The sequence below is a fragment of the Sphingobacterium anhuiense genome (genome assembly GCF_042686355.1).
GTDB lineage: Bacteria > Bacteroidota > Bacteroidia > Sphingobacteriales > Sphingobacteriaceae > Sphingobacterium > Sphingobacterium anhuiense.
Genome location: NZ_JBHUPE010000007.1, coordinates 461,372 through 519,042, shown reverse-complemented (window position 1 = coordinate 519,042; position 57,671 = coordinate 461,372). Strand labels below are relative to the sequence as shown.

General features: G+C 37.6%; 47 protein-coding genes (1 of these 47 cut by a window edge). 28 read left to right on the top strand and 19 right to left on the bottom strand.

Annotation, left to right across the window (positions count from 1 at the left end):
• The 3 genes from ACFS6I_RS18840 to ACFS6I_RS18830 form a co-directional block, all read right to left on the bottom strand.
• A protein-coding gene (locus ACFS6I_RS18840) for a protein-disulfide reductase DsbD family protein (RefSeq protein WP_380922978.1) crosses the window boundary here: on the bottom strand, nt 1-621 show its 5' portion. It extends 1,071 nt beyond the left edge of the window; only the first 621 of its 1,692 coding nucleotides appear in the window; it begins with the start codon at nt 619-621; its stop codon lies beyond the left edge, outside the window.
• Between the two features lie 266 nt (nt 622-887).
• Nucleotides 888-1,337, bottom strand: coding sequence for a protein-disulfide reductase DsbD domain-containing protein (locus ACFS6I_RS18835; protein ID WP_021191399.1), 450 nt, complete (start codon nt 1,335-1,337; stop codon nt 888-890).
• A gap of 229 nt (nt 1,338-1,566) precedes the next feature.
• Nucleotides 1,567-2,337 (bottom strand): biotin--[acetyl-CoA-carboxylase] ligase, encoded by a 771-nt coding sequence (locus tag ACFS6I_RS18830; RefSeq protein WP_380922976.1) that lies wholly within the window; start codon nt 2,335-2,337, stop codon nt 1,567-1,569.
• 50 nt (nt 2,338-2,387) lie between these two features.
• Here ACFS6I_RS18830 and rsfS point away from each other — a divergent pair, with 50 nt between their 5' ends.
• From rsfS to ACFS6I_RS18810, 4 genes are read left to right on the top strand one after another with little or no spacing between them, the layout of a single operon-like run.
• Nucleotides 2,388-2,762, top strand: a complete 375-nt coding sequence (rsfS, locus tag ACFS6I_RS18825; protein WP_021191401.1) for a ribosome silencing factor — start codon at nt 2,388-2,390, stop codon at nt 2,760-2,762.
• 44 nt (nt 2,763-2,806) lie between these two features.
• The gene (gene ftsH / locus ACFS6I_RS18820) at nt 2,807-4,879 is read left to right on the top strand and encodes an ATP-dependent zinc metalloprotease FtsH (protein WP_183917892.1); all 2,073 of its coding nucleotides are present in this window, start codon (nt 2,807-2,809) and stop codon (nt 4,877-4,879) included.
• A gap of 59 nt (nt 4,880-4,938) precedes the next feature.
• Nucleotides 4,939-5,586, top strand: coding sequence for a LutC/YkgG family protein (locus ACFS6I_RS18815; protein WP_380922973.1), 648 nt, complete (start codon nt 4,939-4,941; stop codon nt 5,584-5,586).
• A gap of 4 nt (nt 5,587-5,590) precedes the next feature.
• Complete coding sequence (locus ACFS6I_RS18810) at nt 5,591-6,214, top strand: rhomboid family intramembrane serine protease (protein ID WP_132844336.1); 624 nt, start codon at nt 5,591-5,593, stop codon at nt 6,212-6,214.
• Nucleotides 6,215-6,216: 2 nt separating this feature from the next.
• Here the strand turns inward: ACFS6I_RS18810 and ACFS6I_RS18805 are convergent, their stop codons facing one another.
• The gene (locus tag ACFS6I_RS18805) at nt 6,217-7,755 is read right to left on the bottom strand and encodes a YifB family Mg chelatase-like AAA ATPase (protein WP_380922971.1); all 1,539 of its coding nucleotides are present in this window, start codon (nt 7,753-7,755) and stop codon (nt 6,217-6,219) included.
• A gap of 239 nt (nt 7,756-7,994) precedes the next feature.
• Between ACFS6I_RS18805 and ACFS6I_RS18800 the strand changes: the two genes are divergently transcribed.
• The 4 genes from ACFS6I_RS18800 to trmB all read left to right on the top strand — a co-directional run bounded on the left by ACFS6I_RS18800 (nt 7,995) and on the right by trmB (nt 10,201).
• Nucleotides 7,995-8,264, top strand: a complete 270-nt coding sequence (locus ACFS6I_RS18800) for a YtxH domain-containing protein (RefSeq protein ID WP_021191406.1) — start codon at nt 7,995-7,997, stop codon at nt 8,262-8,264.
• Nucleotides 8,265-8,349: 85 nt separating this feature from the next.
• The gene (locus ACFS6I_RS18795) at nt 8,350-8,769 is read left to right on the top strand and encodes a hypothetical protein (protein ID WP_132844332.1); all 420 of its coding nucleotides are present in this window, start codon (nt 8,350-8,352) and stop codon (nt 8,767-8,769) included.
• Nucleotides 8,744-9,253, top strand: coding sequence for a hypothetical protein (locus tag ACFS6I_RS18790; RefSeq protein WP_380922969.1), 510 nt, complete (start codon nt 8,744-8,746; stop codon nt 9,251-9,253). Before ACFS6I_RS18795 ends, ACFS6I_RS18790 begins: the two co-directional genes overlap by 26 nt.
• Before the next feature lie 291 nt (nt 9,254-9,544).
• The gene (gene trmB, locus ACFS6I_RS18785; RefSeq protein WP_132844328.1) at nt 9,545-10,201 is read left to right on the top strand and encodes a tRNA (guanosine(46)-N7)-methyltransferase TrmB; all 657 of its coding nucleotides are present in this window, start codon (nt 9,545-9,547) and stop codon (nt 10,199-10,201) included.
• A 64-nt stretch (nt 10,202-10,265) separates the two neighbouring features.
• Here the strand turns inward: trmB and trhO are convergent, their stop codons facing one another.
• The 10 genes from trhO to ACFS6I_RS18735 all read right to left on the bottom strand — a co-directional run bounded on the left by trhO (nt 10,266) and on the right by ACFS6I_RS18735 (nt 19,309).
• A complete protein-coding gene (gene trhO / locus ACFS6I_RS18780; RefSeq protein WP_208700869.1) occupies nt 10,266-11,252 on the bottom strand; it encodes an oxygen-dependent tRNA uridine(34) hydroxylase TrhO in 987 nt (328 codons plus the stop codon).
• A 168-nt stretch (nt 11,253-11,420) separates the two neighbouring features.
• On the bottom strand, nt 11,421-11,636 hold the full coding sequence (locus ACFS6I_RS18775; RefSeq protein WP_021191410.1) for a DUF3820 family protein: 216 nt from the start codon (nt 11,634-11,636) through the stop codon (nt 11,421-11,423).
• Nucleotides 11,636-12,391, bottom strand: coding sequence for a glycosyltransferase family 2 protein (locus ACFS6I_RS18770; RefSeq protein ID WP_380922966.1), 756 nt, complete (start codon nt 12,389-12,391; stop codon nt 11,636-11,638). The genes ACFS6I_RS18775 and ACFS6I_RS18770 overlap by 1 nt, the downstream gene beginning before the upstream one ends.
• A gap of 1 nt (nt 12,392) precedes the next feature.
• Nucleotides 12,393-13,304 (bottom strand): glycosyltransferase, encoded by a 912-nt coding sequence (locus tag ACFS6I_RS18765; protein ID WP_380922964.1) that lies wholly within the window; start codon nt 13,302-13,304, stop codon nt 12,393-12,395.
• Nucleotides 13,305-13,309: 5 nt separating this feature from the next.
• Entirely contained in the window at nt 13,310-13,951 is a 642-nt protein-coding gene (locus ACFS6I_RS18760) for an FkbM family methyltransferase (protein ID WP_380922962.1), read from the bottom strand.
• Between the two features lie 28 nt (nt 13,952-13,979).
• Entirely contained in the window at nt 13,980-15,332 is a 1,353-nt protein-coding gene (locus ACFS6I_RS18755) for a flippase (RefSeq protein WP_021191413.1), read from the bottom strand.
• Nucleotides 15,333-15,389: 57 nt separating this feature from the next.
• A complete protein-coding gene (locus ACFS6I_RS18750) occupies nt 15,390-16,133 on the bottom strand; it encodes a DeoR/GlpR family DNA-binding transcription regulator (protein WP_380922960.1) in 744 nt (247 codons plus the stop codon).
• Nucleotides 16,134-16,207: 74 nt separating this feature from the next.
• Nucleotides 16,208-17,500 carry a hypothetical protein gene (locus ACFS6I_RS18745; protein ID WP_380922958.1) on the bottom strand — a complete coding sequence of 431 codons (1,293 nt, stop codon included), beginning with the start codon at nt 17,498-17,500 and terminating at the stop codon, nt 16,208-16,210.
• Between the two features lie 131 nt (nt 17,501-17,631).
• On the bottom strand, nt 17,632-18,357 hold the full coding sequence (locus ACFS6I_RS18740; RefSeq protein ID WP_380922956.1) for a YebC/PmpR family DNA-binding transcriptional regulator: 726 nt from the start codon (nt 18,355-18,357) through the stop codon (nt 17,632-17,634).
• Nucleotide 18,358: 1 nt separating this feature from the next.
• Nucleotides 18,359-19,309: an NAD-dependent epimerase/dehydratase family protein gene (locus tag ACFS6I_RS18735; protein ID WP_380922954.1), complete on the bottom strand. Its 951-nt coding sequence runs from the start codon at nt 19,307-19,309 to the stop codon at nt 18,359-18,361.
• 475 nt (nt 19,310-19,784) lie between these two features.
• Between ACFS6I_RS18735 and ACFS6I_RS18730 the strand changes: the two genes are divergently transcribed.
• The 5 genes from ACFS6I_RS18730 to ACFS6I_RS18710 all read left to right on the top strand — a co-directional run bounded on the left by ACFS6I_RS18730 (nt 19,785) and on the right by ACFS6I_RS18710 (nt 26,427).
• Nucleotides 19,785-20,777, top strand: a complete 993-nt coding sequence (locus ACFS6I_RS18730; protein WP_021190281.1) for an aspartate-semialdehyde dehydrogenase — start codon at nt 19,785-19,787, stop codon at nt 20,775-20,777.
• Between the two features lie 693 nt (nt 20,778-21,470).
• Nucleotides 21,471-22,004 (top strand): sigma-70 family RNA polymerase sigma factor, encoded by a 534-nt coding sequence (locus ACFS6I_RS18725; protein ID WP_380922951.1) that lies wholly within the window; start codon nt 21,471-21,473, stop codon nt 22,002-22,004.
• 66 nt (nt 22,005-22,070) lie between these two features.
• Nucleotides 22,071-22,673: a hypothetical protein gene (locus tag ACFS6I_RS18720; RefSeq protein WP_380922949.1), complete on the top strand. Its 603-nt coding sequence runs from the start codon at nt 22,071-22,073 to the stop codon at nt 22,671-22,673.
• A 16-nt stretch (nt 22,674-22,689) separates the two neighbouring features.
• Entirely contained in the window at nt 22,690-23,889 is a 1,200-nt protein-coding gene (locus tag ACFS6I_RS18715; protein ID WP_380922947.1) for a hypothetical protein, read from the top strand.
• A 126-nt stretch (nt 23,890-24,015) separates the two neighbouring features.
• Nucleotides 24,016-26,427, top strand: coding sequence for a TonB-dependent siderophore receptor (locus ACFS6I_RS18710; RefSeq protein WP_380922945.1), 2,412 nt, complete (start codon nt 24,016-24,018; stop codon nt 26,425-26,427).
• A gap of 142 nt (nt 26,428-26,569) precedes the next feature.
• On the opposite strand, the gene ACFS6I_RS18705 is transcribed toward ACFS6I_RS18710, so the two are convergent.
• Both ACFS6I_RS18705 and ACFS6I_RS18700 read right to left on the bottom strand, forming a co-directional pair.
• On the bottom strand, nt 26,570-27,577 hold the full coding sequence (locus ACFS6I_RS18705) for a Kelch repeat-containing protein (protein ID WP_380922944.1): 1,008 nt from the start codon (nt 27,575-27,577) through the stop codon (nt 26,570-26,572).
• A gap of 6 nt (nt 27,578-27,583) precedes the next feature.
• Nucleotides 27,584-28,972 (bottom strand): hypothetical protein, encoded by a 1,389-nt coding sequence (locus ACFS6I_RS18700; RefSeq protein WP_380922942.1) that lies wholly within the window; start codon nt 28,970-28,972, stop codon nt 27,584-27,586.
• Nucleotides 28,973-29,093: 121 nt separating this feature from the next.
• Between ACFS6I_RS18700 and ACFS6I_RS18695 the strand changes: the two genes are divergently transcribed.
• From ACFS6I_RS18695 to ACFS6I_RS18680, 4 genes are all read left to right on the top strand, one after another.
• Nucleotides 29,094-30,509: a sensor histidine kinase gene (locus ACFS6I_RS18695; protein ID WP_380922940.1), complete on the top strand. Its 1,416-nt coding sequence runs from the start codon at nt 29,094-29,096 to the stop codon at nt 30,507-30,509.
• A gap of 9 nt (nt 30,510-30,518) precedes the next feature.
• Complete coding sequence (locus ACFS6I_RS18690; RefSeq protein ID WP_380922938.1) at nt 30,519-31,202, top strand: response regulator transcription factor; 684 nt, start codon at nt 30,519-30,521, stop codon at nt 31,200-31,202.
• Between the two features lie 252 nt (nt 31,203-31,454).
• On the top strand, nt 31,455-31,997 hold the full coding sequence (locus tag ACFS6I_RS18685) for a TetR/AcrR family transcriptional regulator (RefSeq protein WP_021188632.1): 543 nt from the start codon (nt 31,455-31,457) through the stop codon (nt 31,995-31,997).
• Nucleotides 31,998-32,115: 118 nt separating this feature from the next.
• Nucleotides 32,116-33,822: a glycoside hydrolase family 3 protein gene (locus ACFS6I_RS18680; RefSeq protein WP_380922936.1), complete on the top strand. Its 1,707-nt coding sequence runs from the start codon at nt 32,116-32,118 to the stop codon at nt 33,820-33,822.
• A gap of 77 nt (nt 33,823-33,899) precedes the next feature.
• Here the strand turns inward: ACFS6I_RS18680 and ACFS6I_RS18675 are convergent, their stop codons facing one another.
• Nucleotides 33,900-36,020, bottom strand: coding sequence for a carboxy terminal-processing peptidase (locus tag ACFS6I_RS18675; protein ID WP_315401754.1), 2,121 nt, complete (start codon nt 36,018-36,020; stop codon nt 33,900-33,902).
• A 456-nt stretch (nt 36,021-36,476) separates the two neighbouring features.
• Here ACFS6I_RS18675 and ACFS6I_RS18670 point away from each other — a divergent pair, with 456 nt between their 5' ends.
• Nucleotides 36,477-37,214 carry a dienelactone hydrolase family protein gene (locus ACFS6I_RS18670; RefSeq protein WP_380922934.1) on the top strand — a complete coding sequence of 246 codons (738 nt, stop codon included), beginning with the start codon at nt 36,477-36,479 and terminating at the stop codon, nt 37,212-37,214.
• Nucleotides 37,215-37,258: 44 nt separating this feature from the next.
• Here the strand turns inward: ACFS6I_RS18670 and ACFS6I_RS18665 are convergent, their stop codons facing one another.
• Complete coding sequence (locus ACFS6I_RS18665; RefSeq protein ID WP_380922932.1) at nt 37,259-38,563, bottom strand: tetratricopeptide repeat protein; 1,305 nt, start codon at nt 38,561-38,563, stop codon at nt 37,259-37,261.
• A 29-nt stretch (nt 38,564-38,592) separates the two neighbouring features.
• Here ACFS6I_RS18665 and ACFS6I_RS18660 point away from each other — a divergent pair, with 29 nt between their 5' ends.
• From ACFS6I_RS18660 to ACFS6I_RS18640, 5 genes are all read left to right on the top strand, one after another.
• Nucleotides 38,593-39,174 carry a sigma-70 family RNA polymerase sigma factor gene (locus tag ACFS6I_RS18660; protein WP_380922930.1) on the top strand — a complete coding sequence of 194 codons (582 nt, stop codon included), beginning with the start codon at nt 38,593-38,595 and terminating at the stop codon, nt 39,172-39,174.
• A gap of 67 nt (nt 39,175-39,241) precedes the next feature.
• Nucleotides 39,242-40,321: a FecR family protein gene (locus ACFS6I_RS18655; RefSeq protein WP_380922928.1), complete on the top strand. Its 1,080-nt coding sequence runs from the start codon at nt 39,242-39,244 to the stop codon at nt 40,319-40,321.
• 148 nt (nt 40,322-40,469) lie between these two features.
• Complete coding sequence (locus ACFS6I_RS18650; RefSeq protein WP_380922926.1) at nt 40,470-43,928, top strand: SusC/RagA family TonB-linked outer membrane protein; 3,459 nt, start codon at nt 40,470-40,472, stop codon at nt 43,926-43,928.
• Nucleotides 43,929-43,960: 32 nt separating this feature from the next.
• Nucleotides 43,961-45,742 carry a RagB/SusD family nutrient uptake outer membrane protein gene (locus tag ACFS6I_RS18645; protein WP_380922925.1) on the top strand — a complete coding sequence of 594 codons (1,782 nt, stop codon included), beginning with the start codon at nt 43,961-43,963 and terminating at the stop codon, nt 45,740-45,742.
• 312 nt (nt 45,743-46,054) lie between these two features.
• Complete coding sequence (locus tag ACFS6I_RS18640; protein WP_380922924.1) at nt 46,055-47,473, top strand: arylsulfatase; 1,419 nt, start codon at nt 46,055-46,057, stop codon at nt 47,471-47,473.
• Between the two features lie 69 nt (nt 47,474-47,542).
• On the opposite strand, the gene ACFS6I_RS18635 is transcribed toward ACFS6I_RS18640, so the two are convergent.
• Nucleotides 47,543-49,120, bottom strand: coding sequence for a DUF3843 family protein (locus ACFS6I_RS18635; protein ID WP_380922923.1), 1,578 nt, complete (start codon nt 49,118-49,120; stop codon nt 47,543-47,545).
• Nucleotides 49,121-49,323: 203 nt separating this feature from the next.
• On the opposite strand from ACFS6I_RS18635, the gene ACFS6I_RS18630 reads away from it, so the two are divergent.
• From ACFS6I_RS18630 to ACFS6I_RS18610, 5 genes are all read left to right on the top strand, one after another.
• The gene (locus ACFS6I_RS18630; RefSeq protein WP_132769894.1) at nt 49,324-50,631 is read left to right on the top strand and encodes a replication-associated recombination protein A; all 1,308 of its coding nucleotides are present in this window, start codon (nt 49,324-49,326) and stop codon (nt 50,629-50,631) included.
• 148 nt (nt 50,632-50,779) lie between these two features.
• Nucleotides 50,780-51,352, top strand: coding sequence for an RNA polymerase sigma factor (locus tag ACFS6I_RS18625; protein WP_380922921.1), 573 nt, complete (start codon nt 50,780-50,782; stop codon nt 51,350-51,352).
• 80 nt (nt 51,353-51,432) lie between these two features.
• Complete coding sequence (locus ACFS6I_RS18620) at nt 51,433-52,566, top strand: FecR family protein (protein WP_380922919.1); 1,134 nt, start codon at nt 51,433-51,435, stop codon at nt 52,564-52,566.
• A 305-nt stretch (nt 52,567-52,871) separates the two neighbouring features.
• Nucleotides 52,872-56,210 (top strand): SusC/RagA family TonB-linked outer membrane protein, encoded by a 3,339-nt coding sequence (locus ACFS6I_RS18615; RefSeq protein WP_380922917.1) that lies wholly within the window; start codon nt 52,872-52,874, stop codon nt 56,208-56,210.
• Between the two features lie 4 nt (nt 56,211-56,214).
• Nucleotides 56,215-57,654, top strand: coding sequence for a RagB/SusD family nutrient uptake outer membrane protein (locus ACFS6I_RS18610; protein ID WP_380922915.1), 1,440 nt, complete (start codon nt 56,215-56,217; stop codon nt 57,652-57,654).
• Nucleotides 57,655-57,671 lie beyond the last annotated feature (17 nt).

Here is a 57,671-nt window from a genome sequence, read left to right as displayed (position 1 = left end):
CAAACCACCTTTGTCCGATTTGGCATCCATTTTATTGACAAATGAACTTGGTAGCGTGATTTCAAATGCACCAAAAAATGATGCTGCAAAGACGACTAATAGAAGGAAGAATAAGAAGTTAAAGATACCATTTGTAGAAAGTGCATTAAGAGCATCAGAACCAAATAAAATAGTAATGATCATGCCCAGTGCAACATAGATAATGATGATAAATAATCCATATAGTAAAGCTTTACTTATTCCACTGGCTCTGGATCCTGATTGTTTTGTAAAGAAACTGACAGTCAACGGTAACATAGGAAAGATACAAGGCATCAATAATGCCATAAAACCTCCTACTAAACCTGCGATGAAAATACCCCAAAGTGATTTTTTTTCTTCGGGAACTTGATCAATTGCTGTTTGCGTCAGGGCTTTAGTTGTATCCTGACTTAGGGTATCAGGACTTTCAGAGAAAACCAAATCCTCTGTCACTTCAACAGGGGATGTTGTATCAGCAGATTCTGAAAATTCGATTCCTTCTACACTAAGTAAAGAGTCTTGTGCTGTTGCAAAAGAAAGAACAGGAATAAATAAACTGAAAATAACGAAGTAGATAAAAAATAGTTTCTTTTTAGCCATTATATATAGAGTTCTAAGATAATTTGTAAAATTAAAAAAAGACATTGAGAATCACCTTATTGTTTAGTAGTTGTAAAGTCAATTTTACTATCTAAAGGTAATCTTACAGGCATTTATTCGTCATCACAGGCGTACATATAATAAATCGCAGAAAATTAACATTTCATGAAGTGATTTGGATTCGCACGCTAATAAGAAAACGCTATTCAACTAACCATAGTGAGTTAGCTGAATAGCGTTTTGTGCACATATATGCTGTTATTTTTTTACTTGATTGCTACAGAAAATGCGTAATCTGTTGGTGGAAGACATTGTGTTTTATCGCAAGCTTGGTATTCTACACTACCTTTTACAGTTGTTGTTCCTTTATTTAATTTTACTTTTTGCTGAAAAATCACCTCTTTTTTAAAGTAGCCTACATTCATTTTAAAGACCTCTTCGTATTTTGTTGCTGCTTTAGGTTCAGCTGTTTTACCATTTAGTGTATAATCTTTAGATGCAGGAAATGTAAATGAGGTTGGTATAGGGCCATTTTCACCGACATTTTGAGAATAAATGTGCCAACCGTCTTGAATAGTGGCTTTGATAAAGATAACAGCTTCCTTATCATTTAATTTTTTTGAAGCAACAGTCCATTTAACAGGATCGTGGATTTGAGCTACTGCTCCTGAAATAGCAAAAAATAGTACTGCTATTAATAATGTTAATTTTTTCATGGAATATATTTGTTTTTTTATTGTTACAAAGCTATCATTAGCATATTTATTATTTTCAATAAACGATAGGCATTGATGGTTTTTTCAGAATATTTTAATATTAAAAACTTTCTATACAAATCATGCTCTTGCTATAAGACCGTAGAAAATAGCTAAAGTTTAATTTCTTTTAGCAAATTTACTTTTTTGGTCCAATATATTTATCGGAGCAGGGTAAATATTTTGTTGCTTAAAGGACATATTTAATCTCTTGGAGATTGAACTCTTTTATTTTATTTGCGATTTGAACCTGTAATAAGCCATTTGAAAGTACTTGTATTATTTTCCCTTCAATTTTTGTTTCATTGACCATATATTTTTTAATCTGGTCTCTTCTAAAAAGATTTTGATTGTATGCTAATAGTTGCTGATCTTGATCCTGGTTTTTTAACCGTTTGTATTCTATATCTAAAAATTGATAAAGTTCTGTCGCTAGCGATTGTATGTGATAGGGTTCTTCTTGTTTGCTGATCGATTTTAGTGAGGTAATATGTTGGGTATCGCCAAATGACGTCTGATTTATATTAATACCGATGCCAATAACACTTGTCGCGATTTTATTCCCTTTTATCGTGTTCTCAATTAATACACCTACTATTTTTTGGTCATTAACATAAATATCATTTGGCCATTTGATTTGCACTTTTTGGTCTGTTTTTGTTTTTAACCAGTTAAATATTCCGAGACATATGGCGCACGATAAGGTAAATTGTTGATCTATTCTTAAAAAATGCGGATAAATGAGGATTGATGTTATGATATTTTTACCAGGTTCGCTTTTCCAAATATTGCCCCTCTGACCTTTCCCCGCGAATTGTTCTACTGCTAAAATGGCAGAACCTTCGTCCTGTGGCTTGAATTTTGACAAGTTTTCTTTAAAATAATCATTTGTGGATGCCACTCGATCGACAGTAATTACATTTTGACCGATAATAAGTCCTGAAAATGTGTTATTTTGCAAGGTGATAATTTTTTAATTGTATACAATAGTCAAAACTATAATTTTTTTTAATGGATAAAAATAAAAGTTCAGAATTGTCAACGCGACTGTCAGAGGTGGTGGTATATGGAATGCAAGAGAAGAAAGCAAATGAAATAGTGCGATTGGATTTGAGAAATATTAACAGTTCTGTTTCCGATTATTTTGTAATTTGTCATGCAGATTCCCATATTCAAGCGCAAGCAATTGCGAAAAGTGTAGAAGATGAAGTCTATAAAACATTTGGTCAAGATCCACAATATAAAGAAGGCCAGAGTCTTGGCGAATGGTTGATCCTTGACTTTGTAGATGTAGTTGTTCATATCTTCAAGAAAGAAAAAAGGGCACTCTATGCGATCGAGGATTTATGGGGTGACGCTCAAATTCAAGACTTTCAAAGTGCTTAATTAAGATAGAAAAAATAGAATTAAAACGATATAAATAAGAAAGAATGAAGAAAATACCAACTGGTAAAATAACCCCAAAACCGCCCAAGTTTAATGTCATGTGGCTTAGTTTTGCTTTGATATTGGTTTTTTTTGCCCTACAATACGTTTTTAGTGATAATTCGGCTAAAAAAATCACGTACAGTGAATTTGAATCTACCATTTTACCAACAGGTGATGTAGAAAGATTAGAAGGTACTAAGAAAAATGATCTTGTACATATTGATGTTTATATCAAGAAAGATCGTTTAAAAGATGAAAAATATAAAAATGTGGCTCCAGGAGCAAATGCATTGTCATTGAACCCTGAAGTAGGCCCTCAATATTACTTCACTGAAGCTTCAGCTGATATTTTGGCTTCAAACTTAAAAGCGGCGCAAGAAAATCTTCCTGCAGGTACACCGCGATTGAGTGTAAGTTATGAAGATCGTTCTAACCCATGGGCTAATTATTTTGTGACCTTTATTTTACCACTTGTTGTGATGGTATTATTATGGTTATTCTTGATGCGTCGTATGAATGGTGGTGGCGCTGGCGGTGGCGGTCAGATATTTAATATTGGTAAATCTAAAGCACAGCTATTCGATAAAGAATCTTCTATTAATATTACTTTTAATGATGTTGCAGGTTTAGAAGAAGCCAAACAAGAAGTAATGGAAATTGTGGATTTCTTGAAAAACCCACGCAAATACACAAACCTAGGTGGTAAAATTCCTAAAGGGGCATTATTAGTAGGCCCTCCGGGAACCGGTAAAACGTTACTTGCGAAAGCTGTGGCAGGTGAAGCACAAGTTCCTTTCTTCTCTTTATCAGGTTCTGATTTTGTTGAGATGTTTGTGGGTGTCGGTGCTTCTCGTGTTCGTGATTTGTTTAAGCAGGCAAAGGAAAAAGCACCATGTATCATCTTTATCGATGAGATTGATGCTATAGGCCGTGCACGTGGTAAAAACTCCATGATGGGTGGTAATGATGAACGTGAAAATACTCTAAATCAGCTTCTTGTTGAGATGGATGGTTTTGGTACGGATTCAGGTGTTATTATTTTAGCCGCAACCAACCGTATTGATGTATTAGATAGTGCATTGTTGCGTCCGGGACGTTTTGATAGACAGGTTTCTATTGATAAACCCGATTTAATCGGTCGTGAGCATATTTTTAAAGTTCACCTGAAACCGCTAAAGTTATCGGAAGAAGTTGATGCTAAAAAACTGTCGGCACAAACTCCAGGATTTGCTGGGGCAGAGATTGCCAATGTTTGTAATGAGGCGGCTTTAATTGCGGCACGTAAGAATAAGACAGAAATTGATATGCAAGATTTTCAAGATGCGGTAGATCGTGTTATTGGAGGTCTTGAGAAGAAAAATAAGATCATTTCACCAGAAGAGAAGAAAATTGTTGCTTACCATGAGGCTGGTCATGCGATTGCAGGTTGGTTCTTAGAGCATGCTGATCCATTAGTGAAAGTATCTATCGTGCCTCGCGGCGTTGCTGCACTGGGATATGCGCAGTATTTACCTAGAGAGCAGTTCTTATATACGACCGAACAGTTAGTTGATAGTTTGTGTATGACAATGGGTGGACGTGTAGCTGAAGATATCACATTTGGACGTATCTCTACGGGTGCACAAAATGATTTGGAAAGAATTACAAAATTAGCATACGCAATGGTTGCTATCTATGGTATGAATGATAAAGTTGGGAATGTTTCGTTCCGTGATGGATCTGAACAATTTCATAAACCTTATTCTGACAAAACGGCAGAGTTAATTGATTCTGAGGTACGTAATTTAATTACTGACGTTTATGCAAGAACAAAACAATTATTGTTAGATAAACAAGAAGGTTTGATTGCGATCGCCGAAAAACTTTTAGAGAAGGAAATCTTATTTCAAAGTGATCTGGAAGAAATTTTGGGAAAACGTCCTTTTGATACGAAAACAACGTATGATGAGTTTGTGAATAGTGGAGATGGTGGCGGTGTTCCGCAAACAGATCTTCCATTAGATGTGTTACCTGAAGAGGCGAGCAGCGCAGAACCCAAAGTAGGTATTAAAGAAGAGGATAATCCAAACGTATAAATTTTTAATTCTACAGCGCTTCTTTTCAGAAGCGCTGTATTTTTTATCAGTTCCACCGTATGAATGTTAAAAATAGCAGCAGTAAAGAGCAAATGCTTAGTAAAATAAGAAAAGCTCTGGTAGAAAAGACCGATAATCCACATCCCAAATTTCAGAAAACACCTTTATATCAGGAAGAAGATGAGCTTGTGGATGTGACCTTTGCACGCGAATTAACAGCAGTAGGGGGTAAGTTTTTGTATTGTGATGGCGAGATTGAACTGATTGAGAATTTGATTAATCTGACGGAGGAAAATAATATTAAAAAAATATTTACCTGGGAAAAAGGTGTGCAAGACCTTTTGAACCCTTACGGTTTTCCTATACATACGGATGAAACTGAATTTGATGCCGCGGATGCAGGGATAACTTCTTGTGAGGTTATGATTGCGCGTAACGGTAGTATCATGGTCAGCAATGCGAATGCATCAGGACGTAGATTGGGAATTTATCCGCCCATCCATATTGTGATTGCAAAAGCTTCGCAGATGGTATGGGATATTAAAGACGCATTATCCTATATGCAACGACGCTATGGCAACGAAATGCCCACAATGGTTTCGACAGTTACAGGACCTTCCCGTACAGCAGATATCGAGAAACGCCTGGTCCTGGGAGCTCATGGACCAAAAGAATTATATGTTTTACTATTAGAGGATCGTTTTTAATTATATGATACAGGAATACCTTTTTTTAACTCCAGTTGCGAGTATTATCTTTGCTTTGACAGTGGCTTCAAGTATCTATAGTTTTTCCAATCCACAAGTATTGGGAGAAATGATGTTACATCCTTATAGTATATATCGTAAAAAACGCATTTATACTATTTTAACCAGCGGCATGGTTCATAAAGATTGGGGGCATCTCCTTTTTAATATGATCACATTTTATTATTTTGGATTTGGCTTAGAAAAAATATTGATACAGGTCAGTGATTGGGGACACCTTCAGTTTGCAATCATTTATATTTCCAGTTTAATATTGAGTGATATCCCTACCATTTTCCAGCACAAAAATAATCCGGGCTATTATAGTTTAGGTGCATCAGGAGCAATCTGTGCTGTTTTATTTAGCTATATCATGTTTGATCCTAAAATGATGCTCGGTATCTTTATGATCATTCCAATGCCTGCTTACATATTTGCGGTACTTTTTCTTGGTTACTGTATTTGGGCATCTAAAAATTCAAGAGACGGTGTCAACCACGATGCACATTTATTTGGAGCAATCTCGGGAGTGATTATAACCTTGTTGCTCTATCCATGGATTTTTAAGCATTTTATAAGTCAATTTTAGCATTATCCTGCCCAGTTTTCGCGGTCTAAGCTTCTATATTGTATTGCTTCAGCAAGATGATGATTCTGGATGTTGGTTTCTTGTTCCATATCGGCGATTGTTCTAGCTACTTTCAAGATTCGGTCATATGCTCTTGCCGATAAACCTAATTTCTCCATGGCGACCTTAAGGAGCTGTGTTCCCTGCAAATCGATCTGACAGCGTTCTCGAACTTGGGTACTGCTCATTTGAGCATTACTATGAATTTCACTATACTGTTTAAAACGTTCACTTTGAATTTTTCTAGCAGCAATGACCCGTTGTCGGACCACTATGCTTTTTTCGGATGTTTCATTAGATACAAGCTCTTTAAATGCCACTGGTGTAACTTCCACATGGAGATCGATCCGGTCCAGTAGTGGTCCTGATATTTTGCTTAAATAACGTTGCACGGCATTGCTTCCACATATACATTCTTTTTCGGGATGATTGTAATATCCACATGGGCATGGATTCATGGCAGCAATTAACATAAAACTTGCGGGATAATCGACCGAAAATTTTGCTCTTGAGATTGTAATATTCCGTGACTCTAATGGTTGTCGCATCACTTCCAATACAGTTCTTTTAAACTCCGGAAGTTCGTCCAGAAATAAAACACCATTATGTGATAATGAGATTTCTCCAGGTTGAGGAGTTGCGCCACCCCCGACCAGAGCAACATCAGAAATGGTGTGATGGGGAGACCGAAAGGGTCGAGTTGTCATCAAAGATTCCTTGGCCGACAGCTGTCCAGCCACAGAGTGAATTTTAGTGGTTTCTAATGATTCTTCTATTGTTAATGGGGGTAAGATCGTCGCCAATCGCTTTGCCAGCATTGTTTTGCCTGCTCCTGGCGGACCTATTAAAATGACGTTGTGACCGCCGGATGCCGCAATTTCTAAAGCTCTTTTAATGTTTTCCTGACCTCTAACATCACCAAAATCAGTTTCAGCATGATCGATTTTCTTTAAAAACTCTTCTTCAATATTGATTGCAGTTGGCATAAGATCATGCTTATCGTTAAAAAAATCCACCACTTCCGTCAGATTATCAACGCCGAAGATTTGTAAATTGGAAACAATTGCGGCTTCTCTTGCATTTGTATTCGGAAGAATAATTCCTTTGAAATTATCTTTAAGCGCCTGAATAGCGATGGGTAACACTCCCTTTATAGCTTGAATCTTACCATCTAACGAGAGCTCACCCAATATGAGGTAATCCGTTAATTTGTCGACATTAATTTGATTAGACGAAGCCAGTATTGCTGTCGCAATTGCAAGATCATAAGCTGAGCCTTCTTTGCGAATATCTGCTGGGGCAAGATTGACAACGATTTTTTGTCTGGGCATGCGAAGACCGCAAGACACAATGGCACTTTCTATACGCTGTAAGCTTTCTTTGACAGCATTATCGGGCAATCCAACAATATAATATCTTGTTCCTGCTGTTATATTTACTTCAACAGCGACACTAGTTGCTTCAATGCCATATACTGCACTACTATAGGTCTTTGTTAACATATAATTGGTCTAACTGATCATTAAAGTTAATAAAAAGGTTTAACTATTTCTTGAGAATTATTTTTTTCCTTTGAGGAACAGCATGAAGTTGTGGTTTTAGATAAAATACATTATATTGTAGTAATTGATATTTATCATATGTCAAAAAATAATTGGTTTTGGCAAACGATTTGCTACTCTATTTGTATTATTAATGAATAGAACGGATTGCAAAGAATTAACATTTAAAGTTTAAGAATATGAATGATACTAGTAAAGTAGTAGTGGCATTATTGGCAGGGTTAGCTGCAGGAACCGCTTTAGGAATTTTATTCGCACCTGATAAAGGAACAGAGACAAGAGACAAGTTAAATGAATCATTAGCAGATTTGGGAGATGCTATCCGTGAACGCGCAGAAGAGCAGTTTGATCAGCTTAATGACTTCAAAGAAAAAATAGTTTCAACCCTCAAAACAAAAATCAATAAAGGGGAAGAAATTTTCGAAGACGAAATAACAGAACACGCATAGGTGGCTGTTGGTTTAGAGCTTAAAAAAATATTATAGATCATATTATCAGAGGCTAAAAAGCCTCTGATTGTTAAAATAAAAATAAATGGAAGAAGAAAAATTCTCGCTTAGTGGAACATTCCAAAAGACCAAGGAATATTTAGATTCGCAATTAAATTTAATTCGGCTAAAGACCGTTGAGCGATCTTCCCGTTTGATCGCAAGCTTGATTGTCGATGGAGCAAAAATTATTTTAACCTTATTTATTATATTTTTCCTTTGTCTTGCCCTTGGTTTTTATTTGGGAGAAGTATTAGGTAGTAATTCTTTAGGATTTTTAGCGACAGCAGTAATATTTTTGGTGATATTGTTACTGATTCGTGTATTAGAACCAAAATTGGAGACTAAATTTATGGATTTGTCTATTCGCAGGTTCTCTGCAAAATGGGATGATGAAGCAGATGAAGAAGAAAATAATTTGAAACAAGAAAACTTAGAAGATGACGAAAAAAAGCAAAATTCATAACCTCGCAGAGCTTAAGGCTGAAATCGCGCGTCTCAAGATTTTAAAAAACGAACAGGAAGCTTATTTAAAGTCTCAAGTTAAATTATTGAATCATAAAATAGAGACGCCTGTACGTATTTTTAATGCGCTTAAATCTAACATTCCAGGTGCAAATATCATAACAGGTCTATTTGCTTCTACTAAAAATAGTGGTGGCACTAACTCAGACTGGGTAACAAAAGCCCTGCGCATTGGTGTACCTTTTGTTATGAATAGATTTTTCTTTAAAAAAGCTGGTGTTTTGAAAAAAGCTCTTCTTCTATTAGCTTCGGAAAAAGCTCTTGGTCAGGTTAATCAAGATAAAATTTCAAGTATTATCGAGAAGGTGACAGATTTTATTAAACCTAAAAAGAATAAGAAAAAAAAGGTCGATGTGGAGAAGCTTCCCGTAGTTGAAGATCAGGTGAATGAATATGGTATACCTTCCTATAGTGAAACTTATTAATGAGGATACCTGTTTCCTGCAGTGCTCTTAACCAAAGCCATATGTTGGCTTTATTAATGAATTGCTGGCGACAGTTATCTTTCTTTGATCATTTTTATTGCTAATAATATTTAGCTATTTCATCAAGCTTATTCCTCTTTATTTTATAAGATGAATTTTTGAATGTTGCACTGACATTTACGATTTTATTACTTTTCCGCGACTTTTTGAGCGGTCGTACTCTCCACTTAATTTTAGTATACTATTGATTACTGCAAGAATAAGATTATTTTTGCAGGATATTTTATTATAATGGGTAAAGACAAACTTAGAAAATTTGCAGAAATTGGTACTTTTGACAATGTCGTAGAACTTGATGCAGGTAAAGCGCTTAAGGGTCAATGGGCTAAAACGCATTTTAAAAATGATAATCCAATTGTTGTAGAGTTGGCTTGTGGAAAAGGTGAATATACTGTCAATTTGGCCAAGCTTTTCCCTGAAAAGAATTTTATTGGTGTTGACTACAAGGGTAACCGGATTTGGAGAGGAGCAAAAACTGCTATTGAAGAAGGTATTAGTAATGTTGGATTTCTACGTATTCAGATTGAAACGATTTTAGAGTATTTTGCAGAAAATGAAGTTTCCGAAATCTGGATTACATTCCCAGACCCACAACCGCAGGATAGCCGTGAGAAAAAAAGACTGACCAATCCAACTTTTCTAGGCCGTTATAAGTTTGTTTTAAATGATGGTGGATTTATGAACCTGAAAACGGATAACGATGGTTTTTATAATTACACATTAGAACAGATTGAAATCTTAGGACTGCCTAAACATGTCGAAACAGCAGATTTGTATCATTCTGATTTAGTAGATGAGGTGTTGTCTATTAAAACATATTATGAGAAGAAATATTTGGCTGTTGATAAAAATATAAACTATGTTAAATGGTCATTTGATCAGATATAATTCTTTTCTGAAATGCCTTTCATAAGTAAGAAGGCTCCATCCTAATCGGATGGAGCCTTCTTACTTATGCCTCAACTTGCGCTTTAGGCGGAAAGTTTTTATGTTTTCTTTTGCTTATTTTTTCGATGTTGACCGGTTGAGGTATCTTAACATAGTAGCCTGTGCCATCATAGGTACGCTTCAACGGATCTTCTTGGCAAGCCGTAGAGCAACAGCCCTCAAGTTTTTCACCACACTCATCACATTGTGTAAAATGCTCATTGCAGATCGGGCTGGCACAATTAATCATCTTCGGTGTTTCTTTTCCGCAGTTTTTACATTTTGAAACCACTACGGGGTTTACAGAGTTGACATCAACAGTAACCCTGTTATCAAAGACGTAACATTTACCATCGAAGTCTTTACCTCCGGCCTCTTTACCATATTTGATAATACCGCCATGTAGTTGATAAACATCTTCAAAACCTTCTGCAAGTAATAATGCTGATGCCTTTTCACATTTGATACCACCAGTACAGTAGGTTAAGATTTTTTTACCTTTATATTTTTCAAGTTCTTTAACTTTTTCAGGGAATTCTCTAAAATTTTCAATGTCTAAGGTTACGGCATTTCTAAAGTGACCAACATTATGTTCATAATTAGAGCGTACATCAAGAACAACAACATCATCTTGATCTTTCATTTCCATAAAGTCTTTAGGCTCAAGATGTATTCCTGTTTTCTGAGTGGGGTCAATAATTTTTGGATCCCGTAAACCCGAGTGAACAATTTCAGTTTTGTAACGGCAGTGCATCTTAATAAAAGATGGTTCCGTAACATCGTCTATTTTAAACTCGGTATGATTAAATCTTCCATCGGCATAAATTGCATCCATATACGCTTGGCAAGACTCTGGTGAACCCGAAACCGTTCCGTTAAGACCTTCGTCAGCAACGATAATACGTCCAACTAAATTTAATGATTTACAAAATTCTAAATGATCTGCCGCAAATTTTTCAGCGTCAGCGATAGGACTGTAGCAATAGTACAGTAAAGTTTGATATTGTGCCATAGTTTTCATTGATACCGCTGCAAACGGCGTTTAATGCAAATGAATTATAGGGCAAATTTAGTTAAAAATTGGAAATTATACAATTTTTAACTTTTTCTCATATACCTACGAAGGACGATTATTGGGATGGAACATAAAAAACGACAACCTTTACATCCATAATATTCGTCACTTTTTCTTCAGGGGCTCTAGTAAATACTCAAGTCCATTTAATTTTATTTCATATAACGTACCGAGCTGAATCCCCAGTTTTCCTGGTGGAAAACCTTTCTGGTGGAACCATACCAGATAAGGTTCGGGTAGGTTACAGAGCGTGTATCCTTGATATTTTCCAAAAGGCATTTTAACGGTTACAAGTTCCGTAAGTATTTCTGGGTTCATCATTAGTCTTCGGGATTACCATTTTTGATACGGTATACAATCATTTTCAGTGCAATTATAAAATGATTGAACAGATTGGGAATTGTGCCGTAGTATTTTTGAAATATGTCATAACGCTCTTTCAAGGATTCACGATGTCTTTGTTTCGACATTCCGCCAACTAAATAACGCGCAACATGTTGATGGGCATTTACAGCGATAGATGATTTTTTTGCGGCCTTGATGACCCAATCTATATCTGCACACAATTTATACTGTAAATCATAAGGTTCGGCAATAGCACGTTTGATATAGATTGCCTGATGACAGATATTCATGCCATAGCGAAAGCTTTTCCAGTTAAAATATGCAGGAACCTTATGCCGACGTTCACCAATTATTTCTCGTTGTTCGTTTATTAAGAAAGTTTCACCATAAATAATATCAGCTCCTTCACTTACTTCAGCGAGGTTTGCTAACGTTTCCTTACTGTACAACTCATCTCCAGAATTCAGAAATAAAACATAATCACCTGTGGCCAGCGCTAGACCTTTATTCATTGCATCGTAAATCCCGTTATCCTTTTCGGATAAAATAACTGATATTTGTGGTCTATATTTTTCGATCACATCCAAAGTTCCATCTGTAGATAAACCGTCAATAACAATGTACTCTACATGTTTGTAGGTTTGACTCACAACAGATTTTAAGGTATGTTCAATATCCCGCACATTATTGTAAACGACTGTAATGATGGAAAACGTGGGATTATTATACATGTTATTTTTTTAATTCGTTGAGTTTCTTTTTTGCAAAACGGATCCCTCTTTGTAAAAGTGAACCTTTTCTATGGGCATAAAAATACTTAATTGATTGATAAGCTTGTGCATGCTCTTGAATTTCTTGCGGAAATTGTGTTATTTTTTTATTTGCAAGTACAACTTGATAGGTCGTCTCTGCGGCTGTATGTGTTCCGGAGCCATCATTACCGATATTCTGTGTCAATGAATTGCGGGGATAAAGCACTAACCCGTCGTTTTTAAAAACAGATGCATACCAACGGATAGCCCAAGAGTTGATTTTTCCAGCTTTAAATTCTTTCACCTGCTTCCAAAAATTCTCCTTGCCTTCAATACTAAATTGGTGAATTTGCTCAGCCGTAAAATCATCTGTTAAGGTATTAATATCGCTATTGAAATGATTCCAAGCGCGATCCCATGTTGCCCAGCCCCAACTATTTGCTACTCTAAAGAAAAACGTTTCAGGTAGAGTTTCAATATCTTTTACGGGATAACCATAGCCAGATATCTGCATGACCTGATCTTGATGTCGGTAAAGTTCTAGAGCATCATTAAAGTATTCCAAAGCAAATGGGGAGGTTACTAAATCATCTTCTAAAACGATCACTTGACCATATTGTTTTACGATTTTAGTTACACCGTCGATGACATTTGCTGCTAATCCGCAATTCGATTCCCTTAAAATAAGGGTAACAGTTTTGAATTTCCAATTTCTACTGATAATTTCCCGTACTTGTTCTACTGCAGCCTTTGATTGCTTATTTTTAGCAGCATCCGCGTAAATAAATAATGCAGACTCGGAAGCCAGATTATTATTTTCCAGTGCCTTTAACGTACGTAAAGTGTGATCTGGTCGATTGTAAACAAATAAGATAATGGGAGCTGTTGACATTATGATTATATTCCTAAGCAGTTATTTTCTTTGTAAAATAGGGATGTCGCTTTTCGATGTATAGCACCGATTGCTATGCCTGAAAATGGGATATGTTTAAATCCTTGTTGTAAAAGAAAGTCAATAGCAGGTTGGTAGTGTGCCCTTTCAGAATCGTCCAATATCAATACGCCACCAATGCTTAATTTTTCAATGGCACTTTTACAACAGGAAACGCGCTTTCTACCATCAACAATAACAATATCAAAAAGCTGGTCTTCCTGTTTTATTGCGTTGATATAGTCGTCATTTTCTAAAGAAATGTTCTTAATAGCGACATTTGCTGGCATTTGATTTTTAATACGTTCAAACCAATTTTTATCATGTTCTACAGCAGTTACTTTTTTGACATGTTTTGCATAGAATAAGGTTGAATTGCCTGCTCCGTATTCAAAAAGTAATAAATCTTTATTTAAGCGACCATCAATAAAATCTAAAAAGGAGTAAGTGAGCCAAGGGATTGGATTTCCATTCGGATCTAATGATTCTTTGTTTAAATAGGAGTTGATCCAGCCTGTCTGAACGAAATATCCCTTAAAGGCCAAGGATAATAGTCCCTTAATTAATTTACTATTGAATAATGATTGGTAGCTACCTGTTTTTTCCATTTTTTAGATTTTATTAGTGGAAATAAACTTAACGATTTATTTTCAAAAATCTTTCTTTTATCGTAGATAAAAGCCCTAAAAGAAAAAGTGATTTGATCATCAAAATAGCATTCGGACGAGTCCTTTTAATGAAAAGAAGGAAAAAAGTCGAAGCAAAATAGGCGATTAGAGTTGCGTAAGCAGCTCCAATAATTCCAAATTTTGGTATGAAGAAATAATTCAGCACGACATTAACAATTGCACCAAAAGCTGTTCGGTATAAGGTGATCTTTGTAAGACCCTCAGCAATGAGATATTGTGCACTCGCTGTTCCTAAGAAAGTAAATACACCTGCCCAAATATGCACTTGAAGCGTATGCAGTCCTGGTGCATATTCTGGCTTATAATATTTAAAAATAAAAGGGGCGAGAAATGTAACAACCAAAGCAACAGATACGCTAACAAAAACCATAAGCTCATATAAGTTTCCTAGTCTTTTTTGATATAACTCAGGACTCCCTTTTCGGGCATTCATTATGGCGGGAAATAATGATGTAGAAATAGCTACAGGTATAAAATACCAACTTTCACTAAAATTTACGACAACCGTATAAACTCCTAATGCTGATTTACCCAATATCGCGTCGATCATCAATTGGTCGATCTTCATGTAAAAGGTAATAAACAAAGAAGAGAAGGCTAATGGCCAGCCTTGTTTGATCAATTCTTTAGCAGTAGTGGCATCATATTTCCATTTGGAAATATGATGTCCCAGTTTACGGTAGAGTGCTAAATACCCGATTTGTAAAATAAGAACATCAATAACTAAAGTCCAGATGAAAGCATCTAATGGGGCTTTTAACAGAATTAATATCAGTTTTATAGCAGCAGAAAGAATGTTTCCTCCTACCTGTACGATCATAATCATCTTACCTTTCACTTTCGCTTGAAAGAAGCTGTCGATAATCTGAACGGCCTGTATGATGCAGATAAAGGAGACAAGTACAATCTGTTTAAAAGTAGCAGCTGGGGCTTCTGGTGCGTACTGAGCGATGAAAAAGTAAGTGATGTAAATAAGCGGCAAGACGAGTAAACCCGTTATGATACGAATGCGTAATGCCGAACCTAAAAGCTCATTTTCCTTTTCAGGATGCTGAATGATTTGTCGGGTGATGAGGCCATCGGTACCCATTGTGGAAATGCCTGTAAAGAAAGCAAGCAAAACTAAGGGATAACTGTAAGTTCCGAAATTTGCACTCCCTAGGTAGGAGGGTAATGCAACAGTAGTGACCAACATCTTGATAAACAGGGATCCTACACGGGCCATTAAAAGCCAACCCGTGTTTTTGAAATATTTTTCGAATGCCTCTGGATTAAATCCTGGTAATGCCGGTATTTTCATTATGATGCAAACCTACTGATTTTTTTTAGAGGTTTGCATGAGAATCCCACCGTATTATTACAATACATTAATCGTATTGGAGAATTCGGTTAAGCTCGGGTGTGTTGGATTAAGGTCTGTTACAAGGTAATTGACATCATGAATTGGAACAACTTTCATCTTCTGCACGGAGTTTAATTTTTCGGCAATGCTTAAGATAACCAGTTTGCTTGAACATTTAATCATGGCCTTTTTAATTTGCACAACTTCCCAATCAGAATCTGTAACGCCATCTTGAGTGGAAAGACTATTTGTTCCTAATAAACAAAGGTCTACTTTGATATCAGAAAGCTCATTGGTTACTTGAGATCCCGATACGATATTTGTATTCCTGGAAAGTTTTCCGCCAATTAGAATAACCTCTAAATTTGGTTTTTCAGCTAATTCTAATGCAACAAGGGGGCTGATCGTAAATATGGTACATTGAAGGCTGTCAGGTACTAGTCGAGCAAGTTCAATCATCGTTGTTCCACCACCAGCAAGAATGGTCATGCCATTTTGAAGTAAAGTAATTGCTTTTTTAGCGATTTCCTTTTTAGCTTCTTTCGCATAAACATTTCCATCTTGAAAGGGAAATTGAAAAGATTTGGATAAAGCCCCGCCATAAACCTTTAGTACTTTGCCATTTTCCGCTAATTCATTTAAATCACGACGTATGGTGTCTTCAGATACGTTGAGTTGAATGCTTAAATCTGAAGATAATACTTTATTGTGCAGATTTATTTGGTGTATAATAAAAGCTTGTCTTTCCTCTTTTAACATGACAGATAGTTTATATAGTCGAAATAATTTATATACAAATGTAATTAAATGAAGGTATAAAAAATAAAAGTATTTTAACCGTTATCTTTATTTTTTATCTGCGTTATTCCCGCTTTAAATCGTGGTTTAAAACCAGTCGGTTTACTTGCAGGTTCAATTGGAAGATCCTCTTTAACGGTTTCATCCTCTTGCTTTTCTATTTTATGTTCCGTATTTGTCGGTTCTGCTGCAGTAGCTTGTTTTGTTAGTCCTGCTTTAAATCTAGGTTTAAATCCAGCAGGTTTGTTTGTTGTTTCAGCAGGCGTGTCCTCTTGATCCGTTTGATCAAGCTGTACATCTGCTTTTTGTACCGCATCTATCGGTTCTGCTGCAGTAGCTTGTTTTGTTAGTCCTGCTTTAAATCTAGGCTTAAATCCAGCAGGTTTGTTTGCTGCTTCAGCAGGCGTGTTCTGTTGATCCGTTTGATCAAGCTGTACATCTGCTTTTTGTACCGCATCTGTCGGTTCTGCTGCAGTAGCTTGTTTTGTTAGTCCTGCTTTAAATCTAGGTTTAAATCCAGCAGGTTTATTTGCTGTTTCAGCAGGCGTGTTCTGTTGGTCCGTTTGATCAAGCTGTGCATCTATTTTTTGTTCTGCATCTGCCGGTTCTGCTGTAGTCGCCGGTTTTGTTACTCCAGCCTTAAATCTGGGTTTAAATCCAGCAGGTTTGTTTGCTGCTTCAGCAGGCGTGTTCTGTTGATCCGTTTGATCAAGCTGTGCATCTACTTTTTGTTCCGTATCTGTCGGTTCTGCTACAGTCGCCGGTTTTGTTACGCCAGCTTTAAATCTGGGTTTAAATCCAGCAGGTTTAGTCGTAATATCTGCAGTAGGATCAGATTGTTCTTTTTTATTGTCGAGGCTTTCCGTATCAGCAGCGGGCTCGGATACAGGTGACGATGTTACTCCTGCTTTAAATCTAGGTTTGAATCCGGCCGGTTTTGCTGTTACTTCTTGTGATATGGCAGCATTCTGCGTTTTTTCGACATCCTCATCTTTCAATTCTGTTTCAATAGGAGGAGCTATGTCAGGTTTTACCATTGTTTTAAAGCGCGGTTTAAAACCTGTAGATGGAGTGGCCGTTTCAGCCGCAACAACTTGTTGTTCTTTTACAATTGGAGCAGGTTGTTGTATTTCTTTCTTGTCAACTATTACCTCTTCTAATCGATAACTTTTTCGGAGTCTATTGAACCAAAATTTCTTCGTATGGTCAAAACTTTTTGCACCCATGGCCACATAGTGCTTTTTAAATTCTTCATAAAGTGAGTTGTCCGCTTTTTTTAAAGCAGTTAAGTCAATCTTTTTTTTAGCGAAAAATTCTTCAAAAGTCATCCTGAAAGTATTTAGTCTATTACAAATGTATACTATTTTATTAATCTTTAATAGCTTGAGTGCTATTTTGAAATAATTTTGGGTATAAAAAAAGAGCGACAAGCGCTCTTTTTTATGTTGTTAGAAAAATATTAAGCCATGTTGTGGTATACAGCTTGAACATCATCATCTTCTTCAATCTTGTCGATTAGTTTTAATACATCTACAGCATCTTCTTCCGAAATTTCAGAATGAGATAAAGCAATACGTTCTAATTTTGCTGAAGATACCGCGATTCCTTTTTCCTCAAGAAGACGTTGCATATTTCCAAAATCTTCAAATGAAGTTTGGACAACAACTACATCATTCCCCTCTTCATCAGATTCGACGTACAATTCTTCAAGACCACCATCAATGAGTTCTAATTCTAGTTCCTCTACATCCAGATCTTCTGTTGCAGGAAATCTAAAAAGAGATTTACGGTTGAAAATAAAGTCTAGAGATCCTGTTTTACCCAATGTTCCACCCGCTTTGGTGAAATAACTACGTATATTGGCTACAGTTCTATTGGTGTTGTCGGTTGCTGTTTCAATTAAGATAGGTACTCCGTGAGGGCCGTATCCTTCATATACATATTCTTCATAGCCTTTGGAATCTTTTTCAGAAGCTCTTTTGATAGCCGCTTCTACACGATCTTTAGGCATATTTACAGCTTTCGCATTGTTTATCGCTGTACGTAATCTAGAATTTGATTCTGGGTGAGGACCACCTTCCTTCACCGCAATTGCAATTTCTTTTCCTAAACGCGTAAATTGGATTGCCATTTTGGCCCAGCGTTTAAACTTACGTTCCTTTCTAAATTCGAAAGCTCTTCCCATGTTATATTTTGTTTGTTTTAAGATTCTCTATCATATCGACAGTAAGCTTTGCTAAATCAAAAGCAGGCTTCCAGTTCCAATCTGCTCTTGCTGGAGAGTCTTCAATACTAGCTGGCCAAGAATCTGCAATGGCCTGTCTAGGATCATTCTCCGAGTAAGTGATTGTAAAATTAGGAAGAATTTTTTTAATTTCTTCAGCTAGTTCTTTTGGGGTAAAACTTACACCTGTTAAATTATAGCTTGAGCGAATCGTTAAACTTTCTTTTGGTGCATCCATCAACTGTAAAGTACCGCGGATAGCATCGTCCATATATAACATCGGTAATGCTGTATCTTCAGATAAGAAACATTCATACGTTCCTTTCTTCAGTGCGTCATAGAAAATATGAACAGCATAATCTGTTGTACCGCCCCCTGGTTCAGCTTTCCAAGAAATAATACCCGGGTAGCGAATACTACGGATATCTAATCCACGGTTTTCCTGATACCATTCTACAAGTCTCTCGCCGGCAAGTTTGCTGATTCCATAAATGGTATTTGGATCCATCACACAGTACTGATCTGTATTGGTTTTAGGTGAATGAGGTCCAAATACTGCAATTGAGCTCGGCCAGAAAATTTTTGAAATTTTATATTCAACGGCAAGATCCAGCACATTAAGGAGACCGTTCATATTAAGATCCCAGGCTTTTTGTGGATAGATTTCACCAGTCGCCGATAGCATAGCCGCTAATAAATATACTTGTGTTGGTTTATATTTTTGAAAAAGGGATTCTATTGCACTTTTGTCAAGTACATTTAGGGTTTCAAAGATTTCCCCATCCTTTAAATTTTGAGGTTCTCTAATATCGGAAGTAACGACATTTTCAATACCAAATTTCTCTCTTAAAGCTGTAGCCAATTCTGTTCCGATTTGACCATTTGCACCGATTATAATAATGCTTTCTTTCATCGATGCAAATATAGTATTTTTATTATCCTAATCAATGTCTTGAAACCATTGAAGTGATTATCAGTTATTCTTTTTTTAGTTTTATAAAGTCTTTATTGTCACGACATTCGGCCTGTTAGCTGTTTCGTTTTAGCGCTTTTTTTCTGATTTTTTAGCAAATTTTATTTGCTTTTATTTTTGATTAAACATGGTTTTATTTGAGAGCAATCGATTGCTTATTTTGCAGCGTCTGTCGTGATATCAGTTTGTTCTATTTTGTACTTAAAAGTTGTAATTTTAAAATAGTTCAGCAGGATATTAATTTAAGATATTTTATTAAAATAGGACTAGGCTATTGATATTACTATTGATTAATCTATTTTTTTGCAATAATCATTAAATATTAGCCCTTAATTTCGTAAGTTTGAGAAATAAGAATGTTCTCATTAGAACATTTATAATACATTTTATAACAAATTAAAGAAAAAGTAGAAAGATGAAAGTCGCAGTAGTCGGCGCAACAGGCCTTGTAGGTACTGAGATGTTAACAGTGTTAGCAGCGCGCAATTTCCCAGTTTCAGAATTAATTCCAGTAGCTTCAGAGCGTAGTAAGGGTAAGGAAATTGATTTTAAGGGAAAGAAGTATAAGGTGGTTACTCCATCTGAAGCTATTGCTTTAAAACCTGATGTTGCTTTGTTCTCTGCTGGTGGAGGTACTTCTTTAGAGTATGCGCCATTATTTGCCGCAGCTGGAATTACAGTTATTGACAATTCTTCCGCTTGGCGTATGGACCCGACCAAGAAATTGGTTGTTCCAGAAGTTAATGGAGATGTATTAACTGCTGAAGATAAAATTATCGCTAATCCAAACTGTTCAACCATACAGATGGTCGTTGCTTTAAAGCCGTTGCATGACAAATATAAAATTAAGCGTGTTGTCGTTTCTACTTATCAGTCTGTGACTGGTACAGGTGTTAAAGCTGTTGAGCAATTGATGAATGAGCGTGCGGGTATTAAGGATGGCGAGAAAGCTTATGCTTACGAGATCGATTTAAATGTTATTCCTCAAATTGATGTATTCCAAGAAAACGGTTATACAAAAGAGGAAATGAAAATGATTTTGGAAACAAATAAGATTATGGGTGATGATTCCATTAAAGTGACTGCGACTACCGTTCGTATTCCAGTAATGGGTGGACACTCTGAATCATTAAATATTGAGTTTGAGCGTGATTTTGATTTAGCAGATGTTCGTGAAGCATTAGCAGCTCAAAGCGGTGTTATTGTCGTTGATGATCCAGCTAATTTGCAGTATCCGATGCCAAAAGATGCACACGGTAGAGATGAAGTATTTGTCGGCCGTATTCGTCGTGATGACTCACAAGCGAATACATTAAATATGTGGGTAGTTGCGGATAATTTGCGTAAAGGTGCTGCAACTAATACCATTCAAATTGCAGAAACATTAAGAGAAAAGGGATTAATTTAATCTGATCTTCATATACGTAAAGAGCTATATCAACACATTGATATAGCTCTTTTTTGTTTTTGGGCCTGTTCCAATTTTATTTCCTCTTAATTGCACATCAACTACTTTAAAATAATCTTCTCTTTTTTACTCATTACAACTAACGCCCCTTCTTATTTTCAACCTTTCTTCTACGATATTACTGCTTTATATACATAAAAAGTGCTTGAAGTCCACATCAAAAGCAATATTTCTTCACTTAGCGCTTGTATTTCAAATGCTATTTTGTGGATTGATTTCTTGTAGGCCTACGCTAGGGACCTGCTAGGAACCAAATAGGGCCCAACTTATATATGTGAGTAGGGTGTGAAGACTGTGTTTCCAAAGAGAAAGCAGGACATTATGTGGATTTATCGTGGACTCATTGTGGTCGTACCGTGGTTACACTTATAACATGGTACAAATTTGGTCATAATCTGTTCCTTCGCTGTTCGGCTTGATTAACGTTAACTTGCGCTAATTCTAGCTACTGTATTTGTCTTCTTATACTTTAATTCGCGATACTACTATTAGAGTCTCTCGTCAATGAATAGGCTGTGACGTATCTCAGATGCGCTTGCGAATCAATTTTTTAAAATGTGGTAATAAAAAATATTAGGATAATTTCTGCGACTTTCCTATACTTGCATTAAATTAGATTTATTCTAAATAACAATGAAAGACAAAGATAATAGTACTGTTGATTTTCGATTCTCTGAAGGGTTTGAGCTCCTCTATAGACGAACTGCTGATCAGTTGTTCCATATTATTTTTCGACAGATTGCGGATAAATCGATTACGCAAGGTTTGGTTCAAAATATCTATTTGAAATTGTGGGAAAGAAGATTTGAACTCAAATTGGATCTTCCTGTAGAGCATTATCTCAATCGAGCAGCAAAACTTGCAGCATTAGACTATTTAAAAACTTCATCAAGAAGAAAACATCACCTACAGGAGATTCTGGATCAACAGGTAGGCGTAACTCAGGAAACAGAGCACGCTATTTTATTTGATGATCTGAAGTTTCAGATCAATGGGATTACGGATCAACTTCCTCCTAAATGTAGAACGGTATTTTTGTTAAGTCGGGAAGAGGGATTAAACATCCGTGAGATTTCGAAAAAACTTGCTATTGCTGAAAAGACGGTGGAAGCTCATTTAACAAAGGCTTTAAAGACCATCAGGTATTATCTCGAAAAAAAAGTCTAAAAAAAACAAATCCGACTAAGGGTATTTGTCCAGTTAGCCAACTAGTTTATTAAAAGGTATATTATTTTGGAAATAACCCCAGAAATTTTAAAGCGTTATAATAATGGAACTGCTACTGTTGCGGAAAATGCCGCGGTGGAGTTGTGGCTTGAAAATGACGATCAGGCTGAAAGCACTCTTCTGCCCGATGAACTTCAAGAAATGAGATCGGAGGTATGGAGTAATATTCAGAATATCACCCAGAATGGAAATGAAGTTATTTCAGGATCTGTTCCAAAGATAGGTCGCCTCTATACCAAAGTGGCGGCAGCTGCTGTCCTATTATTTTTATTCAGCGCTGGAATATATCAGAAGTTTAATTCGACTTTATTAGATCATACTACTTCTGAAGGTGTTGTCTTTACTTCCGGTAAGGGGCCCATGGAAGTTTTGGGTAATCATTTTAAAATTGAATTTTCAGGATATCTTCAAATCATCAATAAATCGCACGAACCTAAGTCTATTGAATGTATAAATGGTGAGAAGTATACGTTAGCTCCAGGACAGACTTATTATATGGAGACGATTGCTGGCAGAAATTATTTAATTGCTGAGGAAACACTCTCTCCTGAGGATAATTATGTGCGGTTTGTAACTGGTGACGTTGAAGTTTTTACAGAGACAATTTAGCCTATAGGATTGAGCGATGAGAATTATTGAAAAACAAAGAATGTGGACGTTGCTTTTTTTATTCTTTACTTATCTGACTTCTTGCGATTCTTTCAATAGGCCACTGGACAATGATGGAACTATTGTGATTGGCACGCGGGTTAATACGCCAAAAGGACGTGTTTTTTATCTTGGGGCTTACGCTGGTATTCCGGAGCAGGTGGATGCACAGGATATGCTTATGTTGGGCAGTGATGTATCTATTTATTCTTACGGTAAGCATCCCTATGTTTGGGACGGTACCACTTCTCTTTTAAAAAAATATGCTGTAGATAATAAGATGAATCTTGAACCTCTGGATTCTATAGATCTGAGAGGTATAGCTAATCGCAGTTCTTTTGGTTCTGTTGCCTTCATTTCTGAGACTGAAGCTTATGTTTTTTTTCTAGGGGAGGGCAAAGTCGTGCAGTTTGATCCTAGTACGATGAAGGTTTCAAAGTTAGTCGTGACCGATGTTTTACCTGGAGGTCCTGATCCTAAAGTTGGCACAAATACTTACTATTCATTTATAACCAATGACACAACAGTTCTTTTACCAGTAGGAGCCAATCCTGGTAATTTTGGCAGATTTCCTGATCGTGCGTCAGTTGCCGTATTCAATACTAAAACAAAGGTAGTTAAATACAATATGGATAGCCGGATGTCTATTGGCTATCATAATTTTGCTCAGGATGTAGCGAATGGAGAGCTGTATTATAGACCTTCAAAGTATATCGCCCGTATTCGCGACTATGTTCCGGCGCAGCACAATCCTCCGATAGGTGGTATATTGCGTATGAGGTCAGATGGTACTTATGATCCTGATTTTTTTATTGATCTGGAAAAGATCTTGAAGGCACATTGTATTCTCTCGGTGATCAATGTTAGAAATAAAGAGGCTCTTGTTCAATATATTGAGCATGGGTGGAGTGTACCTAAAGATCCTGGAGAATGGTATAGTGGACCAACGCAGGTTGCAAGGGTAAACTTGGAGACACTGAATGTGGAAAATAATGATTATTTAAATACTTATGGCGCCCTTTATCCTGTAGGAGAGGTGGATGGAAAGCAATATTATTCGAATTTTGGAGCAAATGATAACAAGTACCATTTTCTAGAATTTGATGACTCTGGTGATTTTATTGATCGCGTGACATCTGTAAGCGGCAGTGGTATATATATAGCACGTCTGAAATAGTATCGTAAAACATATGTACTGTATAATCAGCTGTTTTCATGCAGCTGTGCTAAACCGCGACCTTTACGTTTCTTTTATTGAAATTTATTATCGTTTATATATTTTTATTTATTTATTGTTTCAAACATGAAATTACTTTTATCAATTATTATTTGTAGTCTTTTACCCTTTTTGGGACTTGCACAAAAGCAGGATAGGGTGAAAGGGAAAATTATGCTTTCTGAAAGCATGCCGGCAAAGGATGCGCTGCTCAGGTTAATAAATACAGCCTATCAGTCGAGGACAAACGAAAAGGGTGAGTTTTATTTTAATGATCTGCCCTCGGGACAATATATTCTGCAGGCTAGTATCAATGATGTTGAGCTGATTAGGGAAAACATACTGATTGACCAAACGCATTCGGAGCTACCTGTTATCTATGTGATCAAAAAGATGAATAATCTTGATGGGGTTACCATATATGGTTATCGCCGTAATAAATTTTTAGATCGTGACAGTACTTCAGTTGCTAAAATGCCGTTGTCGTATATGGAGAATCCACAATCTTATAGTACCGTTAATCAAACGATTATGAAAGAGCAGATTACGACCGATTTGTCGGATGCCTTGAAAAATGCTCCGGGTATCGTCAAAATGCAGGGTAGTCCAGGTCGTGGAAATGGTGATGGTAGTTTTTACTATAGTTTACGTGGTTTCCCTACGAAAGTATCCATGGTTGATGGTGTCCCTGCTAATACAAATGGTGAAATTGATCCAGCTGATGTCGAGCGCATCGAGATTATCAAAGGGCCGTCAGGTACACTGTACGGCGGAGCCGTCACATCTTTTGGAGGTCTAATCAATGTGGTGACCAAAAGGCCAAGGGATTATTTTGGAGGAGAGGTGTCTTATACATTTGGCAGCTTCAATCTCAATCGACTTACTGCAGATGTTTATGGACCGGTTACAACGAATCGGAAAACACTTTTTCGATTAAATTCTGCTTATCAATATCAGAATGGCTTTAGAGATTCTGAGTTCAGAAAATCATTCTTTGCAGCACCCAGCTTTAGTTATCAGGTTAATGACCGTCTAGTCTTTAATTTGGGTGCACAGATTTACAATTATGAGGGAACGAATACGCCAATTATTTTTTTAAGCAGGAGCCGTCAATTATTTGCAAGAACGCCTAAAGAGTTAGGATTTGATTGGAGCAGATCTTACTCGAATAATGATATGACTTTGAAAGCTCCTGCCATTAATGTCAGGTCAGAAATTAATTACCAGCTATCGGATAGCTGGACTTCTCAAACGCTAATTTCCAGAAATTTTAGAAAAACCGAAGGTCTGTATCAATATCAATTTATTCGTGGCAATACTAGTGATGCCTTATTGGAGCGGAATGTACAGTGGAACAATTCCGAAGGTAGTTCGACCAGCATACAACAGAATTTCAATGGCACCTTCCAAATTGGGGGTATTCAAAATAAGTTACTGATTGGTTTTGATTATTTCAATCAATCTTTACGCAATAACCATTCACCTATTGTAAAGTATGACACCATTAATGGACAGGATTTAGAAAGTGATTATGGTTTTATTTCTAGAGAGCTAGCGACAGCAAGTATTCAGAAATCTAAATTAAATATGTTAAGAAACTATACGTCAAGTAATGTTTATGGCGCATACCTTTCTGATGTGGTTTATCTGACAGACCGTTGGACTACGCTATTAAGTTTACGTGTGGATCATTTTGATACACGTGGTCAGTTGAATTTAAATACCAATGTGCGCGATGGTAATTTTAAGCAGACGGCTTTGTCTCCTAAATTTGGAATGGTTTATCAGATTCTTAAAGAGCGCCTATCTGCTTATGCAAATTATATGAATGGCTTCAAAAATGTGGCACCAGTGAGCCAACAGCTTGAATCTTATAGTGGAGTTATGAAACCACAGTTAGCTAATCAATGGGAAGCCGGACTGAAATCTAACTTTTGGACTAATCGCTTCAATTTTACAGCTTCTTATTATGATATTGTTGTCAATAATATGAGCCGTGATATCGAGGTATTTGAGGGGGATAAAGGTTATAAGATTACGATACAAGATGGAGAGCAGCGCAGTAAAGGTGTGGAGTTTGAGCTTATTACTAATCCGGTTAGAGGATTAAATATGATGGCTGGATATACCTATAATGATAGTAAGTATCAAAAAGCTAATCAAGAAGTTGATGGACGCAGACCGACATCGGCTGGGCCGGCGCATGTTTTTAATTCGTGGATCAGTTATGTTTTTCAAACGAATACTTTACATGGTTTAGGATTGGGTTTTGGCGTTAACCGTGTTGGCGAGCAGATTTCTGTTGATAATAATATTACAGGGCGATTTACTTTTCCTGCTTATACGTTGGTGAATGCTTCCGTATCTCTGGAGCGTGAGAAATATCGATTTGGCTTTAGGATGAATAATCTAACCAACAGTAATTATTTCGCGGGAGATGGAGTTATTGTAGCGCAGATGCCTCGTAACTTTGCAGCGCAACTTAGTCTGAAGTTTTAGCATTAAGTCGAGTCATGGCAATGCTAGCAATCGTTCGTCAATACTCGTTATTATAATGGCTAACGTGGTAAGGAAAGTATTTTCAACTAATAAAGGGACTGTATCGCAATACAGTCCCTTTATTAGTTGATATTTTTTTATACTATTTTACTGGAACAAATTTCCAAGTATCGTAGTATTTGTTTGATCCGTTTTGACCAGTAGTGATATAACCTACATTGTCGATTCCAAATCCAACAGCATCTTGTCTAGCTTGACCTTGGAAAACTTGGTTGTCAGCATTCCAAACATCAGTTGTTGGGTTATATTCCCAGATCGTGTTGATTGTCGTGTTTTTTCTACCACCTACTACATATGCTAGATTGTTCAATACAAAAGTAGATGCGCTTGAACGTGTTAAGTTGTATGTGTAAGAGTTATCACTACGATCTAAATCATTTAATGGAGTCCATTTAGTACCATCAAATTTAAAGAAATCTTCAGGGTATGAGCTATTATCGATACCACCACCTACGTAAGCGACGTTATTGATGACAAAAGCAAATCCATATCTTCTGTTCGATTTTAATGGGCTTTCTACAGGAGTCCATGAATTAGCAGTAGGATCATATTTGTAGAATGATTTAACGTTTGTATTGTTATCGTTTCCTTTAGAACCAGTACCTACATAACCGAAACCACCAATTGAGAAAGCAACCGCACCGTAACGAGCTGCGTCAGCAGGTAGGTCAGCAATTTTAGTCCAAGTGTTAGCTGAAACATCATATTTATAGAAATCTGACAATGCATTTGCGCCATCATAACCAGACCCTACATATCCATTGTTTCCAATTGAAAAAGCAACAGCAGCATAACGAGCTGATCCAGGAAATTCAGCCTTTTGAGACCACGTTCCTGAAGTTGCATTATATGCCCAAATATCTTTTTTAGGCACAGATACTTGACCTTCAGTAGCAAGACCAGTTGCTACATAAGCGATATTGTTAATTAAGAAAGATACTGCCCCACTTCTTGCGCCACCATCGAAAGCAGAACCTTTAGTCCATTCTGTTACTTCATCTGTAGTATCATCATCCTTTGATTTACAAGAGTAAGTAGAGAAAGTAACGACGCACGCTAATAATATTAGTAGCCAATTTTTCTTGTTCATAAACTGTTAAAATTTAGTATATAAGATGTTTAATTTTATTCTTGGTTTGTTATTTGCATCCTTTGCAATAATAAGTCGATCTGTAGTTGCGAATAAACTACTTTGCGGCACACTCAAGAATAAAGATGTGTTAAAGTAGCTATCTTTTTTTATATTATTAACATATTCGATCATATTAAACGTATATTTTGCATTCGCACCAAACTCATCTCCTCCTGCCAAATACCCATATTGAACAGGATCTTGCTGTCCCTGTTGCTGTAAAAATACGGGTGTAGTAACGATACTTACCGGATTTCCACCAGCATTCGCGATCATCAACACGACGCGAGCAGGAGGGATAAAAAATGAATTACGATATTTATTTTCTGTTTCTATAACGAGTTCAACCTTATTGATCGCTACAGTAGGATCGTTAACTAAATCCAATAATGTTGGAAAAGTTAATTTAACGACTGCTCCTGTGCTACCTTCGAGAAATACGTCACCGTTCGTTGTGGTGCTTTTCAATTCTGGATTTGTAACACTTAAAGTGTTGAATGCTGTACCTGAACGGTCAGCTTCTACATTATTAAACTGATAGGCTTTGTTTCCCAAATTAAATGAAGTGGATTTACTCACTTTAAATCCTTCGTCGTTTATATAGTTATAATGCACCTGCATACTCACGGTATCTTTAAAACCGATCATAGCTGTGTTATTATTTCCAGGGACAAGAGCTATTCCTTTGAAGTATTCATTGAAATTGTCATTGGATGCAATATTTCCATGCCCATCTTTGATATAAGAAAATAGTGTGTTTCCTAAGTTGTCATTCAATCGGATTGCGATTGAATCTAGTTTTTTGACAAAAGGTTTGAATGACAAAGATCCTAAAGCAGTTGTTTCATAAGTAAATTTTTGATTATTATAAACTGCTGCTCCGTTGACATAATACGGTAATTCATTTGTACCGGATCCTGTACTGACTTCTTTTAATGTAATCTGCTGCGTTAATTGGTGAACAGATAATGTTTGTGTTTTCGTTGTATCTCCGTAAAAATATTTGTTAGGCTTTAGCACAAAAGTAATGGAGTCGTATTTTGCTGCTGTTGGGATCGAACCGGCGATAATGTTATCGATAGCCATGCGCATATAAGACGTCGAAAGAACAGATCCTGTTGTGGTATTCGAAATTTTTCCGGCTAGAATCATTCCTGTTCCAGACGTTGGTACATCATCTAACAGATAAGTTGATGTATTCACCTGAAAGGTATCGATAGGAACTAGTCCTATGGATTCATCTCTTGAATTGTCTAAAGAGAGCGAAATATCTTTATTACAAGCTGAAATGCCTATCAGTAATAACGCTGAGAATAAAAATTGGATACTACGTCTCTTAAAATTTCTTATCATGCTTAAAAATTGAATATTGCAAATGTAATCAATGCGCATTGTTAATCAGTGTTATATTTTGTTAAATATGGTTAATTACCAAGGCGAATGCAAATCTAGTAATTTAAATTTGTTTTTAATTATGGCAAATAAGTTTAAATTATTGATAACACTTTCGGTATTAACAGGTATCGGGATGATTAGTATCTTGGGTATCTGGCTATACGGAAGTTACAATAACCGGCTTGATCTGTTTCTTTCTTCAGCAGAGCGGAGTATGTTTAATGTTGTGCAAGATGTGTATCAAGCCCATAGCAATGATCTAAAAAGTGATCAGGGCGGGGCATTGGGAAAATTACGGAAAGAATTAAAAGCAAGATATACAGATGCTGAGATAGACTCGCTATTTAAAGATTTTGGATCCTATTACAAACAGTCAAAAGCCGGACCATCTCGAGGAGGAAAGACGATGGGATCACCCTATCCGCACGGAAAGTCGGGAGGAGAAATGATGGCACCTTATTTATTTTCACAGATTGATGTCACTCCAGCGATGATCGACGAAATAAATGAAAAGTTTGCCTCTGCTTTAGAAGCTAAGGGAGTCCGCGCAGAATATGATGTTACGACCGATATTTTTCCAAGGGATAGTTTGTTTGCTATCCGTAAGGAGTATAGAGCAAAGAAGTTAGCGTGGACAAGACCGATATTGATAGATGCTTCGGACAGTCGGTTTTTAATCGTCAAATTTAAGCGGGTATGGAAAAATCTCCTGTTTGATTTGGGATGGCAGCTGGGTATTGCTATACTTTTGATCAGTATTTTTGTCGGTTCATTTCTCTATCTCTTTAAAACAATCTTTCGACAGAATCGATTGGCTGAGATGCAAAAGGCATTTGTTAATAATATGACGCATGAGCTGAAGACCCCTGTCTCTACTGTTATGACTGCTATCGAAGCGATTCAACTCTACGGGGTAAAAAATGATCAGGTGAAGATGGATCGTTATTTGGCCATTTCCCGTCGTGAACTTGATCACTTGTCGGATATGATTGATCGGGTTCTTCAATTGGATGTTGATGAACGAAAAGGTCTTAAACTTGAAAAAAAAGAGATCGATCTGATGCTCGTTTTAACGAATGCGGCAGACACCTTTTGTATCAATGTCAGTAAGGATGTGAAGATTTCTATGAACAGTTCCATTCCTAAATTAGCATTAAATGCCGATGAATCGCATCTCCGCAATGTTATTAATAATTTACTAGAAAATGCAGTCAAGTATTCTGCTGATACTGTTGATATTATTATAGATGTCCATGACTATAACGATTATATTGAGTTTAGTGTTGCCGATAAAGGAAAGGGCATCGCTCCGGAGTATCAGAAAGAGATTTTTGGTATGTTTTTTCGTGTTCCTGAAGGTAACTTACATCCGGTAAAGGGTTTTGGAATCGGCTTGGCCTATGTGCGCCAGGTGATACTGCAGCATGGAGGTAAAATTACAGTGAAAAGTAGTCCAGGTAAAGGTAGTACCTTTACGATCAAAATACCTAAATAAGCAAATTTTATGATTGATATTTTATATGTTGAAGATGAAGCAAGCCTGGCACTTATTGTTGCTGATAGTCTGGAGATGAACGGTTTTTCAGTAAGACATTGTCAGGATGGGCAAGTGGCTCTTCGTTTATTTGAAAAGCAAAAGCCGGATATTTTGCTTATTGATGTAATGATGCCAGTAATGGATGGCTTTACGTTGGCTACACATATAAGAGCCTTAGACAGTCAGGTGCCGATTATTTTCCTTACCGCTCGTGTGCAGACAGAAGATGTTGTTAAAGGTTTTCATTTGGGGGCGAATGATTATGTTAAAAAACCTTTTCGTATTGAAGAGTTGGTCGTTCGGATCGAATCATTGGTTAAGAGCAGTCCTAAAATGCAGCTTAGTCAAAATTTAATGATCGGAGATTATGTCTTAGACAGCTTGAGACAGACACTTAGCTATAAAGGCGAAAGTATTAAGTTGTCTTATCGGGAGAGCGAATTGTTAAGGAGCCTCTATGAAAATAGGAATCAGGTGATTCCTCGTGAAGATATCATGAAGACCTACTGGAGTTATGATAAATATTTTTCTGGAAGAAGCCTGGACGTATTTATAAGTCGAATCAGAAAATATTTGAATCAGGATCCACGGATCAAGATTAGCAATATACGAGGTATAGGTTATATGCTTTCTGTTGAGGAATTGCTTTGAAGGCGTTCTGTAGCGCTAAGTTTTCTGGACTTTGGTCAGCTCTTGAGAATATTATTTTTAAGTTACAATTGAGGGACTCTGTAAAGAAAAGAATAAGTATATTTAAAGGAGTGATCTGAAAATGGAGAAGTATTTATCAGGGGTCAATTAAGAAGAACGAATTGAATCATTTGCTTTTATATTTAGGACGATTATAATTGGGTATAAACGCAAATTTATCTAAGTTTGTACGCTGTAAAAAGGAATAAAAAAATGAAAGATAGTGTATTGAGTAGAAAAGAGAAAATTGTTCGTGAGGCATTGAATTTGTTCTCAGAACAAGGTTATGCAGATACCTCTACCAAAGCTATTGCTCAAAATGCGGGTGTGTCTGAGGCTTTAATTTTTAAACATTTCGGCAATAAGGATGCTTTATTGGTTCACCTTATTAAGGCTGGCTATCGTAAAGTGCTGACACATCATAAGGGTATGATGACTTACCGTGATTCGAAGGATTTTTTACGTAAGATGATCAATTTACCGAGTAAGCTGGTCGCTGATGAGCCTATCTTCTGGAAATTACAAGAGCGTCTTTCCCATCATCCTTTTTCAAGACAACAGCATGAGCAGTTTATGAAACCGGTGCAGGCGATTATTGTGCGGGCTTTTAAGGAGCTGGGATATAAAAATCCGGACTTGGAAACCGAATTTTTATTGATTGTAATCGATACTTTATGGAAAAAGGAAGCTAACGGTGAACTTGATCATGCGATGGAGCTAGCCATATTATTGGAAGAGAAATATAACTTGATATAGGTTATATTTTTTTGATCAATAATGCAAGTTTATGCATGTTTCATAAAATTGTTGCACAAACTGTTTTTTATTGTGTGAAAAATACCCGTTATTCGTATTCTATTTTAAACAAAAAATTATGTTAAAAAAACTAGCTTTGGGTGTTGCCGCACTGGCATCCTCCATCTCTTTTTCACAAGCTCAAGATAAGAAGGATTTTGTGAAGTATATTAATTCTCCCCATGTTTGGGTTGATTCTGTATTTAATAGCTTGACACCTAAAGAACGTATCGCCCAACTTTTTTTGGTGCGTGCCCATACCAATCTGGGACAGCGTTATATTGATTCTGTAGCACAGGTTGTTCAAGATGAGCAATTGGGCGGTCTTGTTGTATTTCAAGGTGGGCCGGTTCGTCATGTGGATATGTTCAATCGTTATCAGCATCTCTCGAAAGTGCCTTTATTGATCACTTTTGATGGGGAATGGGGTTTAGGCATGCGTCTTCCCGATTCAACGCTATCTTATCCTTATCAGATGACTTTGGGAGCTATACAGAATGATCAATTGATTTATCAAATGGGCCAGGAAGTTGCAAAAGATTTTCATCGGATTGGCATGCATTTTAATTTTGCTCCTGTTGTTGATATTAACAATAATCCTAAAAATCCAGTTATAGGATTCCGTTCTTTTGGTGACAATAAAGAGAATGTCGCAAAAAAAGCTAAAGCATATATGGATGGTATGATGAATGGCGGCATTATTTCATCACTAAAGCATTTTCCGGGACATGGTGATACTGATGTTGATTCTCATCATGACTTGCCGCAATTGACCTTTACAAAGGATCGTTTAGAGGCGTTGGAAATGTTTCCATTTAAAGAATTAATTCGTGCTGGTGCCCCTGCTATTATGGTCGCTCATATGAATATTCCAAGTTTAGACCCTACTCCTAATATTCCCTCTTCCATTTCAAAACCTATTGTGACAGGAATACTACGTGAAGAGCTAGGTTTCCGTGGTTTAACGGTAACCGATGCAATGGATATGAATGGTGTGAAAAAGTTTTTCCCTAATGGTGAAGCTGACGTGATGGCTATTATTGCAGGTCATGATTTGTTGGAAGTATCTGAAAATAGTAAACGCGCTATTGACCTTGTATTGAAAGCAATCGTGGAAGGCCGAATCAATCAAGCGGATTTGGATGCGCGTGTTAAAAAAGTACTCGCCTCAAAGCTGTGGTTGGGTTTAGATCAATATCGTGATGTGAATACCGTAAATCTATATACGGATCTGAATAGAACCTCTTCAAAGCAACTGATAGACCAATTGGCTGCATCATCGGTCACGGTTTTGAAATCTACGGATAAAATAAAATCATTTAAAAATTCAGAAAAAACGGCAATTGTCAATATCGGATTAAAATCTCCTGGCACTTTTCAACAGATAATGGGCGATGCGCTGACTAATGAAACTCAGTATTTTGTTACTGATGAAACAAGTGAGTCGGATTTAAAGAATATCATCAAAGAAGCAAAGAAAAATAAACAGATTATACTTGCGATCCATGATACACGTTCTCGTCCAAGACCTGAAGTGCCAGCGAATAATGAGGTAAAGAATTTGGTTAAAAAATTGGCTAAAAAATCAATTGTTACTTTCTTCACGAATCCTTATGCATTGGATGGTTTTAAAGGAGTCAATAAAAGTAAAACTATTTTAGTTGCTTATCAAAATGATGATTTTATGCAACGTGCTGCAGCAAAAACAATTTTAGGGCAAAATATTGCTACGGGGAAATTACCTGTTACCATCAATAAATATTTCAAGTACGCGTCGGGTAAATAACTGGCCGCAATTCTTATAAACAAAGAAGGGGCTTATCAATTGATAAGCCCCTTCTTTGTTTATGGATAGAAATATAGTTATTTTTTTTCTTGGATGATCATATCTGTCATCACTTTAGCACTTTCATCCTGTACAAAGTCAAATTCCATTTTAGGTTGTGGCTTACCCTCTTCCCATAAAGGTAGACCTCTTTGTTTCAGTAAAGCATTTACACGATCTCTATTTTTCTTTTGGAAATCATCACGCTCTTTTTTAAACTTATCAAGTTGTAATGGAATTTTAGTTCCCTCGTCGCGTTTTTCAAAGGTTGCAATGTCTTCCAGTAAAAACTTGTATTCTGTCGAGTTTTTCATTCTCGCTTCGTGCTCTTGTTCTAGCTTTTTGTTCAATGCAGATAGATCTGCTACTTTTTTATACGTACTTGATTTGATCTGATCCCAAGGTAAAGCAGAAGGCTCAGAACTCTCACCGAATTTTTCTGCAGAATACTGCGTTGGGAATGTCACATCTGGGCTTACACCTTTATGTTGTGTGCTGCTACCATTTACACGGTAGAATTTCCCTAATGTAATATTGATCTGACCATATTCTGGCGCACCATTTGGGGTGTCAGGATCTTTTTCGTTTTGTGCTTTTAATAATAATTTACTTGTAGGACTGATCACGCGTGCCATATCAACAGCAGACTGTACCGTACCTTTACCGTATGATTGAGAACCTAAGATGACACCACGGCCATAATCCTGTATTGCACCGGCAAAGATTTCAGACGCTGAAGCTGAGAAACGGTTAATCATGACGCCTAGCGGTCCATCCCATGATACACCTGCATTTCTATCTTCTTCCACATCAATGGTATTACGGACATCACGTACTTGTACTACTGGACCTTTGTCAATAAATAAACCTGTTAGGTCGATTGCTTCTGGAAGTGACCCTCCGCCATTGAAGCGTAAATCTATTAAAACAGCATCTACTTTTTCCTGTTTTAAGGTATCCAGCAATAAGCGCACATCGCGGGTCGTACTTTTATAGTTTGGATCACGCTTACGGTATGCTTCAAAATCCATGTAAAATTTCGGTATGTTGATGACACCAACACGATAATTCTTGCCATCCGCACCTTTAACAGTTAAGATTTCTTTTTTCGCAGATTCCTCTGCTACTACAATTCGCTCTCTTGTTAATGATACTATTTTCGGGTGAGATCCAACCGGCTGACCAGCAGGTAAAATCTTTAAACGAACAATTGTTCCAGCAGGACCTTTAATTTTAGCAACAGCTGCATCTAATCTCCAGCCGATGATATCCTCAAATTCTCCATCTTTCCCTTGTGCCACACCTACAATTTTGTCATCAATGGCTAAGCTTTTATCTTTAAATATCGGTCCCCCAGGAATGATTTCACTAATTGTCACCATTTCATTGTCGATGGTCAATCGTGCACCGATACCTTCAAATGTATTAGCCATACCCTCATTGAAAGCCTGTGCAAACGATGGGTTGAAATACGATGTATGTGGATCAACCGCATCAGTTAATGAAGTCATGATGACCTGGAATGCATCATTTGAATTTATTTTCTTTCCCTGAGAAATTAAATTGTTATATCTTTTGCGAAGGGTTTCCTTCTGTTTAGTTTCTGTACTATCTGTTTTTTTAACAGTTGTCATTTCCAGATTTAACAAATCATATTTCACACGATGTTTCCATTGAGTATCTGCTTCTGCTGTGTTTTTGAACCAGCCTAACTTCTCACGGCTTGGTAAATAGCTTTCATCGATCGTGAAATCTTGTTTTACATCTACTTGCTTCAATGCATATTGCATGCGTTCTAAGTAGCGTTTAGAGTATACATTGAAAATATGAAAAGGAGCAGATAAATCACCATTACGGAAATCCTGTGCGATTGAATTTCGATATTGCTGAAACTCGTCGATATCAGATTGCAACAAGTAGTTTTTTCCCTGATCTAAAGATTTAATTAAGTTATCAAATACGATTTTAGATATGGAATCATTCAGCTGTACTTTTTTATAACTGGTCGATTCTAAAAGTCCTGCAACTTCTTTTGCTATGACTTCGTGTTGCGCGCTAGGCTTTAGACCTCCTTCTACTTCGCTTAAATTAACACGGGGCTTCGAGCCACAGGAGACAATTGAAATAACAAAAAGGGTGAATATTAGCTTTTTAAACATATTTTCTATAATTTTAATAGTCATTTTTATATATTGAGATAGCGCTTTAAATCCAAAGAGCTAAATTTAAATAATTTCAGTTCATAAATTTCAACAAATCAACAAATTTATTTGATATTTTAATTGAAAAATATGCACTATTTTATATTTCTTTTAATAATAACTCATTTTAATGAAGTTAAGTATGTTTTCTGAAAAACCAACCGTTCCTGTAATAATAATGTTATGTGATCCATCATTTCCTAAGATAGCATCATTATGTCTTGCTAATGATCGATTCAGTCTATACATTAAACTGTTTAGGAAGGCCCATTTATATCATTGAAAACTAACACTAATAAATAACCGAGTGTCACGAGCTCATTTATACCATTGAAAACTAACACTAATAAATAACCGAGTGTCACGAGCTCATTTATACCATTGAAAACTAACACTAATAAATAATTTTTTCTTATGAAAGCCTTAATAATGACAATCATATGTTTTTGTGCCACAGAAACGAGTTTCGGTCAGCTTAAGCCTGTGCGTTACTCCGATGGAGATCAGGCATTAGCTGGTTTAGTAAATACAGATGCAGGCGAGGGTGCTCCTGGGGTTTTGATTCTTCCTGCCTGGATGGGTATTGACGATGAAGCGACACAGGCAGCAGTACAGCTCAGCAAGGAAGGTTATATTACATTTGTTGCAGACATCTACGGAGAAGGAAATAAACCCACTACTGCTGCTGAAGCGGGGCAACAGGCTGGCAAATATAAGAACGATCCCAAAGCATATCAGAGAAGGATCCGTTTAGCCCTAGAACAGCTTGTAAAAGCTGGGGCAAGTCCACGCCGTTTGGCCGTGATTGGCTATTGTTTCGGTGGTACCGGAGCGCTTGAAGCCGCTAGGGCCGGTATGGAAGTTCAAGGTGTTGTTTCCATACATGGCAACCTTGGTAAAGGTAACCGCCCAGATGGCCCAATCAAAACTAAAATATTGGTTCTACATGGCGCCGCAGATCCTCATGTATCTCCGGAAGAGATCGCTAATTTCAGAAAAGAGGTGGAGCATGCAGGAGCCGATTGGCAAATGATCTATTATGCCGCCGCAAAACATGCCTTTACCAATCCTGCCAGTAGTGATTTCGAACCTTTAGCAGCGCAACGTTCGTGGAAACATCTACTTATATTCCTACAGGAAATATTGAAATAAAAGCTTAAATCTATTCAGATCATTCAAGCAGGTTACAGCTTCATTTATAAATCTTTAACCTGCTTGAATGTCGCTTTTAAGGTTGTGAAGTTTTGATAAGTTTTATCAGCCTCTTCAAAGTCTTTTAGATGTATGTACACTTCACCAAGTTTATCTAATACAGCGAGCTCAAGGGGTACATTTTTTCTTTCGCGGGCTAGTAAAAGCGTAGATAAAAATTCTTTTTTGGCTATTTTAAAGTTTTTATCTAACAATTTTGATGAAGCTAGCAGATATTCAATTGCTGGAAGTTCATTTGTAATCTTTTTATTTTCTGCTAGTTGCTGTGCCTGAAGTAGAAACCATTGTGCCTCTGTGTATTTATTTTGCTCAAAATACACCTGTGCTAATTGCTCCCAGGCAATTATTTTATCTTCATAAGCTTTTGCTTTATTATAGAGCGGTATCGCTTTTCTGATGATATTTTGTTCGGCCTCGCTATAATTTTTCTTGCCGCTTTTGGCCAATGCTATTAGCATCCACGCATTTGCTTGGTCATGATAGTCTTTAGATTGAACTGCCAGATTTAAATTTTCCTGAGCTACAGCACTAGCTTTTTCAAAATTACCGGAATAAAGTAGCACTGCCGCTAAGTTTTGATGTAAGACAATACGATCCAGTTTATTGCTTTCTTTTGCCGCAATCAGGATTGCATTTTCAAAATAGGAAATTGCCTGATCGGGTAAATTATTATTAATTGCAAATAGCCCTGCTTCATTTACTAGCGTGAGGTTTACTTGATCGTCGTAATTTTGTCTGATGCGGTTTAAGAGTTCATTCCATGTTGCTAAGTCCGTAGGTTCTGGTTTCATTAAATATTGAAACCGTCCTATATTCGGTAGACTTTTAACTTGGGTGAGTAACGTTTTATAGCGAAGTTCTTGAGCAATCTTTTTAGCATAATCTTTTCTCATATTGCTATCAAATATGTCAATCAATTGCTCCGTTCTTGATTTAGGTGGCGGGACAAAATATACCTTTGGACCTATTCCCTTGAAATTACTGTTATACTTTGTTATTGAACCAGTATAATCTTTGGTTAATTCCTGTGCATAAGACACGAAGCATAATGCCACTATATAAGCACTACTGAGAAAGGCTATTTTCCAAAATTTCTTTTTAATCATGTATAATACCTGCTGTTGGTGAGGATATTGCAAATATGACGAAAAAATATGTGAAATATTGTTAAAGTGATTATTACTATCTTCAGGTTGTCTGTTTTTATCCACAAAAACAAATGGATGAGATGGGCCACGAAGTTGTTGTAATTTCTTCCTTCCGATAAAAATTTCTAACTTTAAAATCACTTATAGAAATCTAGATTTAAGAAAACCATATGTTAGGCCATTCTCCGTCACCATTTTCCTGGGAAGAATTACGCTATGCAATTGCTATGGAGCGGGATGCTCTGGCATTCAAGAAACTTTTCTTGCATTTTTATAAAGATTTAAAAATATTTGGAATGGGCATGGTTAAGTCTGGTCCTGTGGTAGAAGATATTATTGCCGATATTTTTCTAAAAGTATGGTCATTGGAGGCTGGCCTAATGCAGATTGATCAGATCAATACCTATTTATATAAGGCTGTCAGAAACAATGCGATCAAGTATCTGGGAAGATTACCTTTACAAGTAGATCTATCTGAAATCATCAATTTTGAATATCATGTTCTTACTCCTGAACAGGTTTATATTTCCCAGGAGCATATTACATTGATTGAAGCAGCAATTGCCCAATTGCCTTCTAAATGTCGGATGGCTTTTACTTTAGTTAAAGATTTGGACTGTAGTTATAAAGATGCGGCCGAGATCATGGATATCAGCGTTCATACTGTTGATCGGCATATGCAACTTGCCTTAAAAAGATTAAGGGAAGTATTAGGGAGTAAAAATATCACGCTGAATTACAGTGGTTTGTAAAAAAAAATAAAAAGCCATTGGTGGTTTCTTGTTGGGTCTGGATCATTAAGGTAAGATCAACAAGTTTATGGAGCAAGACCAATTTATTACCTTACTAAATAAGTATCTTCAAGGGCAATTGTCCGTTGAAGAAAATCGCCAATTTCACGAACTTCTCCACTCCGATTCTAAAAATCAGGTTCTGTTTGATTTTTTACGCATTAAACCAAGCCATAAAGAACAAGTAGACAACTCTGAACAAGTTTTTCAATCTATTTTAAATAAGATTGAAAGTTCTGAAACGACAACATTACCGATGAGTTCTCACGATGAGGATCATGCAAATGAATATACCCAATTTCCACTAATTAAAAAACCTTGGTATCAAAATTATAGGAGTATAGCCGCAGTTCTGCTGCCAATATTTTTGATCCTTTCGTTGTGGATTTATAATTCGCAGACACAAACACGATTTACTGAGCAGTATAGCAGCAAAAAAGGAGAAAAGAAAATTATTAATTTATCGGATGGTACGACTGTCTGGTTAAATGGGGACAGTAAGCTATTTCTTGAACATTCCTTTGGGAAAGCGGAGCGCCGTGTTAAGCTAGAAGGAGAAGGCTTTTTTACCGTGGCTCATGATCGCTCACACCCGTTTATTGTTGAATTTAGGAATTCAGAGGTAAAAGTCCTGGGTACACGTTTTAATATCCGTGCTTATCCCGATGAGGACAAAACAGAGACTTCGCTTGTGGAAGGATCTATTGAATTGAAAGCAGACCGTCAGGTTAAATCTTTAATGCTGAAGCCTGGGGATAAAATTGCACTTCTCCCAGCCAAAGCTGTAGCTGCTATCCAAACAGAGGCAAAGTCTAAAATCCAGGTACAGCATTCCACTTTGACCATTGCCGAAGGCGAGCAGGCTCCCTCTGAAACGCTATGGATGTATAACAAGCTATCTTTTAATGCTGACCCAATGTCATTAATTGTGTCTAAGTTAAGCAAATGGTATAACGTTTCTATTCAGATTGAAAATCCGGCATTAGAACAAATTACTTTCAGTGGGAATTTGGAAGGATATAGTCTTGATCAGATTTTGCTTCTTTTGAAGCAAGCTAATCCGGAGATACAGATTAAGAGACAAAATGAATCAATTATATTACAATAAACCCTAAATCATATGCGCTATAAATATACCTAAACACCACATTTAAAGGAAAGGATACATCCGAAGATGTATCCTTAGCAAGTAAGAAAAGCGTACCGTGTCCCTGAGAAAGATCAGTACGCTATGGTTCCATACTAAAGTTAAAACTATGAAAAAAAATTTACATGGTCGGGGATTTTATTTACCGAAATCAAGCACCATTAAATATGTATTAATGACTAAGCTAGCAGTTGCACTCTCTTTTGCATTTACTGTGAAAGCGTTCGGAATAACTATAAGTGCGCAAGAAAAAGTTTCTTTAAAAATTAGAAATACAGATTTAAAAACAGTAATAAAGACTATTGAGAAACAGACAAATGTAAAGTTTGTTTATTTTGACAATTTGGTTTCTAATAAGAATCTTTCTGCTGTTGCTTTTGAGAATCAAGCTTGGAATAATGCACTAATTCCACTTTTAAATCAATTCAATCTGACTTTAAAAAGTTATGATGGAATTACTTATGTAATCGTTCCTTTGAATTCCGTTCAAGGGTTTGAAATCAAGGGAAAAATCATCGATAGTCGCGGACTACCTTTGGCTGGTGTAACTGTCATCGAGAAGAGTAAAGACCGTGGTACAAGCACCAATGATAAAGGGGAGTTTATCCTGAAAGTTAGTGACCTGTCATCAATCTTGCTCATTAGTAATATCGGTTATGGCAGTCAAGAAATTAAGGCAAGTCAATCTTTTATGACGATTACGCTTCAAGAAGATCTTACTGCTTTGGCTGAGGTCGTTGTTGTGGGGTACGGCACACAGCGGAAAGCGAATTTGACAGGAGCGGTTTCTTCTGTAGATATGGACAAGGTTTTAGGAGACAGACCTGTGAGCAGTAGTTCCCAAGCACTTCAAGGTGCACTTCCGGGGTTACAGGTTACCTTTGGCAGTGGACGTCCAGGAACGAATACTGATCTCAATATTCGAGGCACAACTTCTATTAATGGGGGTTCACCTTTGATTTTGGTTGATAATGTTCCGATGAATATGGATGACGTCAATCCGAAAGATATTTTAAATGTGACGGTATTAAAAGATGCTGCAGCAGCTTCAATTTATGGTGCGAGAGCGGCATTTGGTGTTATTCTGGTGACAACAAAGAAGGGATCGCGTAACCAACCGACAAAAATTAACTATTCCAGCAACCTGAGCTGGAGCAGCGCTTCTACTTTACCGGAAAAAGCTACTCCCTTACAATTTGTGCAGGCATTAAAAGATTTTGGAAATACCAGTAATTGGTCCGGACAAAATGTAGATACCTGGTTAACAGCTTTGCAAGATTACCAAGCTAATCCGGGGCAATATCCTGATGGTATTACGGAGGTTAACGGAACGAAATATCCGCTAAAGGAGTATGATCTCTATCATGAAGTTTTTCAAACTGGTTTCGAACATCTTCACAATCTTTCTATCATGGGGGGATCGGAGAAAATCGCTTACCGTCTATCGGGTATGTATAGTGATGAAGATGGTATCATGAAGACAGATAAAGATAGCTACAAACGCTATAATCTAAATGCTTATATAGGAGCTGAATTGAAGAAAAATCTGAACTTAAGCGCCAATATTTTGTATAAAAATGATGACCGTTATACTCCTGCTAATATGGGGGAGATGTTCTACCGAGCGCTGAGCTTTGGGTCTTACCTCAATCCAGGGGAGACAACAGATACGGAAGGAAATGAAATCCCTTTTGGAACACCTAATAATTATTTGAAATATGAAGACCCAAGTCGCAATTATAATGAAAACTTGAGATTATTCGGAAAATTAGATTATAATCCGCTTCCGGGGTGGAATATTACTGCTGAATATACATTTAGTAAGACAAATAATAATTATAAGTATGCGCAGAGTAAGCATCGCTATATGAATCCAAATAATTTCAATCCCGAGTATTTGTTCAATAACGATTTTTATGAACGAAGTAACACTTTGATTAACTACAATGCCTTAAATATTTATTCTAGCTATACCCATGCTATTGAAGATCATCATTTTAAAGGGCTAGCAGGTGTCAATTATGAGAAAAGTTATTCAGAAAGTTTTTCTGCAAAACGTTTTGGTATCCTTAGCCCAGGTTCTCCATCATTGGGCACCAGTACAGGAACACAGACCACAGCGGATTCTTTTGGACAATATGCTGTTTTAGGATATTTTGGTCGTATTAATTACGATTTTAAAAACAAGTATTTATTGGAGGTCAATGGACGATTGGATGGGTCTTCACGCTTTTTGAAAGGAAGTCAATTCGGATTCTTTCCGTCCGTGTCAGCAGGATGGAATGTTACTGAGGAGGGTTTTATGTCAGATCTTAAAAATACAATACCCTTATTGAAGTTTAGAGGATCATTTGGTGAAATTGGAAATCAGGTTGTATTAAATCCCGATCGATCTCAAGTATATTTTCCGGTAATTCCTAAGATGGAAACGAATAACTCCAATTGGATTGATCCCAATACCGGAGTGCGTTATCTGACTATCGGTGCACCCAATCTGATTAGCTCTACTTTTACCTGGGAAAAGGTTAGAACATTAAATGTGGGCGTAGACATTGCACTTTTCAATAACCGATTGAATACAAGCTTCGACTGGTTTCGCCGTCAAACCATTGGTATGTTATATCAGGGAGCAGATTTACCTGCGGTATTAGGATCGGCGCCACCCTTCCAAAATTCAACAGATTTAGAATCTAAAGGTTGGGAATGGGAAATCACCTGGAAGGATCAGTTTAAAGATTTTAAATACGGATTTACTTTTAATCTGTCTGATAATAGAGGTTTTATTACCCGCATGGAAAATAGTGCAGGTCTTATTACAGGACATTATCAAGGCAAAGAGATGGGTGAAATATGGGGCTATGTCTCTGATCGTTACTACACCACAAATGACTTCGAAGCAAACTCACTCGATGCTAAATTGATGAACGGAACTTTAAAGCCAGGTATTCCTTTTTTTAAGGGCGTGAAGCAAAATCCAGGTGATATGCTTTATGCCGATCTGAATAATGATGGAACTATATTTTCTGGAACGGGTACCGTTAGTGATCCGGGCGATATGAAGGTGATTGGAAATGACAATCGACGCTATCAATTTGGATTAAACGGTTTTGTCAATTATAAAAACTTTGATCTATCAGTATTCTTACAAGGGGTAGGAAAGCGTGATCTGTGGTTGAGCAATTTTTTGATGTGGCCATATAGCAATGAGTTCGGAACTTTGTATCAGCATAACTTGGATTATTGGACACCGGAAAATACCGACGCCGAGTATGGGCGTGTTTATGCAAATGCAGGTTTAAATACTGGAGCAAATCGTCGGGTGCAAACCAAGTATTTGTCAAATGGAGCCTATTTGCGTGTCCGTAACATTACCCTGGGCTACACTTTAGATCATAAGATCCTGCGTTCAAAGGCAGTTGATAACATTAAATTCTTTGTCTCGGGCGAAAATCTTTTCAAAGCTGACCATATGCCTAAGGGGATGGAAGCAGATGGCCAAGATTTAGGCTCAGGTGGTATCTATCCTTTCTTGAAGAAGTATAGTTTTGGAGTTAACGTCACTTTTTAATGCTTATGTTAAGGTTTAATACAAATCATAAAATGAAAAAAAGAATCATACTATATACATTAGGGCTGTGTCTTAGTGGCTCTATTCTGAGCTGCTCAAATCTTTTGGATTTAGAGCCCGAGGGGAGTCTAACGGAGAATAGCACCTTCTCTAATTATAATAATTTTATTTCTTACGCTTGGCAATTCTACGGTACTTTCCCGGGGTATAATGGATCAGCTCCCAACGCAGAAGTCAACGGCGATCTTTTTGCTAATGCCAATGCCAATGCGACTTCCGATTGGTTATGGCAAAGGGTGGTCGTGCCTTCTAAATCGAGTGATTACAGTGATCCCTTTACACAGATTCGTTCGATCAATATTCTTTTGGATAATATCGATCAAGCAACAAATCTGACTGAAGTAGAAAAAAAACATATTCGCAGTATTGGTTATTTCTTTAAAGCTTACCAGTATATGGACCTGTTAAATAAATATGGAACAGCGATCTGGGTAGAGCATGCGATCAATGATGGTGACAAAGAAGTGCTTTATGGAACTCCAAGTACACGGGATGAACTGGCTACAAAAATTGAAGGATTACTCAATTATGCCTCTGAGAATATTAAAGTAAACGGTGATGGTCCGAATACCATTAATAAAAATGTCGTGCTTGCCTTAACTGTTCGTTTTGGTCTACGAGAGGGTACCTGGCGTAAATATCATCAGCTTGCTCAAGCAGATAAATATCTACGTTTATCAGCAGAGGCAGGAGCCAAGTTGATGGGCGCTAATATTCCGTTGTTCAATGATTATGACCAGTTGTTTAATAGCGAATCTTTAGCTCAAGTTCCTGAAGTATTGCTGTATAAGCAGTACGAGCAGAACCAGATTATGCATTCCTTAGCTTCTCTTGCGCGTAATTCTGCTGGACGTTGGGATTTAACAAAGGCTGCGGTCGATCTATATCTGATGAAAGATGGTCAGACACGCTGGTCAAGTCCGCAATTTGATGGCGATAAAAACCCGTATGACGAGTTCCGTAATCGTGACCGGAGACTGTATTTTACGATACCGCCTCCTTATAAAGTTGAAGCTAAACATCCTACTTATACCTGGACGCATACAGCAGATGTTAAAGACCGTGAATATATTGACCTGATGGCACAATTATCCGTTGATAAGCGGAAGATGCTTCCTTGGATGAACTGGGAAGGTCTTATTTTAAAGCAGGAACCTCATTTTGTCGACAACAATCTAGGTCAACCGTTCAGTGTGAGTTTTACGGGGTATCGCTTCTATAAATTCAGTAATAAAATTCAACGGATTCAAAATCAGGATATCAATGATGCGCCAATATTCAGAATGGGAGAAGTATTGATTTCTTACGCTGAAGCGAAATATGAACTGGGTGAATTGGACCAATCGTTGGTGGATAAAACGATCAATCCTTTGCGCGCGAGGGGTGGGGTTGCTCCACTACAGTTGGGCAGCATCCCTGTCGATCCCACACGCGATGCTAATGTTGCACCTGCACTCTGGGAGATCCGTCGGGAACGAGCTGTGGAGCTTATGGGAGAGGGTTTCCGTTTTGATGACCTGCGCCGTTGGAAGAAAATGGACTATGCGGTTGCCTTAAAGCGGGGACGTTACATTACAAAAGGTGTAGACGTACCTGCAAATGCCCCTATACCGATTGAAAATAATCAGTCTCAGGGGTATATTTCATATGAAGGAAAGACACCTGGTCCTTTTTTACCACATTACTACTTATATCCTATACCAGCTGCAGAGTTGGTTTTAAACACCAATTTGAAACAGAATCCGGACTGGTAAAAAATCTCATTCCTCTTCCTTATGAATTTTTAGGGAAGAGGAATAAATTTTGAATAGCTTTTGAAGGGCGTAACGTACGTTGATTGTAACTTTTTGATAGTAACCGATCGCTTTTACAGCATGCTATTTTAAGCTTTCATATCTATTTTTTACTTTCGGATCTTGATCGTCTATAGGAATTTTTAATTTATATGGATGATTTGCAATCTAGGTGAGCAGTAAGATTTTTGCTTCAACATTATCTATGTCTAAGATGTCTCTTAATTTTTGTGTATAAAACTAAGGGCATGAATTATAAAAAAAACCACTAAAATGAAAAAACCAGCACTATTTGCGTTATTTTTTGCACTGAGTAGTATCGCAATAGCACAAAAGAAAACCGATCGCCCAAATATTGTCTTCATAATGGCAGATGACCTGGGTTATGGAGATTTGGGAGCTTATGGGCAACAGATTATTGAAACGAAACATCTGGATGCCTTAGCAAAAGAGGGGATGCGTTTTGATAATTTTTATGCAGGAACTTCGGTCTGTGCCCCATCCCGATCTGCACTGATGACGGGACAACATACTGGCCATACGCCTGTGAGGGGTAATAAGGAATTGGAACCAGAAGGACAGCAACCTTTAGCCGATTCGGTACAGACTATTGCTATGTTACTGCAAAAAGCAGGTTACGCGACTGGTGCATTCGGAAAATGGGGTCTTGGTATGGTGGATACCTATGGATCGCCTCGTAATAAAGGTTTTGATGAATTTTATGGCTACAACTGCCAGCGTCAATCGCACCGTTATTATCCGACACACTTGTGGCATAATCAAGAGCGTATTGAGCTTGAGGGTAACGGTTTATTGGCAAAAGGGCAGTATGCTCCTGAATTGATCCAAGAAAAAGCATTGGAATTTATTGATAACAATAAGGATAAGCCATTTTTCTTATATGTTCCCACTGTACTGCCTCATGCCGAGTTGTCTGGTCCTGATGATCAATATTATGAACAATATGCCAACAAGTTTGAAGAAAAAGCACATAAAGGAAATGACTACGGACCAAAAGCTACGATTCCAGGATATGCTTCTGTTGCTAAGCCAAGAGCTACTTACGCCAGTATGGTAAGCCGTATGGATGCGCAGGTTGGACAGATTGTTGCGAAGCTGAAGGACTTAAATTTGTTAGATAATACGATTATCGTTTTTACAAGTGACAATGGTGCGCATCGTGAAGGTGGTGCAGATCCCGACTTTTTCAACAGTTCGGCAGGTTTACGGGGGTATAAACGTGATCTATATGAGGGTGGTGTAAAAACTCCTTTCATTGTTTATTGGCAAGGAAAAGTTGCTCCTGGCACTACCTCCAATTATTTAGGAGCATTCTGGGATGTCCTGCCGACTTTAGCTGAAGTGGCAAAAGCAGGTAAACCACAATATACAGACGGTCTTTCTTTTGTTCCGACATTATTGGGAAAACCTAAAAAGCAAAAGCAGCATGATTACCTATATTGGGAATTTCATGAAGATGGCGGCCGTCAAGCGGTGCGCCAAGGTGACTGGAAATTGATTTTGCAGAAAGTGAGAAGTGGAAATCCTGTTGCTGAACTGTATAATCTAAAATTAGACCCGAAAGAGCAAAATAACTTAGCGACAAGTAATGTGAAAAAAGTTGAAGAATTACGTGAAATCATTGCAAAAGCACATGTGGAAACGCGTGATTTTCCTTTAGTTTCTAAGTAATGAAGTAAATCGTGACGTAGTAACGAAGCAATTATGTACTTCGTTACTACTTTACTTGTCACCTCTTTACTATCTAATCATCACATGTGGCTGTTGATGATAGGTTTCGCTTTTATAGAAACGGATCAGAAAATCAATCGTTTCACTGTTTAGTGGATAGAAAAACTGCTCATTGATTTCCTTTTCGTATAATTCGTAATAATGTTGTACAAGCCCAACGGAGTAAAATTTCTGAACCAGGAGCTGCAATAGATTTTGCGCATAACTGATCGGTTCGTTTTCATTTTCTACATAGTATGGATTATTCTGAAGCGGGAATAGCGTTTCTATTCCGCCGAAAAATTCTAGACCTATTTTCGAATTATAGAATGCTGTAACTGGAATAGCTCTTGCCTCATTCGGATTTGCAACCTCTTCGATTGGCGGTAATCCCACCTGCTCGCGGTATGTATTGGTCAGATCGCGGATATAGTTGCTGATTTCAGATTCTTCCATAAATGCCAGCTGACCCTGATGTTTTTTAACAAACAGCTCCTTCAGGTCTGCAACTTGTTGTGCCGCCTTTTCGATAAGTGTTGTTTTTCCGTGCAATGCTTCGACAACATATGCTTGATCCATTTCCTGATCGGAAGTTAAGTCAATCTGATCCCTTTCGACAGCAGACATCATACCCGATAGGTTCCAGGTCCCTTCCCATGGTACAATCTCCATATAGAAGAGTTGATCAGCAGTAGGTTCCTGAAAGTTCTGAATCGAATTTTGATTGACCAAGAAAATTTCTCCAGTTGTCAGGTGTTTCAATTCTAAACGGCCCTCTTCCACTTTTTTAAATTCAAAAAAGCTATCAATTCTGTTGCCGATGGTTCTTAAATTCTGATGTTGCGGATGGTTAGTATCTACAGTCGAAGCAACAAATTCACAGGATCTCAGCGCTAATAAGTGCAGGCGGAAAAAAGTGAAATGATTGTCTCGAACACGGAAAGTCATTTGATTTAAGTAGGCCGGGTCGTGCTGATAGCGTCCTAAGTCAGCGATATCCATATGCTGCATCAAACTGTTATAATAATAACCACCGGTGATGTAGTTGGTTGCAATTACCTTCTCAGCATAGTTGCGTACTTCAAGATAATTGGCATCTGTAGCCAGTGTATACTCTTTTTGTAACAGCGTATTTTCAGGTGCAGTCTCATAATATTCTTCCAAAACAGCATAAGCTAGATCGGTCACCAAAGCCAGTAAACGACCTTCCTTATCCAAGAAAAGGTGTGGATTACGCTCGCTAAAAAACAGCCATGAAAGGACTAATACATCTTGTGGATTGATATCTTCCGGGTAATAGTCTGTTAATGCCGCATCTTCGAAAAAAGGGAGCATCTTTCCATAAAGTGCCTGGTGCTCTTTTCGGAAAGCATCGAAAAGTTTTGTTCCGGAAACCACATCCTCCAGATAGCACGTCAAATAAACACTAAGTGTTTTAATCATTTCAGGTCTGATCAGGGCATCGGTTTCTTCTTCATCAAACCAAAGTGTATTTAAGGCATCCTGTATATCATTGGCTACTTCTAAATAAAAACGATCGGCATCCGATCTTCCTTGATAAGGGTGCTGTCCTAGCCAATCCTGTATATAAATGCGGTTTTTTTTCATTAAAATTAATCATTAAATGAGCTCGTTTCACTCGGTTTATTTTTCGGGCAATGAAGCTATCCTAAGCCAAGTATTAAAGAGCTGTTTCAGCTCATGTGGGTTGTATCGATTCAATGCTCATCCAAAAATAACCAAATTTTTGAATTCCATAAATTGATTGTGAAGTAAATGGACATTTGGCAATATCTTCTTACTTTTGATCTATGGCTACACGAATTCCACTGGCAGAGCGCATGCGTCCCAAGAAATTGGAAGATTATGTTGGACAGCAACATATTATCGGTCACGATGCGGTATTATATCATGCCATCCAGCAAAAAAATATTCCTTCCATGTTACTTTGGGGACCTCCGGGAGTTGGTAAGACCAGCCTTGCACTCTTGATGGCCAAAGAATTGGGGCGTCCCTTCTTTTCCTTAAGTGCTATTCAGGCCGGTGTGAAAGATATTCGCGAAGTTATTGATAAAGCAGAGCGACTGATGAATTTAAATCAGGAACAAGCGGCTATGAATTTTAATCAGGAGCAACCCATTCTGTTTATTGATGAGATCCACCGTTTTTCTAAATCACAACAGGATTCTTTATTAGGGGCTGTTGAACGGGGCTTAGTGACGCTTATCGGGGCAACGACAGAAAATCCATCTTTCGAAGTCATATCTGCACTACTATCGCGCTGCCAAGTTTATGTTCTTGAACACTTAAGTTCCGAGGACCTGATTGGTTTAGTGGAGAAATCCTTACATGAAGACGAATACCTCAAAGCATTGAACATTGAGATTGAAGAATATGAAGCTATTTTACGTCTGTCAGGTGGTGATGCCCGTAAGCTTTTAAATGTGCTTGAACTGGTCAGTAATGCTGCGGTACTGCATCATGAACCGATTACCAATGCATTTGTGCTGAAGCAGGTACAGCAGAATATGGCTATTTACGATAAGACAGGCGAGCAACATTACGATATTATATCTGCTTTTATTAAATCGATCCGTGGGTCAGATCCCAATGCGGCTATTTATTGGCTGGCACGTATGATCGAAGGGGGGGAAGATCCTTCTTTCATTGCTCGTCGTCTCTTGATATTGGCTTCTGAAGATATCGGTAATGCTAATCCCAATGCGTTACTCTTAGCGAATACCTGCTTCCAAGCTGTTAATGTCATCGGATGGCCGGAATCGAGGATTATTTTGGCGCAGGCCGTTACTTACTTGGCAAGCTCTCCAAAAAGTAATGCCTCTTACGAAGCAATCAATAAGGCACAAGCTATCGTGAAGCAAACGGGAGACCTTTCCGTACCCCTTCATTTGCGAAATGCGCCGACTAAATTGATGAAAGAGCTCAACTATGGAGCCGAATATAAATACGCACACGCATATCCGGGAAATTTTGTTCTGCAGGAATTTTTGCCCGACCAACTGAGCGGTATGACTTTATACGATCCCGGTAAAAACCCACAGGAAGAAAAGTTAAGACAAGGATTACGCGATAAGTGGAAGGAAAAATATCGGTATTAATCTTGGTGTAGTGGCAGCAGCAGTGCATATGCCTGTTTTATTGAATTAAAATAAAACAGGCAGTAAAATGCAATTTCTACTTTTACCTGAACTGTTTTTGTTAAGGAAATGTTAAATATTTTGTATGTTTACCGCCGCTACATTTACTATGAAACATATTGATGGACATAACTTTGAAGAACTTCTGATTCGTATTGGAGAAGGAGATCAACAGGCATTCGCCATTATATATGACTACTATTCGGCAGACTTGATCAGGCACATTAGCAAAAAAATTTCAAACCCTCAGACAGCAGAAGATATCCTGCATGACCTTTTCCTCTCCTTATGGAACAACAGAGCTAAAATTGTTGAAATTGTTTCTTTACCTGCTTATCTGTATTCCTCTTGTCGTTACTTGATGCTTGCACATTTTAGACAGCAGCTCAAACAGGGCAATCAGCAGGATATTCGTGATGTTGATCTATTCGATGACAGCCTGCCCTTAGAAGATCAATTATATTATCGGTATATGTTGGATACCGTGGCCAATGAGGTTGAAAACCTGCCAGAAAAATGTCGCGAAGTTTTCAAATTAAGCCGGGAGGAGTTTTTGAGCAATAAGGAGATTGCCGCAAAATTGAATATTTCTGAGTCTACAGTTGAGAAGCATATCAATAAGGCTATCAAACGTTTAAGAGCTGTCACAAGTCACCTATTTCATGTTTTTTTAATTTTTTAAAAAAAAATCATTTTCCGAGTAGAAGCTACCCCTAGTTTTCGACACTTGTATTATAACTGACCATCAATTTGATGCCCCTTATGAAACAAGTGAAGCATATCTATAAGTTAATCACGTTATTTTTAAACAGGCAAGAGAGCCCGCAGGAGCGAAGAGCACTTTTTGACTGGATGGATGCGCTTCCGTCTGAGCAAGAACGAGGTGAACAAGAGTTGATCGAAATGCGTAAAAATACCCGAAGACGGTTATTAAGCACGATTAATAAGAGCCAGAAAAGTATTCGCATTTCACGTATTGTACGATACAGCAGTGTTGCTGCGGCCATCTTGATGATTGGATTTCTAGTCGTCCGTTATTGGCCTGTTACAGAACAAGAAGCCTCAAAATCTCTACTAGCCTCCATTCCCCCAGGCCATGAAACAGCTATAATAACTTTGGCTGATGGGCAACAGATTAATCTAGATCAATTGGCCTTAAATCAAAGTGTGCAGGTTGGGGGAACAGTTATTAGTAAAGATGCTCAAGGCAAAGTTAGTTATCGGGATGTTGTCACAGGAAAACAGCAGGTACAACGAAATACCCTATATACTCCCAAAGGGGCGACTTATGACCTCATGTTATCTGATGGAACGCTCGTGAGTTTAAATGCAGATTCTAAATTAATTTATCCTTCCTCTTTTGAAGGTGGAGATCGCGTGGTGGAGTTAGAAGGAGAAGCCTATTTTCATGTGCAGAAAACAACAAATAAAGCTCGATTTATCGTTAAAGCTGGTCAAGAGCAGACCGAAGTATTAGGAACGAAGTTCAATGTTAATGCCTATGCAAAAGAGCAGATACAAACAGCTTTAGAAGAAGGCTCTGTTGTTGTTTCGCGTAAAGATATAGGGCAGTCTGTTCATCTGAAACCGAATGAAAAGGCACAGACAGTACAAGGAAAGCTGGTTGCTGCTGCTGTAAATATGGAAGATGTGCTCGGTTGGAAAAGAGGGCAGTTCTGTTTTGATGGCACCAACACGGCTGCAGTGATGCAAGAAATTGCCCGCTGGTATGATATTGATGTCAGCTATGAGCGTATTGACCGAGGACCTCAATACAGTGGGAAAATTCCAAGAAATATCAGTTTAGATAAATTAATAGAACTCTTAAATTTTGCTGATTTAAAGACTAAAGCAGTTGTCGGTTCTGGAAACCGCATTCACCTTATTATTACTTAACCAAACTTAAAGCCAATATGAAAAACCTGGACATGATAACCTGATACTTGTAAGTATAAGTCAATAAAAAGCGGATTCTGCTCCAACAGAACCCGCAATAAGATTTGGCTTTACGTATCGATTTTGTGAAAAAACTAACAACATTAACCAAACAAACGAATTTAATGAAAATTACGCGAACTCCGTCTAGCAAAGGGGAGAAAGATTTTCGGTGCCTTACTTCGTGGCTTTTGCAAAATAGTCCGAAACATAGGATGACCGAAAAAACAGTCCCTTTCTTTGCGCGGCCTTTACCCAAATCCCTAATGAGAATCAACTTAATAACCTTACTTTTAGGGTTAGGTTTGTCCCAAGTGGATGCACATAGCTATGCGCAGCAGGTGAGCCTAAAGAAGCAAAAAGTAAACCTTGAATCCATCTTAAAGGACCTTGAGAAGCAAAGCGGTTATAGTTTTTTTTACAAAAAAGCTGAAGTCGCTCCATTGGAAAACCTTTCTGTTGACCTCCAGAATATCCCTTTACGCCAAGCACTGAACAGTATTTTGGAGGATGTTAATTTAACCTATCATTTTTTTGATAAGACTGTGGTTATCAAGAAAAAAGATCGTGTCAGGACCATTTCCCCTTCGGCTACATTTCATCTTACTGATCCCTTTCATCAAGTTAGACAGCAGTTCATTAAAGGTAAAGTCATCGATGATAACAATCAAGCTATTGCAGGTGCCACAATCCGTCTAAAGGATGATCCTAAAAAAGTCGTTACCTCTCTTGAAGACGGTTCCTTTACCCTTCCTATTACCGCTTTGAATGAGACACTTGTTGTTTCTTTTGTTGGATTTGAAAACCAGGAGGTAAAAGCTAACCTGAACGGTGGTAATATGCTGATCAAGTTAAAGAAGAAAGATAATGCCATGGATGAGGTGGTGGTAACTGGGATGATGACCCGTAAAAAGGAGAGTTTCTCTGGTGCAACAGCAACTTTTACAGGTGAAGAACTCAAGATGGTCAACAACCAGAATATTGTTGCCAGCTTACGTGCTCTCGATCCTTCTTTTATTCAGATCGAGAATAATGCTATGGGGTCAAATCCTAATATGTTGCCTACTATAGAGCTTCGCGGACAGACCAGTATTGCATCTTCCAATTTGCGTGATGAATTTTCAACTGATCCCAATCAGCCGCTATTTATATTAGACGGGTTCGAAACCAATTTAAGAACGATCATGGATCTGGATATGAATATTATCCAATCGGTGACGATTTTGAAAGATGCAGCCTCCACTGCTATTTACGGTTCGCGCGCTTCCAATGGGGTTATTGTCGTGGAAACGATTAAGCCAAAAGCAGGAAAGGTTATTTTATCGTATACCACAGATATGCAATCGCAGGTTCCAGATTTGTCGAGTTATAACATGATGAATGCGACTGAAAAACTGGAGTTTGAAAGATTGTCAGGACGTTTTACGGCGAGTAATAATATCATATCCCAGCAATTGGAACTGGATCAGTTGTACAATGATCGTTTAGCAACAGTGCTGAGAGGTGTCGATACCTATTGGCTGGATAAACCCATTCAAAATGGATTTTCTCATCGGCACTCTTTAAGTGCACGTGGTGGGGAAGGTGCGGTTGTGTTTGATATTGGCCTTAATTATAAGGATACCAAAGGAGCGATGAAAGGTTCGGGTAGAGAAGATTGGGGGGCTAACCTGAATCTAAATTATCGAACCGGAAAATTAAACATCGCTAATAGAGCTTTTGTAACGGGCTATAAAAGTAATGAATCACCTTATGGTAGCTTTTCAACTTGGGTGAATACCAACCCTTATTATGAATTTCTTCCTGCATCAGAAAAATATTTAGCCTATCAAGATAACTCCCGGACATTTGGTTATTATTGGTCAGTTTTCAATCCAATGTATGATGCGCACCTGGCCAGTTTTGATGAAGGCAAGAACTATGTTGTCAATAATAATTTGATGCTGACTTATGATTTTAATTCAGCTTTACGCTTAACAGCCAGTGGTCAGATCAGTAAAGGATTAACGAATACGAACAAATTCCTCTCGCCTTTACACAGTTCCTTTCAAAATGTAGAGAACCGGAAAAAAGGAAGTTTGACACATCGTGAAGCGTCAACATTCGGTTATACAGCCAATGCCATGTTGACGTACGGAAAAGTCCTAAATGAAGTTCACGCCATTACGGCTAATTTAAGAGGTGAGGTCAGTGAAACCCAAAATACGTTGAATGGGTATACTGCTATTGGATTTCCTGCTGCAAGTAATGGAAACCCCAGTTTTGCATTTGGTTTTGAAACAGATTCCAAACCGAGTGCTTCTACCCGTGTAACAAGGAGAACTTCGCTGGTCGGTTCTGTGAACTATTCCTATGCTCAAAAATATAATGTTGATGTCAATTATAATGTCGATGGTTCGACCAGTTTTGGTTCAAACAATCTGTTCTCGCCTTATTATTCTTTCGGTGCCAGCTGGAATGCACATCATGAAAGTTTTATGAAGGGTATTTCTTGGATCAATGTCTTACGTTTAAGAGGAAATGTCGGCGTGACCGGAAATCAAAACTTCGGAAATGTCAGCCAGTCGGTTTTTAATTATAATACCGACGTGAACCGTTTTGGCCAGGGAATTTCACTTGTTGCATTGGGAGCACCGGATCTGGAATGGCAACGTACACGACAAACGAGTGTCGGTATGGATGTAACCTTATTTAGTAACAAATTAAATCTCCAATTAAATGCCTATGATAAGTTTACCGATCCTCTGGTCGTAGCTGTAACCCTTCCTTCTTCGACCGGCTTATCAGCTTATCCTTTCAATGCAGGTACTTTAGATTATAAAGGGCTGGAAGCTACCGTTAATTATTCACCTATTTATAGGCCACAAGATCGTTTTGTTCTGACTTTTGGCTTGACAGGGTCTATGTTAAAGGCTAAATATGACCATTTCGACAATAAGTTAAATTCTTTAAATCAAGAAATGCGGGAGAGTAATGCTTTAATCCGCTACCGCGATGGTTATAGTCCTAATACCTTATGGGCAGTTCCGTCTTTGGGGATTGATCCAGCGACAGGAAGAGAAGTGTTTTTAACGAAAGCGGGAGAGCAAACTTTTAATTATAATGTAGACAATCTTCAGGCGATTGGAAATGCACAGCCACTTGCCGAAGGAATTCTTCGGACGAGTCTGGCTTATAAAGGTTTTACCGCCAATGTGATGGTCCGTTATATCATAAGGAAAGACAATTTCAATACCGCACTGTTTAATAAAGTGGAGAACATGTCTGAAGAAGAAATTGTCAACAGTAACCAAGATAAACGTGCGCTTTATGATCGCTGGCAACAGCCCGGTGATGAAGCACAATTCAAAGGAATTGCTATTACGACCACAACACCGATTTCATCCCGCTTTATACAACGTGAAAATTCATTTAGCGGCGAGTCCATCACATTTGGTTATGAGTTTCGGAACAAAAGATGGCTTGATCAGGTAAAATTATCTAACCTCCGTATTAATGCACTCATGAACGATATTTTCTACACTTCGACAGTTAGACGAGAGCGCGGTATTTCCTATCCTTTTACACGCTCGGTATCCTTGAGTCTTAACGCAACATTCAAATAAAATCATGAAAAAAATATTAATTCCTTTGTTGGCACTAACCGTTCTTTTCAGTAGCTGCAAAAAGTGGTTGGACGTCAAGCCTGAAGATAAATTTATTGAGGAAGAAGTCTTTAAAACCCCACAAGGGTTTTACGATGCGCTAAACGGTATTTATCTCAATATGGCAGACAAGTTCTTATATGGGCATTCATTAAGTTTAGAAACACTTGATATCCTAGCGCAGACCTATTACATTTCCACCACCCATTTGGAAGTACGGAAGCAATTGAACAACTTCAATTATGCGGATAAAGATGTAAAATCTCTTATAGACGGTATTTGGTCAAACTTGTATGTCAATATAACCAATATTAACCGTTTTTTAGAAAATTTAGATACTTACGGTTCTACCTTGGACGAGCAAACCTTAAGTCTGATGCGTGGCGAAGCATTGGCATCACGTGCCTATATTTATTTTGATATCCTGCGCTTATTTGCTCCCGCCTATACTTTAGAACCAGAAGCGCAATTGATCCCTTATTATTCCAATACCAGTTATGAAGCAGCTCCCTTTTCGAAGAGTTCGTTTGTAATGGAAAAAATAATAGCCGATCTCCAAGCATCTGAAGCTTTATTGCTTAAGCACGATCCTGTTTTAAGCTTAACGAAGGTTGACCAGACTGTAGGGACAATTGATGTTGGGAATAAGCCATTTCTTCAATTTAGAAACTATCATTTCAATTATTTTGCAGTCAAGGGTCTACAGGCACGTGTTCAGTTGTATGCCGGAAATAAAAACGAGGCATTGAAAGCCGCAACAACGGTAATCGAGGCTAAAAGTAAATTTCCATGGGTAAAATCCAGTGATTTAAGTGAATTATCGATTATCAATCGAGTTTTTTCAATGGAACTGCTTTTTGCTTTTGAAAGCCCACTTCTTTATAACAGTTATGATGTTCTTTTCAATCCATCACTCGCTGATAATACGATTTTAAGCGCCGGCACGACTCCCCGTTTTATTAATCAGGTTTACGAAAATTGGGAAAATGATTATCGCTATTCTTCATCCTGGCGGGTCGACGGAGGTAAAACCTATCCTGTGTTTTTAAAGTACAAAGATCTGTCCAATATCAATTATCGTAATTATCGCTATACGATCCCCGGAATCCGTCTTAGTGAAGTGTTTTTGATCGCTGCAGAATGTGAACCCAATCCTACAAAAGGACTTGCTTATTTAAACGAATTGCGACAGAACAGAAATTGCGAAATATTATCGACCGAGGTCAATCTGATGGATAATATTAAAAAGGAATACCGTAAGGAATTTTATGGAGAAGGTCAGCTCTGGTATTACTATAAACGTAATGATCTGCGTACCATCAGTGGAGCAACGACTACTAATAAAGCTGTTAGTCAGGACAACTATACCTTTCCGATACCGCTATCTGAAACAGACCCTAGATAAATTTAAGATGATGCGAA

Coding starts and splice junctions, on each gene's coding strand:
- ACFS6I_RS18835 (WP_021191399.1), bottom strand. CDS start 1,337: ATGAAAAAATTAACATTATTAATAGCAGTACTATTTTTTGCTATTTCA.
- rsfS (WP_021191401.1), top strand. CDS start 2,388: ATGGATAAAAATAAAAGTTCAGAATTGTCAACGCGACTGTCAGAGGTG.
- ftsH (WP_183917892.1), top strand. CDS start 2,807: ATGAAGAAAATACCAACTGGTAAAATAACCCCAAAACCGCCCAAGTTT.
- ACFS6I_RS18815 (WP_380922973.1), top strand. CDS start 4,939: ATGAATGTTAAAAATAGCAGCAGTAAAGAGCAAATGCTTAGTAAAATA.
- ACFS6I_RS18810 (WP_132844336.1), top strand. CDS start 5,591: ATGATACAGGAATACCTTTTTTTAACTCCAGTTGCGAGTATTATCTTT.
- ACFS6I_RS18805 (WP_380922971.1), bottom strand. CDS start 7,755: ATGTTAACAAAGACCTATAGTAGTGCAGTATATGGCATTGAAGCAACT.
- ACFS6I_RS18800 (WP_021191406.1), top strand. CDS start 7,995: ATGAATGATACTAGTAAAGTAGTAGTGGCATTATTGGCAGGGTTAGCT.
- ACFS6I_RS18795 (WP_132844332.1), top strand. CDS start 8,350: ATGGAAGAAGAAAAATTCTCGCTTAGTGGAACATTCCAAAAGACCAAG.
- ACFS6I_RS18790 (WP_380922969.1), top strand. CDS start 8,744: ATGACGAAAAAAAGCAAAATTCATAACCTCGCAGAGCTTAAGGCTGAA.
- trmB (WP_132844328.1), top strand. CDS start 9,545: ATGGGTAAAGACAAACTTAGAAAATTTGCAGAAATTGGTACTTTTGAC.
- trhO (WP_208700869.1), bottom strand. CDS start 11,252: ATGGCACAATATCAAACTTTACTGTACTATTGCTACAGTCCTATCGCT.
- ACFS6I_RS18775 (WP_021191410.1), bottom strand. CDS start 11,636: ATGATGAACCCAGAAATACTTACGGAACTTGTAACCGTTAAAATGCCT.
- ACFS6I_RS18770 (WP_380922966.1), bottom strand. CDS start 12,391: ATGTATAATAATCCCACGTTTTCCATCATTACAGTCGTTTACAATAAT.
- ACFS6I_RS18765 (WP_380922964.1), bottom strand. CDS start 13,304: ATGTCAACAGCTCCCATTATCTTATTTGTTTACAATCGACCAGATCAC.
- ACFS6I_RS18760 (WP_380922962.1), bottom strand. CDS start 13,951: ATGGAAAAAACAGGTAGCTACCAATCATTATTCAATAGTAAATTAATT.
- ACFS6I_RS18755 (WP_021191413.1), bottom strand. CDS start 15,332: ATGAAAATACCGGCATTACCAGGATTTAATCCAGAGGCATTCGAAAAA.
- ACFS6I_RS18750 (WP_380922960.1), bottom strand. CDS start 16,133: ATGTTAAAAGAGGAAAGACAAGCTTTTATTATACACCAAATAAATCTG.
- ACFS6I_RS18745 (WP_380922958.1), bottom strand. CDS start 17,500: ATGACTTTTGAAGAATTTTTCGCTAAAAAAAAGATTGACTTAACTGCT.
- ACFS6I_RS18740 (WP_380922956.1), bottom strand. CDS start 18,357: ATGGGAAGAGCTTTCGAATTTAGAAAGGAACGTAAGTTTAAACGCTGG.
- ACFS6I_RS18735 (WP_380922954.1), bottom strand. CDS start 19,309: ATGAAAGAAAGCATTATTATAATCGGTGCAAATGGTCAAATCGGAACA.
- ACFS6I_RS18730 (WP_021190281.1), top strand. CDS start 19,785: ATGAAAGTCGCAGTAGTCGGCGCAACAGGCCTTGTAGGTACTGAGATG.
- ACFS6I_RS18725 (WP_380922951.1), top strand. CDS start 21,471: ATGAAAGACAAAGATAATAGTACTGTTGATTTTCGATTCTCTGAAGGG.
- ACFS6I_RS18715 (WP_380922947.1), top strand. CDS start 22,690: ATGAGAATTATTGAAAAACAAAGAATGTGGACGTTGCTTTTTTTATTC.
- ACFS6I_RS18710 (WP_380922945.1), top strand. CDS start 24,016: ATGAAATTACTTTTATCAATTATTATTTGTAGTCTTTTACCCTTTTTG.
- ACFS6I_RS18705 (WP_380922944.1), bottom strand. CDS start 27,577: ATGAACAAGAAAAATTGGCTACTAATATTATTAGCGTGCGTCGTTACT.
- ACFS6I_RS18700 (WP_380922942.1), bottom strand. CDS start 28,972: ATGATAAGAAATTTTAAGAGACGTAGTATCCAATTTTTATTCTCAGCG.
- ACFS6I_RS18695 (WP_380922940.1), top strand. CDS start 29,094: ATGGCAAATAAGTTTAAATTATTGATAACACTTTCGGTATTAACAGGT.
- ACFS6I_RS18690 (WP_380922938.1), top strand. CDS start 30,519: ATGATTGATATTTTATATGTTGAAGATGAAGCAAGCCTGGCACTTATT.
- ACFS6I_RS18685 (WP_021188632.1), top strand. CDS start 31,455: ATGAAAGATAGTGTATTGAGTAGAAAAGAGAAAATTGTTCGTGAGGCA.
- ACFS6I_RS18680 (WP_380922936.1), top strand. CDS start 32,116: ATGTTAAAAAAACTAGCTTTGGGTGTTGCCGCACTGGCATCCTCCATC.
- ACFS6I_RS18675 (WP_315401754.1), bottom strand. CDS start 36,020: ATGTTTAAAAAGCTAATATTCACCCTTTTTGTTATTTCAATTGTCTCC.
- ACFS6I_RS18670 (WP_380922934.1), top strand. CDS start 36,477: ATGAAAGCCTTAATAATGACAATCATATGTTTTTGTGCCACAGAAACG.
- ACFS6I_RS18660 (WP_380922930.1), top strand. CDS start 38,593: ATGTTAGGCCATTCTCCGTCACCATTTTCCTGGGAAGAATTACGCTAT.
- ACFS6I_RS18655 (WP_380922928.1), top strand. CDS start 39,242: ATGGAGCAAGACCAATTTATTACCTTACTAAATAAGTATCTTCAAGGG.
- ACFS6I_RS18650 (WP_380922926.1), top strand. CDS start 40,470: ATGAAAAAAAATTTACATGGTCGGGGATTTTATTTACCGAAATCAAGC.
- ACFS6I_RS18645 (WP_380922925.1), top strand. CDS start 43,961: ATGAAAAAAAGAATCATACTATATACATTAGGGCTGTGTCTTAGTGGC.
- ACFS6I_RS18640 (WP_380922924.1), top strand. CDS start 46,055: ATGAAAAAACCAGCACTATTTGCGTTATTTTTTGCACTGAGTAGTATC.
- ACFS6I_RS18635 (WP_380922923.1), bottom strand. CDS start 49,120: ATGAAAAAAAACCGCATTTATATACAGGATTGGCTAGGACAGCACCCT.
- ACFS6I_RS18630 (WP_132769894.1), top strand. CDS start 49,324: ATGGCTACACGAATTCCACTGGCAGAGCGCATGCGTCCCAAGAAATTG.
- ACFS6I_RS18625 (WP_380922921.1), top strand. CDS start 50,780: ATGAAACATATTGATGGACATAACTTTGAAGAACTTCTGATTCGTATT.
- ACFS6I_RS18620 (WP_380922919.1), top strand. CDS start 51,433: ATGAAACAAGTGAAGCATATCTATAAGTTAATCACGTTATTTTTAAAC.
- ACFS6I_RS18615 (WP_380922917.1), top strand. CDS start 52,872: ATGAGAATCAACTTAATAACCTTACTTTTAGGGTTAGGTTTGTCCCAA.
- ACFS6I_RS18610 (WP_380922915.1), top strand. CDS start 56,215: ATGAAAAAAATATTAATTCCTTTGTTGGCACTAACCGTTCTTTTCAGT.